Below are 53,322 nucleotides of genomic sequence, written 5' to 3' on the forward strand. Positions count from 1 at the left end.
CCTGATCAGGGCGCTGACGGTGGCCGGCGCGTGCGTTCTCGCCGGCTGCGGTTCCGGCAGCGGGGAAGACACCGCCGCGACGCAGACGTCCGCACCGGCATCGGCGTCGGCGTCGGCGGCGGCCTCGGCAGCGCCGACCGCGACGCTCACGCGGCACGACGAGGGCGCTCTCCCGGACGGCTGGCCGGCCGAGGCCTCGCCCGAACACGGTGACGAGGTCTGGGCGGTCTACCTGGCGGTCGGGCCGGAGGGGGACCCGGAACTGGCGGCGGCCACCGAGTACCTCCGCGCCCAGGGCTACTCCACTTTCGAAGGCCGGGAGCTCGGCTGTGACGGAGGGGCGGCCGAGGCCCTGGGCCGCGACCGGCACGAGCTCGCCGTCGCCGCGTACTTCCGATGGCGACCCGATGCCGTCGACTTCCTCAGCCTGCTGAAGCCGCCGGGCTCGACGGCGGAGACCTCCCGCGGCTTCGTCGAACTGCTCCCGGTCGACTGGGACTGCGTGGCCTGACGACCGCCGCTCAGAAGCTCTTCCTCAGCCGCAGGCGCAGCGGCCGGCCGTCGGGATCGTCCAGCAGCCGGTAGACCGGCGTGGCCCACAGGCGGGTGAACAGCGGCAGCCGCTCTGCGCGGTGGGGACGCAGGCGGCCGGGCGGGCGGGGGCCGATGCGCCCGCCCTCATGCCAGGCGTCGAGGGCGGTCGCCCGCTCGTTCAGGATCGCGACGAAACGTTCGGGGTCGAGGACGGCGTCGTCCTCGCTGCCGTCCTCGGGCAGGTCGAGGTGCTCGCGGGCCAGCTGCAGTCGCAGGTCCCGGGCGAAGGTGCGTGCCCCCTCGCCGGTGCCCGCCGGGTCGGTCGGCTCGCGCGGGTCCCGGGTGGTGTCGAGGACGGCGCTGGAGAGCTCGCTGTCGTGGGTCCAGGAGCGCCGGTTGAAGTTGTCGCTGCCGACGCTGGCCCAGGTGTCATCGGCGACGCAGACCTTCGCGTGCACGTAGACCGGCGTCCCAGCGTGGTTCTCCACGTCGAACACGTGCACGCGGTGCTCGCCCGCGTCACGGACCATCTCGATCGCCTGCCAGCGTCCGATCAGCTGGGGACGCTGGGCGAACGCGCCGTCCTGGTCGGGCACGCGCGGCACCACGACCACCAGGTGCAGTTCCGGGTGCTCGGTCAGCGCCTCGGCGAACAACTGCGCCACCTCCGCCGACCACATGTACTGGTCCTCGAGATAGACCAGCCGCCGCGCGCGCTTGATCGCCTTCGTGTACCCCCGGGCGACCGACCGCTCGCCTTCGGGCGCGAAGTTGTAGGGCGGGCGGATCGCCGGATAGGTCCGCAGGGTCTGCACGACGTGCGGTCCGCACTCGGGCGGGGGCGGGAGCTGCGGCGGCAGCGGATCGGCGTGCAGCCGGGTGTGGTGCAGCTTGTCGTGGATCCAGGCGAGCGGATGGTCCTCATCGGGGCTGTTCGGGTCGTCCCATCGCTCACGGAAGACCGTGTCGAGCACGCCCACCGCCGGTCCGCGGATCTGCAGCTGCACGTCGTGCCACGGTGGATGGGACCCGTAGGCCTCGGCCATGGGCATCGCCTGCTCGTCACCGCCGTGGTCGGCGTCGTCGCGCCGTCCGTGGCACAGGTCGATCCCGCCCACGAAGGCGATGTCGCGGGACGGGTCCTCGTCGTGCCGGAGGACGACGAACTTCTGATGGTGGCTGCCCATCCGGCGGACCCGCTGATCGAGGATCACCTCGCCGCCACCGTGCTCGATCTCGGCGTCGAGCGCCCGGTTGGCCTCCTTGTTCAGCGACAGCCGGGCCATGTGCGAGCGCCAGACCAGGCCGCGCACGCAGACGCCGCGCTTCACCGCCTCGGTGAACAGCTCGGCCACCGTCGGACCGCCGTTACGCAGCAGCTCGTCCGGATCGCCCCGCCAGTCGGTGAAGAACAGGTGGTCCCCGGCGTTCAGTGACCGCACCTCCTCGACCAGCCGGTCGAAGTACGCGACCCCGTGCATCAGGGGCTCGGCGAGGTTCCCCGCCGTCCATCCCGGAATCGTCGTGGCCGGGTTGCCCCGCTCCTCGGGGGTGAGCAGCCACTGCTCCGGGAAGTCCATCCGATGATCACAACCCGCGGTCGCCGGGGATGCAACCACCGGACTGCGCGCAGACGTCGGTAGCCTCATACCCCGTGGCCCTCGTCGTCCAGAAGTACGGCGGATCCTCCGTCGCGTCCGCAGCGCACATGAAGCGTGTCGCCGAACGGATCGTCACCGCCAAGAAGAACGGCGACGACGTCGTCGTCGTGGTCTCCGCCATGGGCGACAGCACCGACGAACTGCTCGACCTGGCCAGTCAGATCACCGACGACCCGCCCGGTCGTGAGCTCGACATGCTGCTGACCGCCGGCGAGCGCATCTCCATGGCGCTGCTCGCGATCGCCATCTCCACGCACGGCTACGAGGCGCGGTCCTTCACCGGCTCGCAGGCCGGCGTCATCACCACGGGGAGCCACGGCAAGGCCCGCATCATCGACGTGACCCCCGGCCGGCTGCGCTCGGCGCTGGACGAGGGGTCGATCGTGATCGTGGCGGGCTTCCAGGGCGTCAGCCAGGACACCAAGGACATCACCACCCTCGGCCGCGGCGGGTCCGACACCACCGCCGTCGCCGTCGCCGCTGCCCTCGACGCCGATGTCTGCGAGATCTACACCGACGTGGACGGCGTCTTCACCGCCGACCCGCGGATCGTCCCGAACGCCCGGCGGCTCGACACCATCACCTACGAGGAGATGCTCGAGATGGCCGCGTCGGGGGCCAAGGTGCTCATGCTGCGGTGCGTCGAGTACGCCCGCCGCGAGGGCATCCCCGTGCACGTCCGCAGCTCCTACTCACAGCTTCCCGGCACGATCGTTGCCGGCTCGATGGAGGACCTCCCGGTGGAACAGGCGATCATCACGGGCGTCGCGCACGACCGCAGCGAAGGCAAGATCACCGTCTACGGCGTTCCGGACCGGCCCGGTGAGGCCGCGCAGCTGTTCCGCGTCCTCGCCGACGCCGAGATCAACATCGACATGATCGTGCAGAACGTGTCGGCCGAGGCCAGCAAGCTCGCCGACATCTCCTTCACGCTCCCCAAGAGCGACGGCCCCACCGCCCTCGCCGCGCTGGAGAAGGTCAAGAACACCGTCGGCTACTCCGACGTCCGCTTCGACCAGCACATCGGCAAGGTCTCTCTGGTCGGCGCGGGGATGCGCTCGCACCCGGGCGTCTCCGCCAAGTTCTTCGGGGCGCTCGCCGACGCCGGCGTCAACCTGGAGCTGATCAGCACCTCGGAGATCCGCATCTCGGTCGTCTGCCGTGACACCGAGCTCGACGTCGCCGTCCGGGCGGTGCACGACGCCTTCGACCTCGGCACCACGGACTCCGAGGCCGTCGTCTACGGAGGGACCGGACGATGACCACCTTCACCAGCAACGGACTCCGGGTCGGCATCGTCGGCGCGACGGGTCAGGTGGGCAGCGTCGTGCGCGAGCTGCTCGCGGAGCGGAACTTCCCCCTGGCCGAGCTGCGGTTCTTCGCCTCCGCCCGGTCCGCCGGCAGCACGCTGCCGTGGGGGGACGGCGAGATCACCGTCGAGGACGCCGCCACCGCCGACCCGACCGGCCTCGACATCGCGATCTTCTCCGCCGGTGCGACCACCTCGAAGGCGCAGGCACCGCGGTTCGCCGCGGCCGGCGTCACCGTGATCGACAACAGCTCCGCCTGGCGGCGCGACCCCGACGTCCCGCTGATCGTCAGCGAGGTCAACCCGCACGCGCTGGGCGAGATCCGCAAGGGCATCGTCGCCAACCCCAACTGCACGACGATGGCCGCGATGCCGATCCTCGCGCCGCTGCACGCGGAGGCCGGGCTCGTCCGGATCGTCGCGAGCACCTACCAGGCGGTGTCCGGCAGCGGGATCGCCGGCGTCGAGGAGCTCGACGGGCAGGCGAAGGCCGTCGTCGACAAGGCCGCCGAGCTCACCCACGACGGGTCCGCGGTGACCTTCCCGGAGCCGGTCAAGTATGTCCGGCCGATCGCGTTCAACGTGCTCCCGATGGCCGGCTCCGTCGTCGACGACGGCTCCTTCGAGACCGACGAGGAGCAGAAGCTCCGCAACGAGAGCCGCAAGATCCTCGGCATCCCGGAGCTGCGGGTGTCCGGCACCTGCGTGCGGGTTCCGGTCTTCACCGGGCACTCGCTGTCGCTCAACGTCGAGTTCGAGCGGCCCCTGTCGGTCGAGCGGGCCACCGAGCTGCTGTCGACGGCGCCCGGTGTCGAGCTCTCCGACGTCCCCACCCCACTGCAGGCCGCCGGCCGCGACCCGAGCTTCGTGGGCCGGATCCGTCAGGACCCGGGCGTGGACGACGGCCGCGGGCTGGCGCTGTTCGTCAGCAACGACAACCTCCGCAAGGGCGCAGCCCTGAACACCATCCAGATCGCGGAGCTATTGCTTTCGTCACGCTCCGCGTGACACCGCGGCCAGGAGCCGTCCCCCCGCTGCTCTGAGCCGATCGGTGATGCCCGGCGCGAACCCTCCGGGCCCCGCGCCGGGCATCACGGCTTCACATGTCGCAGCGCGAAGGCGAGGGCGACCTCGACCTGGCGGATGGTCTCCTCGATGACCAGGGAACCGTGTCCGGCGTCGAAGCGGTATACCTCGTGGTCCTTACCGAGCTTCTCCAGCTCGCCCAGGTAGTTGTCGATCTGCCGGATGGGGCACCGCGGGTCGTTGGCGCCCGCGACCACGAGCACCGGGGCGGCGACGGCGTCGACGTAGGTGATCGGCGAGGACCGCACGTAGACGTCGTGCTTCTCCTCCGGTGAACCGCCGAACAGCGCCCGGTCGTAGGCCCGCAGGCCCTCCATCTCGTCCTCGTACGCGGCGAGGTAGTCCGCGACCGGCACCTCGGCGATGCCCGCCGCCCAGCGCTCGGGCTGGGTGCCGAGGCCGAGCAGCGTGAGGAACCCGCCCCACGAACCGCCGGAGAGCAGCGCGCGCTGCGGATCGACGATGCCCTCGGCCACGAGCGCGTCGTACACCGCGCCGACGTCCTCGAGCTCGGTGAGCCCCGGGCGGCCGGTGAGTGCGTCCCGCCAGGTCGAGCCGTAGCCGGTGGAGCCGCGGTAGTTCACGTGCACGACCGCGTAGCCGGCGTCCACGTAGGCCGCCCGGCGGGCGCGGTAGGAGTCGTCGTCGGCCGCCTCCGGGCCGCCGTGCACGAGGAACGCGGTCGCATACGGGCCCGGACCCTCGGGGCGGACGAGCAGCGCGTGCACGTCGCCGCCCGGTCCGGGCACCCAGCGGTCCTCGACCGGGTAGGCCGCCGGGGGCTCCTCGTCCGACACCGAGAGCACGACCGGCCCGTCCGCACGGCGGACGACCGGAGGGAGCTCGGAGTTCGACCAGGCCAGCTCCACGGTGCCGTCCGGGCGGGCCGTCGCACCGCGGACGACGCCGGTCGGGGTGTCCAGCTTCTCCAGCGCGCCGGTGCCGAGGTCGTAGCGGTAGAGCTCGCTGCGGGCGGCGTGGTCGTGCCCCACGAGCAGCGCCGAGCCGTCGGGGTAGAAGCCCGCGGTCACGTCGCCGGGCAGGTCCAGCACGATCTCGGTCTCGGTGTCGGCGGCGACGTCCCAGAGCAGCAGCTCCTCGCGACCGCGCCGCTCGTGCCCGACCAGCAGCCGGCGGTCGTCGGGCAGCGGGCCGAACTCCAGCGCGTGCAGGCCCCGCCCGTCGCCGTCCCACTTCTCCGCGACGACGGAGTCGTCCTCGGTGCGCAGCACCCGCAGCGCCGGGTAGCGCGGGTCGCCGTGCTCGGAGTGGGAGATGACCAGCAGGGCGTCGTCGCGGGTGAGCGCATCGACCGAGGCCGGGTCGGCGTGCCGGTAGATCACCCGCGCCGTGCCGCCGGACGGCGCCAGCCACAGCTCGCTGCCGTCGTCGGTGGAGCGGCCGATCGCGACCAGCGTGCGGCCGACCTCGAGGCCCGCGGGATAGGCCGGCTCCACCGCGGGGACGGCGACGGTGTCGGGGCCGCCGGCGAAGGGCTGGGTCTGCCACACGCCGAACTCGTCCCCGTCGGTGTCGGCGAACCACCAGATCGTGTCGCCGTCCGGGCTGAGCGTGCTGATCAGGGTCCCGTTGGGGCGGTCGGTCACCTGGCGGCGCTCGCCCGTCTCTCGGTCCCACGCGTACTGCTCGACGACGCCGGTGACGTCGGAGGAGTAGATGTTGCGGTGCGGTGCGTCCTGCGCCCACTCCGGCAGCGACACCCGCGGGGCGCGGAACCGGGCCTGCCAGCGGGCGGTGACCTCGGGGGAGAGGGAGGGGGACTCGGGGGCTGTCGGCTCGGCGGTCACCCGGTCATCTTCCCCCGGCGCCCGCACCGGTCGGCGTCCCGCCCTTGTCCACCGCGTCGCCGGACGCGTCGATCCGCCGGCGTTCGGCGGCCGCGTCCCGGACGTCGCCGATCAACTGCTCGAGCACGTCTTCCAGAGCGACGATCCCGCGGGTCTCGCCCCCCTCGACGACGCGGCCCAGGTGCGTGCCGGCCTGTCGCATTGCGGACAGGACCTCCGGCAGCGCCTCGCCGGACCGGAACTCCACCAACGGCGTGATCTGCCCGTCGGGGATGGGCCGATCGCGATTCGTCGGCCCGGCGTCCAGGACGTCCTTCACGTGCACGAACCCCAGCAGCGCGTCGTCCTCCCCGCGGACGGGGTACCGGCTGAAGCCGTGCTCGGCCACCACATCCTCCAGCTCCCGCGGGGTGGTGCTGCGCGGAACGGTGACGACGTCGTCCATCGGCAGGAGGACGTCGCCGATGTCGTGCTGCTCGAACGTGAGTGCACCGGCAGCGAGCTCGCCGAGTTCGCTCTCGAGCCGGCCCTCGCGCTGCGACTGGACCACCATCGACCGGATCTCGGCCTGGTCGAAGCTGGCGCCGACCTCGTCGGTCGGCTGTACCCCGAACAGCCGGACGAAGCCGTTGGCCAGGGTGTTGAAGAACCAGATGAAGGGCCGCAGCAGGCGGACCAGCGCCGCCAGGGAAGGGGCCAGGGCGAGCGCGGCGCGGTCCGGACCGGCGAGGGTGATGTTCTTCGGCACCATCTCGCCGAGCACCATGTGCAGAACGGTCACCAGGGACAGGGCGATCACCAGGGCGATGGGGTGCAGCAACCCCTCGGGGACGCCGGCGGACTCCAGTGGCACCTTGATGAGATGGGCGATCGCCGGTTCGCCGACCGCGCCCAGTCCGAGTGAGCACAGGGTGATGCCCAGCTGCGCGCCGGCCATCATCCGCGACACGTTGCGCATGGCGGCGAGCGTCTTCACCGCGCGCGCGGAGCCGGCCTCGGCCCGCGATTGGATCTGGTCGGCCCGCGTGGAGACCAGCGCGAACTCCGCGGCCACGAAGTAGGCGTTGCCGAACAGCAGGGCGACCAGGATCAGCAGGCTCACCACGGTCATGCCGGCACCTCCGCACGATTGCCGACGGCGCCGTCGTGCCCACGGTCGTCGCCCGCGAGGTTCGACCGGGTGGCCCGGACGCGGGCGACCCGCCGACCCTCCAGGGTCTCCACGGCGAGGCGGAAGCCGTCGACGTCCACGGTGTCGCCCGCTTCCGGCAGGCGCTGGAGCCGCTCGGCGAGGAACCCGGCCAGGGTCTCGTAGTGCCCCTCGGGCACGGGGACGCCGGCACGCTCGAACACCTCGTCGGGCCGGAGCAGACCCGACAGCAGCCAGGTGTCGTCGTCGACCCGGCGCAACGTGCGCAGCGGGCGGTCGGTCTCGTCGGCGATCTCACCGACCAGTTCCTCGACGATGTCCTCCAGCGTGACGACGCCGTGGGTGGCGCCCCATTCGTCGACGACGAGAGCCATCTGCAGTCCCTGATCCCGGAGCTCCTCCAGCAACCGCTCCAGCTGCATCGACGAGGGGACGGCGAGGACCGGGACGGCGAGCTCGCCGGCGGTCCGGCTCTCCCGGTCCGTCCGGGGGACGGCGACCGCATGCTTGACGTGCACGATCCCGGTGACCTCGTCGAGATCGGAGCCGTAGACCGGGAAGCGCGAGTGACCCGACTGGATCGCCGCGCCGATGACCTCGTCGGCGGTGGCGCTCGCGCGCAGGGTCCACAGCTTGGTGCGGGGCGTCATCACGTCGATGGCGTACTTGCCGCCCAGCCCGAGGGACCGCTCCAGGAGCCGGGCTGCGACCGGGGAGAGGTCGCCCTCCTCGGCGGACCTCCGGGCGACCGCCGCGAGCTCCCCCGCATCCCGAACGGTGTCCAGCTCCTCGCGGGGCTCGAAGCCCAGCCGCCGGACGATCGCGTTGGCCACCCGCTGGAGCGCGCCGACCAGTGGGCCGGAGAGCCGGCTGAAGGCCCGCATGCCGGGGGCGACGAAGCCGGCCACCGCCATGGGGTTGGCGATGGCCAGGTTCTTGGGCCCGAGCTCACCGAGCAGCATCTGCAGCGTCGTCGCCAGCGCGATCGCCAGGCCCACCGAGACGCCGACCGCGGTTCCGCCCGACAGCCCCAGCCCCTCGAGCGGTCCCCGTAGCAGCCCGCCGATCGCCGGCTCGGCCAGATAACCGACCACCAGCGTCGTGAGGGTGATGCCGAGCTGGGCAGCCGAGAGCTCGGTCGAGAGATTCTGCAGCGCCCGGAGGACGCTCCGGCCCCGGCGGTCCCCGGAGGCGGCGGCCTCTTCGGCCCGGCCGCGATCGACGGTGGTGAGGGAGAACTCCGCGGCCACGAAGAACCCGGTCAGAGCCGTCAGCGCGACGGCGGCGAGCAGGAGCAGCCATTCGGTCATCAGGAGGTGCGGTGCCCGTGCGGGATGCGGTCCAACCGGCGGGCCGGGAAACGGCTCAGGGGCCGCCGGTGGCGGCCCCTGAGCAGTGCGTCGGGGTGACAGGATTTGAACCTGCGGCCTCGTCGTCCCGAACGACGCGCGCTACCAAGCTGCGCCACACCCCGAGGTCCTGCAGGAGTCTAACGCTCCCGTCGCCACGGATTCCCGGCGGGTGAAGGGGTCCTTCTTCAGGCGGCGCGGGCGGTCAGCGTGAGCAGGGTGGCCTCCGGCGGGCAGGCGAACCGCACCGGCGCGTAGGGGCTGGTGCCCAGGCCGGCCGAGATGTGCAGCCAGGTGCCTGCGGGGTGCGAGGCCGACGGTTCCGCCCAGCGGTGCAGCCAGCGCACCCGCGCCCGGTCGATGCCGCAGTTGGTCACGAGCGCCCCGTAGAACGGCACCCGCAGCTGACCGCCGTGGGTGTGCCCGCAGAGCAGCAGGTCGTAGTTGTCGGCCGCGAACCGGTCCAGCACGCGCGGCTCCGGGGAGTGGACCAGGCCGACGCGGAGATCGGCGGCGGGATCGGCCGGGCCGGCGACGTCGTCGTACCGGTCGAGCTTCAGGTGCGGGTCGTCCACGCCGGCCAGAAGGATCCGTCGTCCGTCGACGGTGAGCTCGCCGGCGGCGTTCGTGAGGTCGAGCCAGCCCCGGTCGCGCATGCCGTCGCGCAGCTCGCGCCAGGGCAGCGGGTCGCCGTGCACCCGCTTGTGGTTCTTCTTGAAGTACTTCAGCGGGTTCTTGGGCTTGGGGGCGTAGTAGTCGTTGCTGGCCAGGACGAACGCGCCGGGGAGGTCCAGCAGCGGCTCCATCGCCTTCAGCGTGCCGGGGACGGCGTCGAAGCCGGCCAGGTTGTCGCCGGTGTTGATCACCATGTCGGGCTCGAGCGCGGCGAGGCCGGCGACCCACTCCTGCTTGGACCGCTGGTTCGCGGTCATGTGCAGGTCGGAGATCTGCAGCACGGTGAGCGGAGGCGAACCCGGGGCGAGGACCGGAACGTCGAAGCGGCGCAGCGTCCACCGGTTCCGCTCGTAGAGGCTCGCGTAAGCGGTGACCGCGGCGCCGGACGCGACGGCGGCGACGGGAAGAGCGGTGTACCAGCGCACGGTCAGAGCCTACGTGCGCCGGTCGGCGGGCCCCCGTGCCAGGCTGGGGGAGTGCCCGAGCTGAAGGAACAACTGCGCGCCGACCTGACCACCGCCATGAAGGCCCGGGACGAGCTGCGGACCGCGACCCTCCGCATGGTGCTCAGCGCGGTCTCCGCCGAGGAGGTGTCCGGCAAGGAAGCCCGCGTCCTCAGCGACGACGAGGTCCAGGCCGTGCTGCGCCGGGAGGCGAAGAAACGCCGGGAGGCGGCCGAGGCGTTCGGCGCGGCCGGGCGTGCCGAGCAGGCGCAGCGGGAGGAGGCCGAGGGCGAGGTCCTGGCCGGCTACCTGCCCGCCCAGCTCGAGGACGCCGACCTCGCCGCGATCGTCGCCGACGTGATCACCCGCACGGGCGCTGCGGGGATGAAGGACATGGGCAAGGTCATGGGCGCTGCGAACGGCATCGTGGCCGGACGCGCGGACGGCGGTCGGGTCGCCGCGGAGGTGCGTCGGCAGCTCGGCTAAGGCCCCGTCCCGGGTCCCGCCCTGAGCTTGCGAAGGGTGGGGAGGACGGGGCCTTTCAGTCGTTGAAGGGGAAACCCTCGCCGAACGGGTCGTCGTTCCCCGGCTGGTTGGCCGGCGGTTGGGGCTGCGGCTGGGGCTGGCCGTCCGTCGGCGCCGGGGTCTCCGCCGGGGCCGGGGCCGAGGGCGGGACGTAGCCCGTGCCGCGGGTACCGGCCGCGACGGCGGGGTCCGCGGGCGGGAACGGTGTCGCCGGCTCGGCGGTCAGGATCGGGGCCATGGCGTCCTGGAAGATGTCCGCCGGGAGGCCACCGCCGTGGCCGCCGACGTCCTGCTGCGCCTTCGGGTTGAAGTACATGACGCTGACCGCGTACTGCGGCGTGATGCCGACGAAGGTCGCCGAGTTGTTGCCCTGGATGGTGCCGGTCTTGCCGGCGACGTCGACACCCGGGATGGCCGCCCGGCGGCCGGTGCCGTCCTCCACGACGCGCAGCATCATGTTCGCCAGCGTGTTCGCGACACCGGCGGGGATGGCGTTCGGCGTGCAGTGGTCCCCGGTGTCGATGACCTTGCCGGCGTCGTCCTTCAGCGGCTGACCGGTGCGGTCGGTGATCGCGGTCACCGGGGTGGGGTCGCACTTCGTCCCCTGTGCCGCAATCGTGCCGTAGGAGTTCGCGAGATCCAGCGGGCTGGTCGCGATCGGGCCGAGGGTGAACGAGCCGAGCTCGTTGTCGATGACGTACTGCCCGAAGTCGTCGCACTCGTTGCCGCAGTCGGCCAGCTGGTTCGGCCCGTCGAAGTGCATGCCCATGGCCTTGGCCGTGGTCACCGGTCCCTCGACGCTCCCGAGGGCGTCCTCGAGGGCGACGAAGAAGGTGTTCGACGACGCGGTCAGCCCGGTGGTCAAGTTGTAGGTGGCGGCGTAGCCGGCGTTGTCGTTGCTGACGCGGTACGGCGCCCCGCGCGTGCCGCCGTTCTGCTTGAACACCCTGGACGTGTACGGCTGCGGCGCGTTGATCGTGTACGTCGAGCCGAACCCCGCGCTGAGCGCCGCGGCGGCGGTGAACACCTTGTAGGTGGACCCGGAACCGGCGCTCGCCACGACGTTGAGGTTGACCGATTCGCACTCGGGATCCGAGCAGCCGTACCGCCGGTTCTCGCTCATCGCCAGGACGTGCCCGGTGCCCGGCTGGACGGCGGTGAAGATGCCGGCGAACGGGTCGCCCATGGGCGTGTTGTTCAGCACGGCCTGGTCGCCGGACTGCTGGAGGTCCGGGCGCAGCGTGGTCTGGATCGTCAGGCCACCGTTGTCCAGGGTCTCGTCGGTGATGCCGAGAACGCTGACCAGATAGGTCTTGAGGTAGTCGCAGAAGAACCCACCCAGGGCAGCGTCGATGCAGCCGTTCGGCGGGTCGGCGCCCTCGACGACGGCCACCGGCTGCGCCGAGATGTCGGTCAGCTCCTGGTCGGTGATGTGCCCGAGGGTGTTCATCCGCTGCAGCACCTGGTTGCGCCTGTTCACGGCGTTCTCGGGCTGGGTGATCGGGTCGTCGTTCGTCGGGCTCTGCACGAGCCCGGCGAGCATCGCGGCCTGGGGGAGCGTGAGGTCGATCGCGTTCACGCTGAAGTACTTCTGCGCGGCGGCCTGGATGCCGTAGGCGCCCTCGCCGAAGTACACGATGTTCAGGTAGCGGGTGAGGATCTCGTCCTTGGAGTACGTCTCCTCCAGAGCGAGCGCCAGGCGCGCCTCCCGCAGCTTGCGGGCGACGTCCTGCTCCGTGGCCGCCCGCTGCTCCTCGGGAGTGGCGGCCGTCTGCAACAGGGTCTGCTTGACCAGCTGCTGCGTGAGCGTGGACCCACCCTCCTGGACCGAGCCCGCCGCCACGTTGGTGACGAGCGCGCGCAGCGTGCCCTGCACGTCCAGGCCGTTGTGGTCGTAGAAGCGCGAGTCCTCGATGTCGACGAGCGCCTGCTTCATGACGTCGGAGATCTGGTCAGGGGTCACCGGCGTGCGGTTGTTCGTGAAGAAGTTGGTGATCAGCGAGCCGTCGGCGGCCAGCACCCGGCTGTTGCCGGCGGGCGTCTTGTCGGTCAGCTCCACCGGGAGGGCGTCGAGCAGCGAGGCGGAGTTGCGGGCCACCAGGCCCGTTCCTCCGACCCACGGGAACAGCAGCCCCGCCAGCAGCGCCCCGGCGACGACGATCGTCGCGGCGAGCTTGGCGAGTACACGGCCACGGGACTGCACTTTCTCCGACATCGGCGCCGAGGATACGTGGCCGCGGCCACCGACCGCCCGGTTCAGCCTCGGCGCGCGGGCAGCACCCGGGTGCGCGGCGTGCCGGTGGGCGTGTCCGCGTCCGGACCGGTGAGCTCCGCGGCCATCACCCGGAGGCCGTCGAGGTCGTGCACGTCGCCGGCCGCGGCCGGGACAGTGCGGACGGCGACCTCCGGGTGGGCGCTGGTGAAGCGGTCGGCGAGGTGCTGCTCGCGGGCGGCCACCACCATGCGCTCGGCGTGCACCCGCAGCGCGGCCGCGGCGATCTCCGCGCCCTCGGCCCCGGACTCGGCGACCTCCTCGGCCGCGCCCTCGGCCCGGGTGGCCGACAGCGCCGTCGTCGCCGGGGGATGGGTGCGGTTGAGCACGAGACCGGCCAGCGGCATGCCCTCGGCCGAGAGCCGATCCACGAAGTAGGAGGCCTCGCGGAGCGCGTCGGGCTCGGGGGAGGCGACGACGACGAACCAGGTGCCGGGACGGCGGAGCATCTCGAAGGTCGCGGTCGCCCGCTCGCGGAAGCCGCCGAACATGGTGTCCAGCGCCGCGACGAAGGCGGAGATGTCCCGCAGCAGCTGCCCACCCAGGATCTTGCTGATGATCCGGCTGAAGAACAGAAAGCCGGCGCTGGCGAACTTCAGCCCGGCCCGGCCGCCGGCCCGGGCCGGTGCGGTCAGCAGCCGGATCATCGTGCCGTCGAGGAAGCGGCTCATCCGGTTGGGCGCGTCCAGGAAGTCCAGGGCCGACCGGGACGGCGGGGTGTCGACGATGATCAGGTCCCACTGGTCACTGGCCCGCAGCTGGCCGAGCTTCTCCATCGCCATGTACTCCTGCGTCCCGGCGAAGGACGAGGACAGCGATTGGTAGAAGGGGTTCTCGAGGATCGCCTCGGCCCGCTCGGGCGTGGAGTGGGCGGCGACGACGTCGTCGAACGTCCGCTTCATGTCCAGCATCATCGCGTGCAGTTCGCCCTCGGCCCCCGGGACGTCGACCCGCCGCGGCTCGTTGTCGAGCTCCACCAGGCCGAGGGACTGCGCCAGCCGACGGGCCGGGTCGATGGTGAGGACGACGACGGTGCGGCCCGCCTCGGCCGCGGCCAGCGCGAGCGCCGCCGACGTCGTCGTCTTGCCCACCCCGCCGGAGCCGCAGCAGACGATGATCCGCGTCTCGCGGTCGGCGATGAGCTCCGCCAGGTCCATCGGCGGCGCCAGCGGGCCCGGTCGGCTGGGCCGGGCCGGGCGGGCGGGACGCTCGGTGGGCTGCGGTTCGACGTCCTCGGGGCGGATGGCCATCACGCGGCGACCTGGCTGCGCAGGTGGTCCTCGAGGCGGCCGGCGAGGTCGAACAGCGATCCGACGTCCATCGGCCCGGGGAGCAGGGGCAGCTCGACGGTCGGACGACCGAGGTCCTCGACCTCGTCCCGCAGGGCGTCCTGCCCGGCCCAGCGGCGGGCGTGCTCGGTGACCTCGGCGGCCAGGGCGTCGGCGATCGCCTCGGTGTCGTGCAGGTGCGCGGCGGCGAGGGCGGGCACGAGGTCGGCGCCGGTCAGGAGTCCCTTCGCGGCGCGGGACATGCCGTCGTCCGGCAGCACGGGCTCGGTCGCCATGTTCACGATGACCGAGCCGATGGGCAGCTCGGCCTTGGTCAGCTCGGCGATCGCGTCCGCGGTCTCCTGCACCGGCATGTCCTCGAGCAGGGTGACCAGGTGCACCGCGGTCTGCGGCGAGCGCAGCACCGCCATGACGCCGTCGCTCTGGGTCTTGATCGGGCCGGAGCGGGCCAGCTGCGCCATCTCGGCGGTGACGCCGAGGAAGCGGGTGATCCGTCCGGTGGGCGGCGCATCGACGACGACGGCGTCGTAGACCGGCCGGCCGTCGTGGCGGCGGGTCACCGCCTCCTTGATCTTCCCGGTGAGGAGGACGTCGCGGAGACCGGGCGCGATCGCGGTGGCGAAGTCGATCGCGCCCATCTTGCGCAGGGCCCGGCCGGCCCGGCGCAGGTTGTAGAACATGTCCAGGTAGTCGAGGAGGGCCTCCTCGACGTCGATGGCCAGCGCCTTCACCTCGCCGCCGCCGCGAGCGACGGCCACCCGGCGCTCCTCGTACGGGAGCGGCGGGGTGTCGAAGAGCTGGGCGATGCCCTGACGGCCCTCGGTCTCGACGAGCAGGACGGACCCCCCGCCGGCGGCCAGGGCGAGGGCCAGGGCGGCGGCGACGGTCGTCTTGCCGGTACCGCCCTTGCCGGTGACGACGTGCAGTCGCGCGGGGGACGGGTCGGGGCTCACCCGTACCAGCCTAGGAGCAGCGCGCCGAGCCTGCGCTAGCGTCCAGCCATGAGCGAACCGGCACGCCGCGCGTGGGAGTACGCCACGATCCCGCTGCTGATCCACAACACCAAGGCGATCCTCGACTCCTGGGGCGTCGACGGGTGGGAGCTGGTGACCGTGCTGCCGGGTCCTGGCGGCTCCGACCAGCTCGTCGCCTACCTCAAGCGCCCGGCATGACCGACCCCGCGCAGGGCTGGCACGCCCGCCTGGCCGAGCTCGGCATCCGCCTGCCCGCCGTGGCCGCCCCGGTCGCCGCCTACGTGCCGGCGATCCGCAGCGGCTCGCTCGTCTTCACCTCCGGCCAGCTGCCGTTCGTCGACGGCGGCCTGCGGCGGACCGGCAAGGTCGGCGGCTCCGTCGACGTCGAGGCGGCCGCGGGCGACGCGAAGGTCTGCGCCCTCAACGCGCTGGCCGCGATCGACGACCTCGTCGGCCTGGACTCCGTCGCCCGCATCGTCCGGGTGGTCGGCTACGTGGCCAGCGCCGAGGGCTTCACCGGTCAGCCGCGCGTGGTCAACGGCGCCAGCGAGCTGCTCGGGAAGATCTTCGGCGAGGCCGGCAAGCATGCGCGCAGCGCCATCGGTGTCGCCGAACTGCCGCTGGGTGCCCCGGTGGAGGTCGAGCTCACCGTCGAACTGCGGTGACCGACGCCCCGATGACGGCCTCGGAGCCGAAGCAGGCGGCGACGGTGCTGCTGCTGCGGGACGGGGCTCCGGGCCTCGAGGTCTACCTGCTGCGCCGGACCAAGGGGATGCCCTTCGCCGGCGGCATGACCGCCTATCCCGGCGGCGGCGTCGACCCGCGGGACGGCGACACCGAGATCGCGTGGGTGGGTCCCTCGCCCGCTGAGTGGGCGCAGGCCTTCGGCTGCGACGAGCGGACGGCCCGCGAACTCGTCTGCGCCGCGGTCCGGGAGATGTTCGAGGAGGCCGGCGTGCTGCTGGCCGGCGACGCGACGACCGGCGCCGTCGTCCCGGACGTGTCCGGCAACGACTGGGAGGCGCAGCGGCAGGCGTTGCTGGCCCGGGAGCTGTCCCTCGCCGAGCTGCTCGCCGGACGCGGCCTCGCGCTCCGCTCGGACCTGCTCCGCCCGTTCGCGCACTGGATCACCCCGCCGGTGGAGACCCGGCGCTACGACACCAAGTTCTTCGCCGCCGCGCTGCCCGTCGGCCAGGAGGCCCGGCACGTCTCCGGGGAGGCCGACGAGGCGTCCTGGCTGACGCCGTCCGCCGCGCTGGCGGAGCTCTCCGCCGGGGCCCGGCCGATGCTCCCGCCGACGACGCACACGCTCGGTCAGCTGGCGCCGTTCCCGGACGTCGCGGCCGCCCTGGCCGGTTCGCCGCCGGAGCCGCTGCGCCCGATCAGCCCGACGTTCGAGAAGACCGCCGACGGCTTCTGGGCCGTGCTGGAGGACGGCACCCGCATCCGCGTGGTCACGCCGTTGCCTTCGTGATCCTCCGGATCACACCGCGGCCAGGAACCGTCCCCCGGTTGCGCTGAGCGCGTCCGTCGTGCCTGCGCGGGACCCTTCGGGCCCCACTCGGCACGACCACACCGCGGCCAGGAGCCGTCCCCCGGTTGCGCTGAGCGCGTCCGTCGTGCCTGCGCGGGACCCTTCGGGCCCCACTCGGCACGACCACATCGCGGCCAGTCCAGCGCGTTCAGAGGGTGAGTACCGCGGTGTGGCGGCGAGGTCCGCGCTGCAGCGCGGCACTCACCACCACACGGCGGCAGTCGGGGCGGCGAACGGCCCGAACACGACGAGAGGCCCAGAACCCGAGGTGGGGTTCTGGGCCTCTCGCGTGAGGGCTCGTCTCAGCGCGCGCGGCGGCGCAGGCGCTCCTCGTCGAGGACGACGACCGACTTGCCCTGCAGCTGGATCCAGCCGCGGTGCACGAAGTCGGCCAGCGCCTTGTTCACCGTCTCGCGGGAGGCGCCGACCAGCTGGGCCAGCTCCTCCTGGGTGAGGTCGTGCTTCACGCGCAGGCCGTCGCTCTCGCGGCTGCCGAAGCGGTCGGCCATCTGCAGCAGCGCCTTGGCCACGCGGCCGGGGACGTCGGTGAAGATGAGGTCGGCGACGGAGTCGTTGGTGCGGCGCAGCCGACGGGCCAGCACCCGCAGCAGCTGCTCGCCGATCTCGGGGTGCGCCTCGATCCACAGGCGCAGCGTCGACTGCGGCATCCGGGCCAGCTTCACGTCCGTGACCGCGGTGGCGGTGGCGGTGCGGGGGCCGGGGTCGAAGACGGACAGCTCACCGAACTGGTCGGAGGGGCCCATGACGGCCAGCACGTTCTCGCGGCCGTCGGGGGCCCGGCGGGACAGCTTGATCTTGCCCGCGGTGACGATGTAGAGGCTGTCGCCCGGCTCGCCCTCGTTGAAGACGACACGGCCACGGGGCAGCGTGAGCATCTCCAGGCGACTGACGACCGGCTCCACCGCCTCTTCCGAGAGCCCCTGGAAGAGCCCGGACTGGGCCAGCACCTCGTCCACTACACGTCCTCTCGCAACCGTCCCGACGGACGCAACGGCGTCCGTGTCCGCAGGGAGTCTAGGCGGCTGTGCCATCCGTCACCTGATCGGTGGCCTGCCGGGTCCCCCCTCCGGGTCAGACGATCGGCGGGTTCGTCGTCTTCCCGCGGCCGCCCCGACGGCGGCGCCAGCGGAACAGGGCGCGGCGGATGCCGGAGGACGCGAGGGTGTCGACCTCGCCCGCGGTGGCGGTGTTGAGGAACTCCGAGACCTCGCGCTGGGAGGCCGGGCGGCGCAGGGGCTCCTCGACCCGCTCCATCACCAGCAGGAAGGCGATGAGGAGGGGAGGAAAGAGGATGACGCTCAGTGCGACCACGCTCTCGATGATGACAGACGAGCACCGTCAGGGTCGCCGCCTACGCTCGGCTGCGTGTCCGTGCCCGATCCCGAGCCCGCCTACGCGCGTCCCGCACCCATCCGGCGTCCCACGAAGGCCGCTCGCACCGGTGCCTCGCCCTTCGACCCGGACGAGTCGGCGCTCTCCCGCACCCGGCGGGCGCGGCGGATGGCCCGCGAGCTCGCCGTCATCCACCCCGACGCCCACTGCGAGCTCGACTTCACGAACCCCTTCGAGTTGCTGGTGGCCACGGTCCTGTCGGCGCAGACGACGGACAAGATGGTGAACAAGGTGACGCCCACGCTGTTCGCGAAGTACCCGGACGCCGTCGCCCTGGCCGGGGCCGACCGTGACGAGCTCGAGACGATCCTCAAGCCCACCGGGTTCTTCCGGGCCAAGTCGAACTCGGTCCTGGGGCTGAGCCAGGCGCTCGTGGAGCGGTTCGACGGCGAGGTGCCGGGCCGGATGGCGGATCTGGTCACCCTTCCCGGCGTCGGCCGCAAGACCGCCAACGTCGTCCTCGGCAACGCGTTCGGCGTCCCCGGGCTGACGGTCGACACCCACTTCGGCCGGCTGGTCCGCCGTTTCGGCTGGACGGCGGAGGAGGACCCGGTGAAGGTCGAGGCCGAGATCGCCGGGCTGATCCCGAAGAAGGAATGGACCGACTTCAGCCACCGCGTGATCTTCCACGGACGACGGGTCTGCCACGCGAAGAAGGCCGCCTGCGGCGCGTGCGGGCTCGCCCAGTGGTGCCCGTCCTTCGGGATCGGTCCCACGGATCCGGAGGTGGCGTTGAAGCTGGTCAAGACGCCCGCCGCCTCGGACACCGAGTGAGGCTCCCAGCCACCGTGGCGGCGCTCGTGCTCACGGCCGTGCTGAGCGGGTGCGCCGCCGACGCCGACGAGCCCGACGCCACACCGACCACCGCGTCCTCGGTCGAGACCGACCTGACCCCCTGCCCGGAGCAGACCGACGCCGCGGCGGCGGTGGACGCCCCCGACGTGTCCCTCGACTGCCTGGGCGGCGGCACCCTCGACCTCGGCCGGGCGCCCGGGGTCCCGACCGTCGTCAACCTCTGGGCCAGCTGGTGCGACCCCTGCCGCGAGGAGCTGCCGCTCGTCGAGCAGTTCGCCGGCCTGGCCGGTGACCGGGTGCGCGTGCTCGGGATCGCCAGCCAGGACGGCAGGCCGCAGTCCTCCGCGTTCGCCGACGACGCGGGCCTGACCTTCCCGAATGCCTTCGACGGGAACGGCACGGTCGCCGCGGCACTCGGCCTGCGCGGACTCCCGCACACGCTGTTCGTGACCGCCGAGGGGTCCGTCGCACACGTGGAGCTGGGCGAGATCGCCTCGGTCGACGAGCTCCGCGCGCTGGTGGCCGAGCACCTCGGCGTGCAGCTGTGAGCCTTCCCGACTACCTGAAGCGGCTGATCGACGCGGCCGACGACCTCCCGCTGCAGCACCGGATGCCGCAGCGCACGGAGGCAGCCCGGCGGTCGGCCGTCCTGATCCTGTTCGGAGAGGGGCCGCTCGGGCCCGACGTGCTGCTGATCGAGAAGGCGGCGCATCTGCGCAGCCACGCCGGCCAGCCGGCGTTCCCCGGCGGGGGCGCCGATCCGGGCGACGACTTCCCGGTCGGGACGGCGCTGCGCGAGGCGGAGGAGGAGGCCGGGATCGACCCCGCCGGCGTCCGCGTCCTCGCCACCCTGCAGGAGCTCTTCCTCCCGCCGTCGAACCGCCTCGTCGTCCCCGTCGTGGCCTGGTGGGACGACCCGCGCGACGTCACGGTCGGCGACCCGCAGGAGGTGGCCCGGGTCGCCCGGGTGCCGCTGGCCGACCTCGCCGACCCGGCCAACCGGTTCCGGGTCAGCCACCCCTCGGGCTTCATCGGGGCCGCCTTCGGCGTGGCGGACATGGTCGTCTGGGGGTTCACCGCCGCGTTGCTCGACGCGATCCTGACGGCGGCGGGGCTGGCGCAGCCGTGGAACCGGCGCGACGTCCGTCCCCTGCCGGTGCCCGGCGCCCGGTCGGTCGCGCTGCCCGGCGCGGCGGACGACGACGACGAGGACGCCGCCGCGCCGACGGTGGCAGACCCCCCGCCGGACGGGCCGTCGACGCGTACGGTTCCCCCGCGATGAGTAGAAGGACCTCTTTGGTAGCCGCCGCGATGGTCCTGCTGCCCGCGGTACTGGCCGGCTGCGGGAGCGACGACGCCCCCGGCTCGGGTGCCGCGCAGGCGACGGCCGAAGGGATCGGCACGGTGACGGTCGCGCCCGACGGCGTCCAGGAGATCACCCTGCAGACCCAGGACGACTACGTCTTCACGCCCGACCACTTCACCGTCGACCCGGGCACGGTCCGCCTGACCGTGGTGAACGTCGCGAAGCAGATGACCCACAACTTCACCTGGACGCCGGACACCGGGCCCGAGCCGATCGATTCCTCCATCTCGCTGCTGGCGCCCGGGCAGGAGATGACCATCGACTTCGAGGTCGAGACCCCCGGCGACCATCCGTTCGAGTGCAGCTTCCACGTGCAGTTGGGGCAGGTCGGCACGATGACGGTCAGGGGCTGATCGAGCGGTGTCCCTCGTCGACGTGGTGCTGATCGCCCTCGCGCTGCTGTTCGCCCTGTCCGGGTTCCGGCAGGGGCTGCTGGTCTCGTCCGCCTCCATCGTCGGCTTCCTCGGTGGCGCGGTGGTGGGTGCGCAGCTCTCGGGGCCGGTGGCCGACCGGATCGACGGCTCGAGCGTCACCCGGGTCTTCGCCGCGCTCGTCGTCGTCCTCGCCGGGGCGCTGCTCGGACAGATCGTGGTGGGCGCGATCGGCCGGGCGCTGCGGTCCCGGGTGACCTGGGAACCGGCGAAGGTCGTCGACTCGGTGGCGGGGGCCGTCGTCTCCTCGGCCGCGGTGCTGCTGGTGGCCTGGATGGTCGCGTCTCCGCTGGCCAGCTCGCCCTTCCCTCCGGTGGCCAGCCAGATGCGGCAGTCCGCCCTCGTGGCGGCGGTCGACCGGGCGGTGCCCGACGGCCTGCGCTCGGTCTACAACTCCCTGCGCGACGCGATCGACCGCAACGGGCTGCCCGACGTGCTCGACCCGCTCACCCCCACCCAGGTGCGGGACGTCCCCGCCCCCGACCCGGCGCTCGAGGGGAGCCCCGTCGTCGCGGCGGTCCAGGAGTCGGTGGTCAAGGTCAGCGGGATCGCGCCGTCCTGCTCTCGCCAGATCGACGGCTCCGGCTTCGTCTACGCCCCGGAGCGCGTGATGACCAACGCGCACGTGCTCGCGGGCGTCGAGGACCCCGTGGTGCACGCCGACGGCGAGGAGTACGACGCGACGCCGGTCTACGTCGACGCGGAGGTCGACATCGCGGTGCTCGCCGTCCCGGGTCTGACCGAGACGCCGCTGCCGTTCACCCCCGAGCCGGCCGAGTCGGGCGCCGACGCGATCATCATGGGCTTTCCCGGCGGGGGGCCGTTCTACGTCGGCCCGGCCCGCGTGCGGGACAGCGGCCCGATCAGCGGGCCGGACTTCCGCAACACGCAGACCGTGGTGCGCGACGTCTACGCGCTGTACGGGATCGTCCGCGCGGGCAACTCCGGCGGTCCGCTGTTCGCCACCGACGGCAGCGTCCTGGGTGTCGTCTTCGCCTCGGCGGTCGACGACCCCGACACCGGCTACGCTCTGACCGCGCTGCAGGTGGGCGACGCCGCTCGCGCGGGCAGCACCGCGGTGGCCGAGGTCGGCACCGGCCCCTGCGAATAAGGCCCCCTTCAGGGCACCGCCCCGAGCTAGCGAGGGGTGGGGGGAACGGGGTCCTTCATCCAGTCCGTGATCGCCGAGGTGACGGTGTCGGGCACCTCTTCCTGCGGGAAGTGGCCGATCCCGGGCAGCTCGCGCCACTCGTAGGCGCCGGCGACGTAGCGGCCCGACCCGTACGCGGTGCTGGGCAGCACGCACGTGTCGAGCTCGCCGTGCAGCTGCAGCGTGGGGGCGGTGATGGGCGCCGCCATCCGCCGGGAGTAGCGCAACCCGTCCGGCCGCAGCTGGGACCGGGCCGCCCAGCGGTGGTACTCCATCGCGCCGTACGCCGCCTGCGGGATCCGGGAGGCCGAGCGGTAGCGGTCCACCGCCTCGGCGAAGTCCGTCGTCCGCGCCCATTCCGGCCCGGCCCACCGCTGCATGAGGTCGGCCACCGGGTCGTCGTCGGCCCGGGTGAGCATGCGCTCGGGCAGCCGTGGGACCTGGAATCGCAACACGTACGCCGAGGCCCGCCGCTGCCGGGGGTCGGTCATGCCGGCGCGCAGCCGGCGGGGGTGCGCCATCGACAGCACGACCAGCCGCCGGACGCTGCGGGGGTGCAGCGCGGCCATCGTCCAGCCGAGCAGGCCGCCCCAGTCGTGCCCGACGACCACGGCGTCCTGCTCGCCCAGCGCCCGCACGAGGGCCGCGACGTCGGCGGACAGGGTCGGGAGGTCGTACCCGCGCGGCGGCTTGTCGCTCGCCCCGTACCCCCGCAGATCGGGTGCCACGACGTGGAAACCGCTGTCGGCGAGAGCGGCCAGCTGCGACCGCCAGGTCCACCAGAACTGCGGGAAGCCGTGGAGCAGCAGGACCAGCGGGCCGGTTCCCGCCTCGGCCACGTGCAGGCCGACGCCGTTCGCGGAGATGGTGCGGTGCGTCCACGGGCCGGGCAGCAGGACGCTGGTCGCGTCCGGGCGTCCGTCGGCGGGGCCCGTCATCGGGTGGAGCTCACCGGCGTCAGACCGTGTAGTGCTCGGCGCCCCGCCGCTGGACGCGGCCGTTGACGACCTCGGGCACAGCGCGGTGCCGCTCGCCCGGGGCCTCCCGGTGCAGCACCTCGGGCAGGTCGTGCAGGGTCTCGAGCGTCCGCTCCGGCTTCTCGATCTTCTTGATCTGCCGGCGGCCGAACAGCGCTGCCAGGACGGCGACGAGTACCAGCAGGAACCAGACGATGAGGTAGGAGATCCAGCGCTCCAGGCCGAGCCACGTGATGAACTCGGCCAGCGCGATGAAGAAGAAGAACGCCGAGAAGGCGAGCACGACACCTGCGGCACCGAACGCGCCGGCGCCGATCCCGGCCTTCTTGGCCGACTTCCCGATCTCGGCCTTGGCCAGCTCGACCTCGCCGCGGATCAGCGTGGACACGTCGGCCATCGCGCTCTGCACGAGCGTGCCGATGGAGGGCTCGGCGGTTGCCGTGGACCCCTCGTTCGGGGCCGAGGTGACGTTGTAGGCCACGGGGGTCCTCCTGGGGACGGCAGTGCTGGTCAGGTGCTGGTCAGGTGAATCGTGCCGCACGATGCGGGAGTGCGCGCCCCCGCACCCCTCGCCGGGGTGGTCCTCAGTCCTCCGACGGCGCCGCGGGCAGCTTCTCCTTGATCATGTTCATGACCGAGTCGTCGGTGAGGGTCGTGACGTCACCGAGCTCCCGGTTCTCCGCGATGTCGCGGAGCAGCCGCCGCATGATCTTGCCCGACCGGGTCTTGGGCAGCTCCTGCACGACCATGATCTGCCGCGGCTTGGCGATCGGTCCGATGTCGCGGGCCACGTGGTTGCGCAGCGTCTGCACGAGCTCGTCGCCGGAGTCCGTGCCGCTCTCGCGGAGGATCACGAACGCGACGATGCCCTGGCCGGTGGTCGGGTCGCTGGCGCCCACGACCGCGGCCTCGGCGACCGACGGGTGGCCGACCAGGGAGGACTCGACCTCCGTCGTGGAGATGCGGTGGCCGGACACGTTCATGACGTCGTCCACCCGGCCGAGGAGCCAGATGTTGCCGTCGGCGTCCTTCTTGGCGCCGTCCCCGGCGAAGTAGACGTTCTTCCCGAACCGCGACCAGTAGGTGTCGACGTAGCGGTCGTCGTCACCCCAGATCGTGCGGAGCATCGCCGGCCAGGGGTCGGTGAGCACGAGCAGCCCGGTGGAGTCGTCGGACAGCTCGTTGCCCTCGTCGTCCACGACCTTGGCCGAGATGCCGGGGAAGGGGAACTGGGCCGACCCCGGCACCAGCGACGTGACGCCGGGCAGCGGCGTGATCATGTGCGCGCCCGTCTCGGTCTGCCACCAGGTGTCGGTGATCGGGCAGCGGCCGCCGCCGATGTGCTCGTGGTACCAGAGCCAGGCCTCCGGGTTGATCGGCTCACCCACCGAGCCGAGCACCCGCAGGCTGGACAGGTCGAAGTCCTTCGGGACGTCCTCGCCCCACTTCATGAACGTCCGGATCACCGTCGGGGCGGTGTAGAGGATGGTGACGCCGTACTTCTGGACGATCTCCCACCAGCGTCCCCGGTGCGGGGTCTCCGGGGTGCCTTCGTACATGACCGACGTGGCCCGGTTGGCCAGCGGTCCGTAGACGATGTAGCTGTGGCCGGTGACCCAGCCGACGTCGGCCGCCGTCCAGTAGACGTCGTCGTCGGGCTTGAGGTCGAAGGTCGCCCAGTGCGTGTAGGCGACCTGGGTCAGGTAGCCGCCGGTGGTGTGCAGGATGCCCTTGGGCTTCGCCGTCGTCCCGGACGTGTACATGATGTAGAGCGGGTGCTCGGCGTCGAAGGACTCGGGCTCGTGCTCGGTCGACTGCCGGTCGACGACGTCGTCCCACCAGAGGTCGCGGCCCTCGCTCCAGTCGACGTCCTGCCCGGTGCGCTTGACCACGATCACGTTGCGGACACCGGGGCTGCGGCCGACCGCGTCGTCCACGGCCGGCTTGAGCGCGCTCGGCGCGCCCCGGCGGTAGCCGCCGTCGGAGGTGATGACCAGGACGGCGCCGGAGTCGTCGAGGCGGCTGGCCAGTGCGTCGGCGGAGAAGCCGCCGAAGACCACCATGTGGACGGCGCCGATGCGGGCGCAGGCCAGCATCGCGATGATCGTCTCGGGGATCATCGGCATGTAGATGGCGACCCGGTCGCCGGCCTGGACGCCGAGATCGAGCAGCGCGTTGGCGGCCTTGGAGATCTCGTCCTTGAGCCCGGCGTAGGTGATCGTCCGGGTGTCGTCGGCCGGCTCGCCCTCCCAGAAGTAGGCCACCTGGTCGCCGTGGCCGTCCTCGACGTGCCGGTCGACGCAGTTGTAGGCGACGTTGAGCTTCCCGCCGACGAACCACTTGGCGAAGGGCGGGTTGCTCCAGTCGAGGACCTCGTCCCACTCCTGGGTCCAGGTCAGCCGGCGGGCCGCCTTCTCCCAGAACGCGAGCCGGTCGGCCGCAGCCTCGTCGTAGACCTCGGGCCCGGCGTTCGCGTGGGCGGCGAGCTGCTCCGGCGGCGGGAAGGTCCGGCCCTCTGCGTGGCTCGTCTCGCTCATGCGTTTCCTCCGGTGTTCCGGCGTCGTGGGACGCAGCGTGGCTCGGACCACACCGTATGGGTTCCGGCCGGTCTGCGTCTTCCCCAGCGGAGCGGCCCGGAACGGGCACCGGGAAGACTGCTGCGGTGACCGGAGAGCTGCAGGCGACGGTCGCCGGGCGCATCCCGGGTGCGGCCGCGCTGGGGCTGCTCGCCCCGCCGTCCGTCCCGCTCGTCCCCGCGGTCGACCTGGCCGATCCGGCGTGGGTGACCCGGGCGGTCCGGGGCGGCCGCACGGTCGAGCGCAGGGTGACCGCGACCGTGTGGTGGTACTCGGTCTCCACGGTGCTGCTGACCCCGGCGCTGGCCGGCCTGGTGACCGGCGTCCCGCTGTCGGCCCGCCTGTCGGACCTGGCGGTGGCGTTCCGTCCCGACGGGCTGCCGGTCGCCGCGGTGTCCTCGGGTGCTGGGGGCGATCTCGGGGCCGAGCTCCGGGAGACGCTCACCGCCGTCGTTCCGGCGGTCGCTGCCGTCGGCCGGATGCGGGAGCGGCCGCTCTGGGCGATCGCCACGGACTCGATCGCCAACCAGCTGCTCGCGCTCGGCCGCGCCCTGGGGAACGTGCCCGCCGCGACCGCCCACGCCGCCCCGCTGGCCGCCGCGATCGGGGCGCCGCTGCCCGTGCCGCGCTACGTGGACGTCGCCGGTGCCCGGTTCACCCAGCGGGCCTCGTGCTGCCTGATGGTCGAGCTGCCGGGGGGATCGCTGTGCACCTCGTGCCCGCACCGGCTCCCCGCCGAGCGCGAGGCGTTGCTGGAGCAGGCCGCCCGCTGGTTCTGATCAGGGCAGGAAGACCATCGAGTCGCCGAACTCGTGCCAGAGGTAGTGCTCGGCGACGGCCCGGTCGTAGGCAGCGGTGACGAGTTCGGTGCCGGCCACCGCCTCAAGCAGCTGCAGGTGGCTGGCCTCCGGCTCGTGCAGTCCGGTGATCAGTCCCGTCACGGCGCGGGCCGGACGGTCGGGGCCGAGGACCAGGTCGGTCCAGCCGTGTGCCGCCCGCGTGACGCCGTCGTCGTCCGTGGCGGACTCCAGCGCACGGGTCACGGTCGTGCCCACGGCGACCACCCGGCCACCGGCCCGCCGGGTGCTGTTCACCAGCCGGGCGGTGACCTCCGGAACGGCGAAACGCTCGGGAGACGGCGGCTCGTGCAGCTCCGGACTGGAGACGCCGGTGTGCAGCGTGAGCGGGACGACGGGGACGCCGCGGGTCATCAGGGCGACCAGGACCTCCTCGGTGAACGGCCGTCCGGCGCTCGCCATCTCGGCGCTGCCGGGCTCCCCGGCGTACACGGTCTGGAAGGCGGCGAGTGGGAAGTCGCCGCGCAGGTAGCCGTAGCCGATCGGCGTCCCGTGCTCCAGCAGGTAGGCCGTCGCCGGCACCGCGGGGGTCGTGGTGGCCCGCCACAGCCGCGACGGGCGGGACGGGTCGGGATGGCCGGCCAGCAAGGTCATCGTGACGCCGCCGGGCAGCTCGAGGACGGTGCCGGGCTCCACGCCGAGGTCGGGGCCGCTGTTGTCCGGGCGCCGCAGCTCGACCACCCACTCGCCGTCGTCGAGCGCCGTCGACCAGTGCAGCGGCACGAGGACGCCGTCCGCCCGCCGTGCCGGGAGCCGTCCGGGCAGGGTGCCCGAGGTGTTGACGACGACGAGGTCGCCGGGCTCGAGCAGCTCGGGAAGATCGCGGAAGAGCACCGACGTCGTCCTCCCGGGGCGGACGGCCATCAGCCGGACCTCGTCGCGTCCGAGCCCGTGCCACTCCGGCGGCGCGGTGGCCTCGGCGTCCGCCGGGAGGGCGAACGTCGCCGTCATCGGGTCGCCCCCGCGGGAACGACGTCGGCCGCGCGGTACCGGCCGCTGGGCAGGTCGCCGTCGAGGAGGGCGAGCAGCGCGGGGACGACGGTCTCCGGTGCCGGCCGGTCGGTGATGTCCTCGCCCGGGAACGCGGCCTGGTGCATGTCGGTGGCCATGTCGCCGGGGTCGACGGCGAGGACCCGCAGCTCGGGGTGCTCGACGGCGAGGACCGCGGTGAGCTGGTCGAGGGCGGCCTTGCTCGCGCCGTACCCGCCCCATCCCTCGTAGGCCTCGACGGCGGCGTCGGAGCTGATGTCGACGACGGTGCCCTGCGCGGCGCGCAGCGCCGGGAGGACGGCCTGGACGAGGGCGAGCGGGGCGACGGTGTTGACGGCGAGCACGCGCAGGAGTTCCGCGGGGTCGAGGTCGGCGAGGCGCGGCAGCGGGCTCGGGCCCAGGTCGCTGGCGTTGTTGACCAGGAGGTCGAGCCGCGGACCCACGGCCTCGGCCAGTGCGGCCCGGTGCCGCGGGTCGGTGACGTTCCCCGGGACGGCGGTCACGAGGTCGGGGGAGGGGAGGGCGGCGACGGCGGTGGCCAGCCGTCCGGCGTCCCGTCCGTCGAGGACGAGCCGCCAGCCGCGGTCGGCGAGGGCGGTGGCGAGGGCGCGGCCGAGGCCTCGGGAGGCGCCGGTGACGAGTGCGGTGCGGGTGGTCATGGGACTACCGTCGGATCTCAAGTCGACTTGAGGTCAAGAGGGAGCGGGCATGGATCTGCTGGCGATCGGCGAGGTGGCCGGGCGCTCGGGGATGGCGCCGTCGGCCCTGCGCTACTACGAGGACCAGGGGCTGATCAGCGCCACCCGCACGCCGGGCGGCGCCCGCCGCTATCCGCGGAGCGTGCTGCGCCGGCTAGCGCTGATCCGGGCGGGCCGCAACGTCGGCCTGTCGCTGCCGGAGATCCGTTCGGCGCTGGACACGCTGCCGGCGGATCGTCCGGCGACGGCAGCGGACTGGGCGCGGCTGTCCCGCGGCTGGCGGGACCGGCTCGACGAGCAGATCGCCGCCCTCACGAAGCTGCGGGACGGCCTGAGCTCCTGCATCGGCTGCGGATGTCTGTCCCTGGGACGGTGCGCACTGTCCAATCCCGGGGACATGGCCGCCGCCGAGGGCTCCGGCGCCCGGTGGCTGCCGCCCGCACTGCGCCGGACGCCGCCGGTGGGCTGACCGTCGGTGCCCTCGCATCGTGCGGTTGCGAGGGCGATGATCACCGGTGTCGATGGGGGGAGAGGCAGATGACCGTCATGCCCGCGGCGTTCTTCGGTCACGGCAACCCGATGAACGCTCTGGAGACGAACCGGTACACCGCCGCCTGGCGTGCGTTCGGGGAGGCGGTACCGCGGCCGCGGGCGATCCTGGTCGTCTCCGCGCACTGGTACGTGCAGGCCACAGCCATCACCGCCATGCCGCGACCGCGCACCATCCATGACTTCTACGGCTTCCCGCCCGAACTGTTCGACGTCGAGTACCAGGCGCCGGGGCTTCCGGACCTCTACGACGAGGTCGCCGACATCGTGCATCCCACGTGGGTGGGCGCCGATCTCGACAGCTGGGGCATCGACCACGGCGCCTGGTCGGTGCTGCTGCACGCCTTCCCGCAGGCGGACATCCCCGTCGTCCAGTTGTCGATCAACGCGCTCAAGCCCTTCGACTACCACCTGCAGCTCGGGGCGGCCCTCGCGCCGCTGCGGGAGGACGGCGTGCTGGTGATCGGCAGCGGCAACGTGGTGCACAACCTCGGCGGCGTGAGCCGCGCCCTGCCCGACGCCGGCTTCGACTGGGCGCAGCGGTTCGACGAGCGGGCCAAGGAGCTGATGCTCACCGATCCGACCGAGGTGGGCCGGCTCGACGGGCACCGCGACTACGACCTCGCCGTCCCGACGCCGGACCACTTCCTGCCGCTGCTCTACGTCGCCGGGGTCGCCGGTGCCACGGGCACGCCGGCCGAGGTGCTCGTCGACGGCTACTCCTACGGCTCCCTGTCGATGACGGCCTACACGGTGGGCATGGACACCCCCGCGACCGCCGGATCCGGCGTCGCCGCCCCGCTGCCCGACGGACCCCCGGCGGACGGTGCCAACATCTAGTCGACGGACCGCCGTCAGGGCCCCGGTGCGTTCGCCCGGGCACCAAGCAGCGTGATGGCCGACCGCGGATCGCTGACCTGGAACGACACCCGGCGCGTGACGTGGTCCGAGCCGTCGATCCGTACCTCGACGTCGGGCGAGAAGGTCGGCTCGAGATTGGTCCCGCCCATGAACGAGACCAGGAGGCGGTCCGTGTCGACCCGCACGTTCTTCTTGTGCGCGTTCTCCACGTGCTTGCGCACCCCGGAGAGCTGACCAGCGGGACGCGGGCCGACCTGAAGTGCCCGAACCTCAGGACGAGCTCGTCGCCGCGGAGAAGATGCGGATGCTGGCGCATCGTGGCGTCGAAGCCGATGAATGCCATCAGGCCGTAGATCCCCAGCACGAGCAACGGCCAGCGCAGCGGGGGCCAGGAGACGAGGACGTGGACGACGCCGATCTCGAGCACACCGAGACAGGCGATCGTCCAGATCACGGCGCGGTTGAGCTCGTCGTAGGGCAGGGCGACGTCGTCCGGGCCGACATCCCGGCGCTTGCGCGCCGCCCACCAGCGCGCGGGCCAGGCCGACCTGGCCGGCCACCAGCGAGCCGGCAGCGGCCATCAGGCGGTCCGGCCCGGGGGCGCGGGGTGCGCGCCGCCCGAGTCCGAGCCGCGGAGATCGCTGATCCGCGGGAACGGGACGGTCGAGAAGATGGTCTCCACCGGCAGCCCGAAGAACTCCGCGATCCGCAGCGCGAGATGCAGGCTCGGGTTGTACTCGCCGCGCTCCAGGTAGCCGACGGTCTGGTAGTGCACCCCCAGGGCGTCGGACAGCTGCCGCCGGGTCACGCCCTGCTCGGCGCGCAGCAGCGCGATCCGGTTGTAGACGGAATCGCCGGGCCGATCGGTGCCGCTCACTTGACCCACTGCAGTGCGGCCTCCTTGGCCTCCAGCACTTGCGAACCGGACTGCCGGCGCGCCATGCGGCGCAGGACCCGGGGGGTGACCAGCAGGCCGGCGACGGCCCAGGCGAGGAGCACCAGCACCGTCATCCCCGTTCGCCAGGAGCCGCCCAGCTCAGCGGCGGCCGCGGCGTCGGGCAGGAACGCCGAGCGCATGCCCAGCCCGATCCAGTAGGTCGGGAACACCTGCGCCACGACCTGCACCCAGCCCCACAGCGACTGGAGCGGCGCGAAGATCCCCGAGATCGCCGTGACCGCCAGGACGGGGAGCATCCCCCACGTGCCGACCTTCTGGACGCTCGGGACGACGGATCCCAGGACCATCCCGATCGGGAGGGTGGCAAGGAGCCCGAGGACGAGGACCCAGGCGAACGTGAGCCAGCCCGACGGCTCGCTCATCAGGCCGTCGAACAGGAGGAACCCGGGTACGAGGATGACCAGCAGCAGCGGTACCAGTCCGATGGAGTGGTACAGCAGCTGACCGGTGACGTACCCCTGCATGCCGTGCGGTAGGGCCTTGTGCCGCAGGAGAGTTCCGTCCTCCCGCTCCATGGCCAGGGAGTAGGCGGGCCCGATGATCACTCCGAAGGCGAGCAGGGCACCGAGGAGGCTCGGCAGCGCCACGGTGGGCAGCAGGAGGTCGGTGCCCGCGACCTCGCTGTCGCGGTTCAGCCACAGGTAGGTCAGGGTGGCGAGGCCCATGAACAGGTAGAAGCCCTGGTCCTGCGGGCTGCGCAGGCTGAGGACGAACTCGGTCCAACCGCGGCGCAGGCCGAGTCCGATCGCGTGCCGGGTGGGGTTCATCGTGCGACCTCCGCGAGGGTCGGGGCGGTCGGGTTCCCGGACTCGAACCGCTGCACCATGGCGATGTAGGTGTCCTCGAGGCTGGCCCGCCGGACCTCGAGGTCGGTGATCTCGTCGCCGTGCTGCTCGAAGAGCCGCCGGACGAACGGTGTCGGGTCGTCCGTGGCATGCACGAAGTGCTCGCCCTCGCGGGCCCAGCGCACCTCGGCGTTGCCTGCGACCTGGCGGGTCAGGGCCTCGGCACTCCCCTCGGCGACGATGCGACCGGACGCCAGGATCAGGATCCGGTCGGCCAGGCGCTCGGCCTCCGCGAGGTCGTGCGTGGTCAGCAGGATGCTGGTGCCCTCCAGGTCCGACAGCCGGTGCACCAGGTCGTGGAAGTCGCGCCGCGCCTGCGGATCGAAACCGGCGGTCGGCTCGTCCAGGAACAGCAGTTCGGGGCGGCCGATGATCCCGACGGCCACGTCCAGGCGTCGCCGCTGCCCACCGGACAGGGTGCCGATCTTGCGGTCGGCGTTCTCGGTCAGTCCGACGGTGTCGAGGAGCCAGTCGAGGTCGTAGGGCCGGGACCGCTCCGGCGTGGCATACGGGGCGAAGTAGCCCCCCAGCTGCTCGAGCAGCCGGCGCGGGGTCCAGCGGGCATGGTCACGCCACGACTGGAGGACGACCCCGACCCGCGCTCGCCAGGCGTCCCCGCCCTGGGCCGGATCCTCGCCGAGTACCTGGACGTCGCCGCCGGAGCGGAGCCGGAAACCCTCGAGGATCTCGATCGTCGTCGTCTTGCCCGCCCCGTTGGGCCCCAGCAGGCAGACCACCTCGCCTGCGTGGACGTCGAGGTCGACCCCGGTCAGCACGTCGTGGGAGCCGTAGCTCATCTGCAGTCCGCGCACCCGGACGACCGGCTCGTCCGCTCGGCCGGGAGGGAACACCGCGCTCATCGCCACACCGCCTGGAGGTCTCCGACTGAATGCGGTGATAGTAGGAGTGCTACATCTGCCGTACAAGTGCTTTCGGGCTCAGTCGAGGTCGGCGTCGTCGTCCGTGGGTTCGGCATGCGGGCGGTTGAGGTCCACGACCTCGCCGACCACCCAGACGGCCGGGGGCCGGATCTCCCCGCCGGCCAGTGTCTGCGGCAGTCCGGCCAGGGTGGTCCGGACGGTGCGCTGGGTAGCGGTCGAACCGTCGGAGATGACCGCGACGGGCGTCTCCGGCGACCGGCCGTGCTCGATCAGCGCCGCTGCGATCGCCGGCGCCGTGTCCACTCCCATCAGGACGACGACCGTGCCGCGGAGCCGGCCGAGCGCCGACCAGTCGACCAGCGACTGCGGGTGACCGGGTGGCAGGTGCCCGGAGACGACGACGAACTCGTGGGTCAGCCCGCGGTGGGTGACCGGGATGCCGGCCAGTGCGGGCACCGCGATCGCGCTGGTGATGCCCGGGACGACCTCCACGGCGATGCCGGCCGCCACGCAGGCCTCGAGTTCCTCCATCCCGCGGCCGAAGACGAACGGGTCACCGCCCTTGAGCCGCACCACCCGCCGGCCGGCCCGGGCGTGCTCGATGAGCAGGGCGTTGATCTGCTCCTGCGCCATCGAGCGCCCCCGTGGCAGCTTCGAGGCGTCGATGACCTCGACGTCCGTCGGGAGCGACGCCAGCAGGGACAGCGGCGCCAGATGGTCGGCCAGCACGACGTCGGCCTGCGCGAGCGCGTGCCGCCCGCGGACGGTGATGAGCCCCGGATCCCCGGGGCCGCCGCCGACCAGCACGACGCTGCCCGGTCGCGCGCCGTGCGGGGTGCGTGAGGTGCGGTCGGCGACGCTGCCGTCGGTGAGCCCGGCGACGACGGCGTCGCGCACACCGACCGCCCGCTGCGGATCACCGCCGCCGTGCACCCCGACGACCAGGTCGCCGTGCCGGCCCACCGCCGGCGTCCAGGCGCTGGACGCCGAACGGTCGTCGGCGCGGGCGCAGAAGATCCGTGCGCGCTCGGCCGCCTCGGCCACCGCGGCGTTCACGGCGGGATCGTCGGTGGCCGCGACGGCGTACCAGGCGCCGTCCAGGTCGCCCGCCTCGTACCGCCGCGCCACCCAGGTCAGCGAGCCCGGCGCGACCAGCGCCTCCAGCGCCGGCGTCACCTCGGGGCTGACGACGGTCACGCGGGCGGAGGCCTCGAGCAGCCCGGCCACCCGCCGGTGCGCGACCTGCCCCCCGCCGACCACGACCACGTGCCGGCCGTGCAGCCGCAGTCCGACGGGGTAGACGACCCCGGTCTCGGACCCGACGGGGGTGGCGTTCACTTCTCGGTGACCCCGGCGGAGTCGAACGTGGCGACGTCGCGCAGCGCCCGGGCCGCGCTGGCCACCAGGGGCAGGGCCAGGAGGGCGCCGGTGCCCTCGCCGAGCCGCAGGTCCAGGCCGAGCAGGGGACGTAGCCCCAGCGAGCGCAGCGCGATGGCGTGCCCGGGCTCGACCGAAGTGTGGCCGGCCAGTGCGTACTCGATCGCGGTCGGGCAGAGCCCCGCGGCGACCAGTGCGGCGGATCCGGCGATGGCGCCGTCCAGCAGGACCGGCACCCGGGCGGCGGCTGCCCCGAGCACGAACCCGGCCAGCGCCGCGTGCTCCAGCCCTCCGACCTCGGCGAGGACCGCGAGGGCTGCGGCAGGGGTGGCGGGCCGCACGGGCACGCGGGCGACGGCGCGGGCGACCACCTCCACCTTGCGGGCGAGCGTCGGGTCGTCGACGCCGGTGCCGCGGCCGGTCGCGGACACCGGGGTGGCCCCGGTGAAGGCGCAGACCAGGGCGGCGGACGCCGTGGTGTTCGCGATCCCCATGTCGCCGGTGATCAGGCACCCCGACGCGGTGGCCAGCCGGGTGGCCATCTCGATCCCGGCCTCCACCGCCTCGCGGGCCTCCTCGAGGGTCATCGCCGGCCCCTCCGCGAGGTCGGCGGTCCCGCGCCGGACCTTGCGGTCGTAGAGCCCGGGCGCCTGGTCCAGGAGTGCGGCGACGCCGACGTCGACCACGACCACCTCGGCGCCCAGTTCGGCGGCGAAGGCGTTCACCACGGCCCCGCCGGCCAGGAAGTTGGCGACCATCTGGCCGGTCACCTCTTGCGGCCACGGCGTGACCCCCTGGGCGTGCACCCCGTGGTCCCCGGCGAAGATCGCGACGGTGGCCGGCGAGGGCAGCGGCGGGGGACAGGTGCGCGCGATGCCGGCGAGCTGCGTGGCGACGTCCTCCAGAACGCCGAGGGAGCCCGGTGGCTTGGTCATCCGGTCCAGCCGCTCGCGGGCGGCCCGCTCCGCCGCGTCGTCCCGGGGGACGACGGCGGCGATCGTGTCGCCCAGCAGCGTGCCGGCGAAATCGGTGCTCAGCGGAACTCCTCAGGAGACGGGTGCTGGAGCAAGGATCGCAGCGAGGTCGGCGGCGAACGCACGTGAGGTCCGCGGATCGCGCACCGCCACCCTCAGGTGGTCGGGAGACAGGCCCGGGAAGGTGTCGCCGCGGCGCACGGCCCAGCCCCGGTCGCGGAGCGCCTGCCGCACCCGCAGCGCGCCGTCGAGGTGCAGCAGGACGAACGACGAGCGCGGTTCGCCGACCACGGCGACCCCCGGCGGGAGCGCGCTGATCAGCGCCGCGCGGTTCCAGGCGAGCTCGACGGCTGCCGCGGCGGCCTCGACCCGTGCCGCCGGGGTCGTGCAGGCCCGCAGTGCGGCGAGCGCCGGGGTCGACACCGGCCAGCGTGGCTGGTGCGCCGCCAGTGCCGCGACGAGTGGCGCCGGGCCGAGCGCGTACCCGACGCGGAGCCCGGCCAGCCCCCACGTCTTGGTGAGGCTGCGGACGACGAGCAGGCCGGGCAGATCGGTGCGGCCGGCGAGCGACTCGCGCTCACCGGGCACCGTGTCGGCGAAGGCCTCGTCCACCACCAGCACCCGACCTGGCCGGGCGAGCGCCGCGACGGCCGGCGCCGGGTGCAGCACCGAGGTCGGGTTGGTCGGATTGCCCAGGACGACGAGGTCGGCGTCGTCCGGCACGGCGTGGGGGTCCAGCCGGTATCCGTCCTCCGGCCGCAGCAGCAGGTGGGAGACCGGGTGCCCGGCGGCCCGCAGCGCGGCCTCGGGCTCGGTGAAGGAGGGGTGGACGAGGACCGCCCGCCGCGGGGAGAGTGCCCGCGCCAGCAACGTGAACGCCTCCGCTGCGCCGGCGGTGAGCAGCACGTCGGCGGGATCACGGCCGTGTGCTGCGGCGACCGCGGCGCGAGCAGCCCTCGGGTCGGGATAGCCGGCGCTGTCGTCGAGCGCCTCGTGGAGCACGCGGCGCAGCCAGGGCGGCGGGGTGCCGGCGCGCACGTTGACGGCGAGATCCGTCAGGCCCGGAGCGAGTTCGGCGTCCCCGTGGTGGTCGAGCTCGGTCATGCGGAGCGGTCACGCACGGCATGCGTCCTCTCCCCGGGTGTCCACGCCCGGAGATCGCAGGGACGACGGCGAGAGTCTCCTGGCTCCCGGATCGACGCCCGCCCCCGGCCTTCCCGCTCCCTCGATCGGAACCTCGAGGATGCCGTGGCCGTGCATGGGGGCGGACTCCCCGGTCACAGTGGCGGGACCGCGCCCGGACTCTCACCGGGCTTCCTCCACTGCCGTCGCGTGTGGCCCGGTCATCAGACCATGCGCTGCCGACGCGCGGACAGCGTCCGGCCACTTGACGAGTCGGAAAGCGACACTCGATACTTTCCAACATGGAAAGTGACGGGCAGGCCATGGACGCGACGACGGCGGCAGCGGAGCTGGCTGCGCTGCAGGCGGACCGGACGGCGCTGGCCGAACGGGTCGTGCAGCCGTGGTGGTACGACGCGCTGCTGGGCCTGCTCGTCGCCGGCTTCGTGAGCGCCTACTCGACGCACAACACCTGGGTGATCTTCGGCGCGCTCCTGCTCCTGCTGGTCGGACTCCGGGGGCTGATGGCCATCTACCGTCGGATCACCGGGATGTGGGTCAACGGCCTTCGTGCTGGGCCCACGCAGCGCGCCATCCGTGCCTGGTACGTGGTCTACGGAGTGGTCCTGGCCTCGGCGGCCGTCGCCGAGTTCCTGCTCGACATCCGCGGCGCGATGGTCGTGGGCGGGGTGGTCCTCGGCATCGCGATCGCCGTGATCAGCCAGTGGTGGACCCGCATCTACGTCGCCGAACTGCGCAGCGAGCTGTGACCGCCGTCCAGCGGCGCTTCGACCCCGTGGTGCACGCCCCGCCGAGGCTGCAGGTGTGCGGGCTGCTCGCCGTCGTCGACAACATGGACTTCGCCACCGTGCGCGAGCAGGTGGGGGTCAGCGATTCGGTGCTGTCGAAGCACGTGAAGCAGCTGGAGGAGGCGGGCTACGTGAACGTCCGCAAGGCGACGATCGCCTCGCGGGTGCGGACCAGCCTGTCGCTCACCGCCGCCGGACGCGCCGCGTTCGAGGCCCACGTCGCCGAGCTCCGGCGGATCACCGGCGGCTGATGGACGGCTGACAGAGTGAGGTGATGGGCGGACCACGGGGGGCGCGGCTGCTCGACGCCGCCACCACCGTTGCGGGCGCGGTGGCTGCGAGCCTGCTGTTCGGAGCCCTGGGGCTGCCGTCGCCGGCGTTGTTCGGCGGGTTGCTCGCGGGCCTCGTCCGGGCGCTGTGGTTCCGGCGGCGGATAGCGGTGCCGCCCCCGGCACTGATGTCGGCCCAGGCGGTGGTCGGCGTCGCACTGGGCGCGCTCGTCGACCTGGACACGCTGCGGGCAGTGGCCGAGAACTGGCTGCCGGTTCTGCTGGTCACCGTCGGCACGCTGGCGCTCAGCCTCGTGGGCGGCCAGGCACTCCGTCTGCACGACGGGATCAGCCCGGTGACCGGGGCGTTCGCGATGATCGCCGGGGGAGCCTCCGGGATCATCGTCATGGCTCGGGAGCTGGGCGCCGACGAGCGGATGGTCGCCGTCCTGCAGTACCTGCGCGTCCTGCTCATCGTCGTCCTGATGCCCGTGGTGGCGACGACGGTCTACGGGGCCTCGCCCGGTTCCGGGTCGGCCGCGGACGGGGCAGGGTCGAGCTGGCCCGTCGGTCTGTTGTTCGCCGTGGCCTGCGGGGCGATCGGGCTGGTCCTCGGCAGGCTGGTCCGGCTGCCGGTGGCCGCCCTGCTCGGTCCGATGCTGGTGGCGGCGGGACTGGACCTCGGCGGGCTCGCCGACGGCATCGCCGTGCCCGCCCTGGTGCAGAGCGCGGCATTCCTGGTGATCGGTCTGCAGGTGGGTGTCAGCTTCACCCGCCAGAGCGTGCGCACCATCGGCCGCGCCCTGCCGCTCGCGCTGACGGTGATCGTCGTGCTGATCGTGGCCTCCGCCGGGCTCGGGGCGGTGCTCGCGGCGACGACCGGCGCCAGCGCCCTCGACGGCTACCTGGCCACCACCCCCGGCGGGCTCTACGCCGTCCTGGCGACGGCGACCGACAGCGGCGCCGACGCCACGTTCGTGCTCGCCGTCCAGGTCCTGCGGCTGTTCGTGATGCTCCTGTCCGCGCCGCTGGTGGCCCGGGTGCTCCGCCGGTCGGGCTCCGGCTGAACCGAGGTCGGCTCCACGCCGAGCTCGCAAAAGATCCCCGCGGCGCACTGACCACTTCGCCGTCGCGCGCCTACCCTGGCTGACCGGGACCCGAGCGAGGAGGAAGCACGCTGTCCGAGAACGCAGCAGCCGGAATGCACACCAGCACCGAGGACGCGGTGCTGCTGTTCATGGGTGGCCCCCTCGACGGCCGGGTGGAGATCCGCGCGGCACGGCACGGCGAGCCGCTGCCGACCGTCACCCACGTCCATCTGCACGACGGCCCCAAGGTCGTCCACCGCTACGACCTCGAGCCCCTCATCGAGGGTGTCGGCATCTACAACCTGCGGCCGCCCGCGCGCCGGCACGCCCGCGACGAGTCCGTCGCGGACTGATTCCGGAACCTATGGTCCTGTTGACTTCCTAACGGTGTTAGGAGAACACTTCCCGGCATGACCGGGATCGTGCTCCCTGACCGTCGGCAGCGACGCCGGCAGGAGACCATCAAGCAGGTGCTCGACGTCGCCGTCGAGGTCATGGCCGACCAGGGTGTCGCCGGGCTCACCCTCGGAGAGGTTGCCCGGCGGATGGGAATCCGCCCGCCCTCGCTCTACGTCTACTTCGACAGCAAGAACGCTCTGTACGACGCCCTCTTCGAGCGTGGCTGGGCGGAGTTGCTGACGACGATGCGTGCGGTGTGGGAGCGGGCGGCGTCGCAGTCGCCGAGCGAGGCCTTCCTGAGCTTCAGCATCGCCTTCGTGCGCTGGGCCGTCGAGCACCCGGCGTACGCACCCCTGATGTTCTGGCGCCCGGTGCCTGGATTTGCCCCGTCGGAGCAGGCGTACGCCGCCGCGATCGAGATCCAGCGCCTGGCCCGCCAGTTCCTCGGGGACATGCAGCGGCGGGGCGGGTTGCGCCCGGACGCCGACCTGGAGTCGGCGTACCGCACGTGGACCTCGGTGACCAGCGGCGTCATGACACAACAGCTGTCGAACGCTCCGGCGGAGCCCTTCGACACCGGCACTTTCACCTCGACCCTGCCCGACGTGGTGGCCATGTGGCTGGCCCACTACGGCGGACATCGGAACCGCACGTCCGACTGAATCCCGGAAAGGCACCCCGATGAGCGCCAGCACCACCGTCCGCCCTTCCTCCCGCGCCGCCGTCCTGGACCGTGGGACCGCGATGCAGTTGGCCGCCACCGAGTACGGCCGCTTCGAGGAGCTGCTGCGAACGCTCGGGCCGGACGACTGGGCCCGTTCCACCGACTGTCCTGGCTGGGACGTCCGTGCGCTCGCGGGGCATGTGCTCGGAATGGAGCAGATGGTGGCGACGGTCCCCACATTCCTCGCGCAGAACGCGGGCGCGGCCAAGGCCGGTGGGGGCATCGATGCCTTGACGGCGCTCCAGGTACGCAAGGCGGCACGGTTCTCCGCGGCGGAACTCGTCGAGCGCTTCGCAGCGCTCGCTCCCCGGGCTGTGCGGGGCCGACGCCGGCTGGCCCGGTTCCTCGGGCGTGTCACGATCCCGGAGGACCAGGTTGTCGGGGACCAGCCGGAGCGCTGGGTCTTCGGCTTCCTGTTCGACGTGATCCTCACCCGCGACACCTGGATGCACCGGATCGACATCAGTCGCGCCGTCGGCCGCGAGGTGTACCTGACCCCGGAACACGACGGCGTCCTCGTGGCCGACGTGGTCGCCGAGTGGGCGGCACGGCACGGGCGGCCCTATCGGCTGCGGCTCACCGGCTCCGCCGGTGGTGAGTGGGCTGCGGGCACGGGCGGGGACGAACTCGAACTCGACGCCCTGGACTTCTGTCGTCAGCTGTCGGGCCGGGGTGCGGGCACCGGACTGCTCAGCCAGCAGGTCCCCTTCTGAGTTCCGGGGATCGGGCTCACCAGTCCTGCACCCGCCCGGCCTCGGCGACCACGCGGTCGAAGCGGACTCGGTCCAGCGCGGCCCCCTCCCGGCGGACCGTGGCCGGATCGAGCACCAGCAACCGGTCCAGCCGGACCTCGCTCGGCCGGCCCCGATCATCCCAGGACCCGGTGCCCAGGTCGGTCCAGATCCGGCCGTGGCGTGCCTCGTCCGCGGCGTCCCGGTCGTGGTCCTGGCTGGACAGCATCAGGGCCAGGAGGTTCCCCGCCCGGCGGCCGATGACGAGCACCGGCCGGTCCTTGCCCCGTCCGTCGTTCTCGTCGTAGGGCACCCAGGCCCAGACGATCTCGCCGGGATCGGGTCGGCCGTCGTCGCGCGGGCGGTACTCGACGTCGAGCGCGCCGGTCGCCGGGCGGGGTGCGCGCCGTGCTGCCCGACGGAACAGCCCCGCCACCTGGCCGGCCATCCGGATGATGCGCTCCTCGCGTCCCATCCCGGCACCGTACGGGCGACCCGCAGTCGGGGCGGGGACCCCTCGTCGAGCGAGCCCGACAGGCCGCGGATGTCACTTGTGACACATCGGCACCATTTGGTCACGGAGGGGGTTCATTCTGCCGATATGGGGGCACCATGGTCCCCACGGGGCGGTCGGGGTGGGCCCCCCCGGGAGAAGGGGGACTCCCATGACGACGTCGGAACCTGCGCGGCCGGCTGTGCCGAGGGTTCGTGAGGTGCAGGCCAGCGTGCTCGCCGCCTTCCAACTCGTGGAGGACGCGCACTACTTCGGCAGCGATCGCAGGCCCCGGCGGCACCGCGCCCGGGTGATGGCGGAGCGCGCCGTCGCGGACCGCAAACTGGCCCGGGACCTGCGCGCGAGCTGACGTCAGGTCACGCAGAACTCGTTGCCCTCCGGGTCGGCGAGGGTGACCCACGCGTACGGCCCCTGGGACGCGCGCCAGAGCTCCGTCGCGCCCAGCTTCGTGAGTCGGGCGACCTCGGCCTCCTGCCGCTCGGCACCCACGCGGACGTCGAGGTGGACCCGGTTCTTTACCGTCTTCGCCTCCGGCACGTGCTGGAAGAGCACGCGAGGCCGCCCGGGGTCGGGCGACGTCAGGCCGGCCCCCGCCTTCCACACCAGCGCGCCGCGGTGACGCGTCGTGTCGTCCTCGGACGCGGCGCCGGTGTCGACCATGCGGCGGATGAACGCCTCGTCCTGCGGCTCCACCTGCCAGCCGAGCGCCTCGGCCCACCAGTCCGCGAGCTCGTGCGGGGCAGAACTGTCGATGGTCACCTGGAAGTCGAATGCCATGGCCGGACGCTAGGGCACACCACCGACATCAGGCCCCGTCCGGAGGGGGACCGGTCCTTTCTCACGGGACGAGTCCTGTTCGGCTGCGACTACGTCGGCCGGGATGACCCCGGCGCGCGATCGGCGCTATCGGACGGTTTGGTCGGACTGCTTGCGGACGCGGAAGCGGAGGATGGTGGCGTCGCCCGACCGCGTGCTGCTGGTTGGTTCCAGGGCTGTCCTCGCAAGGCCGGGGGAGGAGAAGCGGATGCCGTCGCCGAGCAGGACCGGCAGGACATACACCAGGATCTCGTCGACGAGCCCCCGCTGCAGGCACTGGCCGGCCACGTCGGCGCCGAGGATCTCGAGGTTCTTGCCGCCGGCTGCGTCCAGTGCGGTCGCGACCGCTTCGCCGATGTCGCCGGTGAGGATCGTGACGTTCGGGTTCGGCGGCACCAGCGGCCTATGGGTGAGGAGGAACATGGGTCCGGAGACGGGGTAGTCGACGTTGTCCGGCTTCTCGGCCGCCATCCGCTCGCCTACCTCCCACGTCCGCCGGCCGACGAGCATGGCGCCGGTGGCCGCTGCGATCTCCGCTAGATCGTCCGGTGCCACGAAGTCGGCGAGAGCGCGATCATCCCCCCAGTCCATGGAATCACCGGGACCGGCGATGAAGCCGTCGAGCGACATGCACCGGTTCACGACAACCTTGCCGCTCATGTCACGACCGCCATCCCTGGGTCATCACCGCACGTCTGACCTTTCCCGAGCGGACGCCTGCGAGACCCTAGCGCTCGGTGTACCGGTTCAGACCGCCGATCGGGGCAGTCGGGAAGTGCCGCTCTCCCGGAACAGCGCACCCGGCTCCCAGGGCCGGAGGCGCCAGGAAAGGGGACACACCCGGTCAGAGCTCGCGGGCCAGCCCCGCCCGCAGCGTTGCCTCGTCCGGGATCGTCGTGTCCTGGCAGTGGTCCCGGAGCACCTGCGAGAACGGCGCGAACGCCGACCGCTCCACCCTGCGCTCGGGATCCCACAGGCCCGACCGCATCACCGACTTCGAGCACTGGAAGTACGCCCGCTCCGTCTGCAGGACGAGCACCGACAGCGGCGGCCGCCCGAACTCGGTGAAGTCGATGCCGAGATCGTCGGGACCGTGCAGCGTCGTCGTCCCGAACACCCGGAGGGTCTCGTCGATCCCGGGCACGAAGAACATCAGCGCCGCCCGCGGGTTGTCCGCGAGGTTGCGCAGGCTGTCCACCCGGTTGTTGCCCTGGCGGTCGGGCAGAGCCAGGCGGTGCTCGTCCAGGACGTGGACGAACCCGGGGTCACCGCCGCGGGGCGAGACGTCGGGCCACCCGTCGGCGGACGCGGTGGCCAGTGTCGCGAACGGCGCCAGCCGGATGAACGCCGCGCAGTGCTCGTCGATCCGGTGGATGACCTTGTTCAGGACACGCTGCCCGGGGGCGCGGTAGAGGTCGAGCGGGGATGCGGCCACGGAGCGACCGTAGCTGCCGCTCGGCGCCGGACTCAGCGGACGCGGGGCTCCGGAGTCCGGCTCACGCGGTCTTCCCGCCGGGCTGACCCCAACCGACCTTCTCCTGGCCGGAGAGCTCCGCGATCGCCTCCATGATCGTGTCGGTCACCTCGCGCCGGGCCTTGCCGTTGCCGGCCTTCCCCCGCAGTTCCGGGAACGTCAGGGGCGTCCCGAAGGTGACCGAGACGTGGTGCGGCCGAGGCCAGCTGGCGCCGATCGGCTGGACCCGGTCGGTGCCGACGACGGCGACCGGGACGACGGGACAGTCGGCGGTCAGAGCCAGCCAGGCGACGCCGGTCTTGCCGCGGGCGAGCCGGCCGTCCCGCGAACGGGTCCCCTCCGGGTAGATGCCGAACCCACCACCGGCGTCGAGGACGGTCATCGCCGTGTCGAGCGCCGCCTGGGCGGCGCGGTGGGTGTCCCGTTCGACAGGCAGCGCGCCGAGGGCGGTGAACAGCGTCCGGGTCAGCCATCCGCTGATCCCGGCCCCGGTGAAGTACTCGGCCTTGGCCAGGTAGCCGACCCGGCGCGGTGCCATGAGCGGGATGACCATGCTGTCGATGAACGACAGGTGGTTGCTCGCGATGATGAACGGGCCGGTGGCCGGCACGTTCTCCCGACCGGTGACGGTCGGCCGGAGGGCGAGCCGGAACAGCGGTCGCAGGACCAGCCGGGCGATGACGTAGAGCACGCCGCGCTTCCCCTCCCCGGGGCCTGGGTGCCCGCGCAGACGGATGCGTCGGCGGGTGGCACGGGCATTCTCCCGAACGACCCGGAGCGGTGTGGAGTCAGGCCTGGGGCGGGGGTCAGCGGAGGGGCTGGGCCGGCGGGCAGGCGTCCCGGATGATCGCCCGGACGTCGTCGGGCAAGCGGCTGCGGCCCGTCGCCGACTGGGTGATGACCAGCGCGACGTCACGGACCTTGCGGTGCGTGTAGCTGGAGATGTGCGCCAGCAGGTCGAAGGCCACCTGGTCGTTGCAGCTGGTCAGCAGCATGAGGATGCCCTTGGCCTGCTCGATCGACGCGCGGCTGGCCATCGCCGCCCGCAGCTGCTCGACCTCGGTCTGCAGGGCCTGGGCCCGCTCGGTCGGCGAGCCGGGTGGGTGGCACTCGCTGATGTCGATGGCCATTCCCTCGACGGCGCTCACCGTCCCCCCGGCGTCCAGCACCGGCTCACCCACGAGGACGACGTCGCGTTCCTGCCCGTCCGCCCGGATGATCCGGGTCTCCAGCGCGAAGTCCCGCCCGGTGACGCAGGCGCCGGAGATGGCCGCGAGCACCCGGGCGCGGTCCGCCGCGTGCTGGTAGGCGAGGTACGCCTCGGTGTCCGGCACGGGCGATGCGGGCGGCAGACCGTGGAGGGTGAACATCTCCGGGGACCACCACCAGTCGCCGGTGAGCCGGTCGTAGCGGTACCGGCCGGCGCTGCGGGTGGCTGCCGCTGGATACGCGTCCGAGGGTCTCGGGACGGGCGCCGATGGCACGGTCAAGGTCGCTGCGTCCGGCGCGCGCTCGATGAGCCGGTGCCGGGACACGGCCGGTGAGGTCATGCCATCCCCCTCGTCAGCGGCGAGCCGGTTGCCCCGGCCGGATCGCGGGCCCGGATGCTCGAGCCCGTGGATCCGTGGCCCCGGGGGGCCGTCCGCTCCGATGCGTGGACGGTACGGCCCGCGCCGGGGGCACGCAGGAGGAAGACGGCTGGTGGGAGCAGAACGACCGAGGCCGGAATTCCATGAACGCGCCGAGTCGTGACCCTGGGTGGCAAGGGGGCGACACGGTGATGGGACGACGACGGTCAGACGATGCTGAGCGCGCGCGTGGGTGGAGCCCGGAACGGCTCCGCGCGCAGCGTCCGGCAGACCGTCTCCAGGATGCCCACCGCGGTCCGCAGCTCCGCGGGCGGCAGGGTGAACGGCAGGCGCAGGTGGTCGTCGAACGCGTGCCCCGTACCGAACGCCCGTCCTTCGGCCAGGAGGAGCCCGAGCGGTGCTGCCGCGGCGACGACGGCGGCGGAGCTGAGGTCGGCGGGCAGGCGGCACCAGAGCGAGAGGCCGCCGGAGGCGCACGGGGCCGACCAGTCGGGCAGCCGGGCCGCCATCTCCGCGCGCAGGACGTCGCGTCGCTCGCGCAGCTGGGCGCGGCGGAGGTCCAGCACCTCGTCGAGCTGCCGGACCAGCACGGACGCGGCGAGCTGGTCGACCAGGCCGACGGACAGCTGACGGCGGGCCAGGGCGGTCCCGAGCTGGTCGGCGAGGGCGGCGTCGGTCCGCAGCCACCCGATGCGCAGCCCTCCCCACACGGCCTTCGACAGCCCGCCGATCGTCACCGTCGCGGCGTCCGGGAGACCGGCGGCGTACGGCGCTTCGGCGCCCCCGTCCAGGGAGAGTTCGGCGGCGACCTCGTCGGCGACGGTCAGCACGCCCTGCTGCCACAGCGTCGCGGCCAGACGCCGCCGGCCGCTCGCGGACAGGCGCGCCCCGCTCGGGTTGGAGAAGTCCGGCATCAGGAAGGCGAGGCGCGGGCTGCTCTGGCGGGCGGCCAGGCCGGCCGCGTGGACGAGGGCGTCGGGTTCGGCAGGGTCCACGGGCACCGGGACGCACCGCCCTCCGGCTGCGGACACCATGCCGAGGACGCCGGGATAGGTGGGGTGCTCGACCAGGACGCGGTCGCCCGGCTGGAGCAGGGCCTCGAGCACCACCGCCGTCGCGTCGCCGACGCCGGCGGTGACGACGATCTGCTCGGGCCCGGTCGGGAGGCCGCGCGCGCTGAACCGTTCGGCGACGGCCGCGCGGAGCTCGAGCAGGCCGGTCGGGGCGTATCCGTGCCCGGTCATCCGGGCGGGGAGCTCGGCGAGAGCCTGCTGGTAGGCCGGGAGCAGCTGGGGCGCGGCCTCGGGTGCGGCGTGTGCCAGGTCGAGCAGGCCCGGGTCGTTTCTCGGCGGTCCCCAGGGCGAGGTCGCGCCGGGCAGTTCGGTGACCGTGCCGGACCCGTGCCGCGTGGTCGCGAAGCCCTCCTCGCGCAGGACGCGGTAGGCCGACGCGACGGTCACCCTGCTGACGTCGAGTTCGCCCGCCAGTTCCCGTTCCGCGGGGAGCCGACTGCCCGCGGGCAGGGAGCCGGCGGTGACCAGGTCGCGGATGCGGCGGGCCAGCCCGGCGTACCTGGGGGCGGGCAATGTCGCGACGGAGCCGATGAGGGCGGCGAGCTCGCGCGGGCCAGTGGACTGGTCTGCGGCGAGTGGCATGCGGCCACCATGCCGGATTGGCCTGCTTTCGACAAGGCCAACCGGTGCCATTCTCGTCGCATGACCTCAGGTGGCGTTCTTCTGGTGCTCGTCCTGCTCGCACTCGGCGGCGTCTCGGCCGCCACGCTCGTGATCGCGGGCCGCGGCGGCCGCGGCCCGGGCGACCCGCCCGCCAGTCACGCCCGGATCGATCCGGCGGGCTTCTTCGTGCTCGCCGAGCCGCGCGGGGTCATCCTGGCTTCCCGCCGCAGCCGGGCGGTTGCGGCGAGGACCGCTGCCGCGATCCAGACCGCTCGGGAGAGCCGGACGGCGCGGGGGATGTCGTCGGCCACCGGCGGGCGGCCGCGGCCCAGTGTCGGGCGGTCCTCGACCCGGCTGCCGTAGACGTTGCGGCCGCCCAGCCGCAGGCCGAGTGCGCCCGCCATCGCCGCCTCGCAGTGCCCGGCGTTCGGGCTGGGGTGGGCAGCCCCGTCGCGGCGCCAGGTGACCAGCGCCCCGGCCGCCGAGCCTCCGGCGACCGGAGCGCAGAGCACGGTCAGCGCCGCCGTGAGCCGGGCCGGGATCCAGTTCGCGACGTCGTCGATGCGGGCAGCTGCCCAGCCGAAGCGCTCGTAGCGCGGCGAGTGGTGACCCACCATCGCGTCCAGGGTGTTGACCGCCCGGTACCCGAGGAGCCCCGGGATCCCGGCCACGGCACCCCAGAACAGTGGGGCGATCGCGGCGTCGGAGGTGTTCTCCGCGACCGACTCCACCGTCGCCCGCGCCAGGCCGCCCTCGTCCAGTGCGCTCGGGTCCCGTCCGGCGAGGGCGGGCAGGGCGGCACGGGCGGCGACGACGTCCCCCTCGGCCAGCGCGGCGTGCATCGTCGCCGCGGCCCGGCCCAGCGACGTCCCGCCGAGCACAGTCCAGGTAGTGGCGGCAGTGAGCAGCGCCCGCACGAGGGGCCGCCGGCGTCCGGCGCGCTGCAGTGCCGCTCCCGCGCCGACGGCCGCCCCGGTCAGCGCGAGCGCGTGGGCGACCCCCGCCGGCCGGGAGTCCTGCCAGAGCCGCCGCTCGAGGGCGCCCGCCGCAGAGCCGAAGCCGGCCACCGGATGCCACCGCCGGGGATCGGCCAGCAGCAGGTCCGCGACGGCTCCCAGAACCAGGCCCGCGGCCGCCGGGGGGTCCACGCGCGGCCGGGTCACGCATGCATGGTGCCAACCGCCGGAGCAGGCGCCGTCCCTAGGATCGGCGGTCATGCGCCTGCCCGGCCGTTACGACGGCGTCGCCCGGCCGATCGTCACCTACGGCACCAACCCGGTCCTGCACCGGCCGTGCGCTCCTGTGACCGAGTTCGACGAGAACCTCCGGCGGCTCCTGCTGGACATGTTCGCCAGCATGGCCGCGGCCGACGGCGTGGGTCTGGCGGCCAACCAGATCGGGGTCGACGCCCGGATCTTCGTCATCGACTGCCCGGACGCCGACGACGAGGACGTCGTGGGCTACGCCATCAACCCGATCCTGACGCTGCCCGCGCCGGTGGGCGACGAGCCCGCCGAGGAGATCACCGACGAGGGCTGCCTCTCGGTCCCCGGCCCCTACGCCGAGCTCCCGCGGGCCTTCCGTGCCCGGGTCGACGGCGTGGACCTCACGGGCCGGCCGGTCACCATCGAGACCACCGGCATGGCCGCCCGCTGCCTGCAGCACGAGATGGACCACCTCGACGGCACGGTGTACGTCGACCTCCTGCCCGAGGCCCAGCGCGAGGAGTTGCTGGCCGATGCGGCCGGTCCGTCGGGAGAGCTCCCTGCATGACCCGCCTGGTGCTGTTCGACCTCGACGGCACGCTGGTCGACTCGGCGCCCGGGATCCACGCCTCGGTCCGGTTCGCGGCCCGGGAGCTCGGGGTTCCCGATCCCACGCCCGCACAGCTGACCGCGATGGTCGGCCCGCCGCTGCAGGACGGCTTCGCCGTGACGTTCGGGCTGACCGGGGCCGACATCGGCCGGGCGGTCGCCGCCTACCGCGCCCGCTACACGGCCGGGGCCATGTTCGACGCCTGGCCGTATCCCGGGATCCCGGACCTGCTGTCCGCGCTGGGGGCCGACGGCGCGACCCTCGTCGTCGCCACCAGCAAGCCGGAGTCCTTCGCCGTCCGGATCCTGGAACACGTCGGACTGCTGGGGCACTTCGCCTCCGTGCACGGCGCGACGCTGGACGGCGCCGTCCGCCACAAGGACCAGGTGGTGGCTGCCGCGCTGGCCGCCCATCCCGGCGGCGTCGACCCGGTGCTGGTGGGGGACCGCGCGCAGGACGTCCTCGGGGCCGCGGCACACGGCGTGCCCTGCATCGGCGCGGGCTGGGGTCCGGCGCCGGAGGGGGAGCTCGAGGCAGCCGGTGCGGTGGCCGTCGCCGCCACCCCCGCAGACGTGCTGACCCTGCTGGCCAGGAGGATCGGCGGATGAGAGCACTGACCGAGCAGCAGATCCGGCGCTCGTTCATCAACTGTTCCCGGGGGAGGCGCAGGGGCTGTCCCTGCCGAAGGCTTCGCCGACCTCGACCGGGCGGGGCTGGACCTGCTGGGCTGGCGCGACCCGAAGGCTCCGCTGCGCGATCCGGCCGAGGTGATCGTCGAGCGGGCCGCGGAGCTGCGGGAACGCGTCCACACGTTCGTGGACACCGTCGCGCGCTGATGTGTGGAGTCGGCGGGTTGTGGGGCATCTGACCGTGCATGACCGAGTCGACCCCGCTCCGTGCCCTTGCCCTCGTCTGCAGCCTCAAGGCCTCGCCCGCGCCGTCCAGCAGTGATCTGATCGCCCGCCAGGTCCTCGAGGAACTCGGCAAGCACGGTGTCACCGGCGACGTCGTCCGTGTCGTGGACCACGACGTCAAGCCCGGGGTCGAGATCGACATGGGCGAGGGTGACGAGTGGCCGGCGATCCGCGAGCAGATGATCGCGGCGGACATCCTCATCGTCTCGACCCCCACCTGGGTCGGGCACATGAGCAGCGTCGCGCAGCGGGTGCTGGAGCGCCTCGACGGCGAGCTGTCAGAGACCGACGACACCGGCCGGCCGCTGATCACCGGCAAGGTGGCGGTCACCGCGGTGGTCGGCAACGAGGACGGCGCGCACAAGATCACCGCGGACCTGATGCAGGGCCTCAACGACATGGGCTTCACGATCCCGGCCCAGGGCGGCACGTACTGGAACGACGAGGCGATGGGCAGCCGCGACTACAACGACCTGGACGAGACGCCCGAGGCCGTCGCCTCCACCACGAAGACGCTGGCCGAGAACGCCGCCGCGCTGGCCCGCGCGCTGAAGGCCTCGCCCTACCCGGGGAGCTGAGCGGGGGTCAGGACCTCGGATCGCTCGGCGGGGGCGAGCGAGCCGACGGTCCGCCGGGCCCGCAGCAGGCCCGCGACCGCCAGGAGCCCGAGCACCGCGACCGCGGCGCCGTAGACCTCGGTCGTCCGGGTCAGGCCGAACTCCCCGGCGCCGATCCCGGCCGCGATCGCGGGCACGCTGAACGCCAGGTAGCCGACGACGAAGACGCTGGCCAGGAGCCCCGCCCGGTGACCGGGCGCGACGCCGTGGGTGATCGTGGCGACCGCGCCGAGGAACGCCGCCCCGAAGCCGAAGCCGGTGACGACCGCCGCGGTGAACAGGAGCAGGACCGAGCTGGCGAACACCGCCACGAGGGTGCCGGCGACCCCCACGGTGAAGACGAGCGCACCGACCAGCAGCGCCTGCTCGGGCGGCGAGGTGCGCAGGGCCAGCGACCCGGCGATGCCGGTGCCGTTGAGAGCCAGGATCAGCAGACCGCCGACCAGGTGGTTGTCGATGCCGAAGACGTCGGCGACCAGGGACGGGCCGAGCGAGGCGTAGAGCCCACCCAGCGCCCAGCAGGCGACGAGGAGCGGCAGGGCGACGAGGAAGGCCCGGCGGTGCGCGGGCGGCACGTGCACCTGCGGGCGCAGGGACCGCAGCGTGCCCGGCAGGCGCGGGGAGCTCTCCGGCAGCAGGACGGTGCCGACGGCGGCCAGCAGGAAGACCACTGTGAGGACCCCGAACACCCAGTCCGTGGGGGACGGGACGAGCTGGACGAGCAGCCCGGCCCCGACGGCGCCGACCGACAGCCCGAGCCCGGGGGCGGCGCTGTTGATGAACGGGCCCAGCGGCCTGTCACCACGCTGAAGGTCCAGCAACGACGCCCCGAGCGTGCTGGTCAGGGCACCGGTCGCGAGTCCCTGGACGACGCGGGCGGTCAGCAGCCAGCCGACGCCGTCCGCGTACAGGAACAGCGCCATGGAGACGGCCTCCAACACGAAGGCGGCGGTCAGGACGGGTCGACGCCCGACGTGGTCGGACAGCCCGCCCACGACGAGCAGCGAGGCCAGCAGCGCGAACGAGTAGATGCCGAAGATCGTGGTCAGGACGCCCGAGCTGAAGCCGAACTCCTCCTGGTAGACGCGGTAGAGCGGCGACGGCACCCCCGAGGCGGCGAGCATCAGCACGAGGAGCACCGCCACGGACCAGAAGGCGGGGGTCCGCGACAGACGACGGGAGACGGGCACGACAGAGAAGAAGCCGTTGGCCATCAGGCTGATTCCCGAGCCCGCGTGTCGCGTCGGGGCGTGCTCGCCGCGACCCCGGGTAGGGGCCGACCATGGCACTTCCCCGGATTCTCGTACTCGTGCTCGCCGGCGGCGCCGGCGGCCGGCTGGAGTTGCTCACCGAGCAGCGCGCCAAGCCCGCCGTCCCCTTCGCCGGGGTCTACCGGCTGATCGACTTCCCGCTGAGCAACTGCCAGCACGCGGGGATCGCCGACGTCTGGGTGTCGGTGCAGTTCCACCCCACGTCGCTGTCCGACCACCTCGCCAACGGCCGGCCCTGGGACCTCGACCGCACCTCCGGCGGGCTGCTGATGCTGCCGCCGTTCCAGGGCACCGAACGCGGCGGCTGGGTCAGCGGGACGGCGAACCTGCTGTGGCGGCAGGCCGACCTGATCCGCGAGTACGACGCCGACGCCCTCGTCGTCGTCAGTTCCGATGCCGTCTACAAGCTGGACTACCGCGAGGTCGTCGACTCCCATCTCGACTCGGGAGCGGAGGTGACGATGGTGACCACCGAGGTCGCGGCCGACGACGCGTCCCGGTACGGGATCGTCCAGGTCGACGGCGAGAAGGTCACCGACTACGCCTACAAGCCCGACGAGCCGGCGAGCACCACGGCCACCAACGAGGTCTTCGTGTTCACCCCCGGTGCCACGCTCGACCGGCTCGACGGTCTGAACGAGGAGCTGGGCGAGGACGAGCTCGAGGATCTCGGCAGCCACCTGCTGCCCGCCCAGACCGGGGACGGCCTGGCCCGCGCCTATCCGCTGCCGGGCTACTGGCGCGACGTCGGCACGGTGCCGGCCTACTGGCAGGCCCACCGCGACTTCCTGTCCGAGGAGCCGCCGATCGACCTGGACGACCCCGCCTGGCCGTTGCACACCCGCGGCGGCCGGCACAGCGCCGCGCGCATCCTGGCCGGGGCGGTCGTCGACGGGAGCCTGGTCTCCGGCGGGACCCGGGTGGCCGGTGAGGTGAGCGGGTCGGTGCTCTCCCCGGGAGTGGTCGTCGAGGAGGGTGCGACCGTCGTCGACTCGGTTCTGCTGCCCGGCGTGCGGGTGCGCTCGGGAGCCACCGTGACCCGAGCCGTGCTCGACGACCGGGTCGACGTGGGCGAGGGGGCCTCGGTCGGCGGGGACGGCGACATCACGCTCGTGGGCCGCCAGGCCCGGGTCGAGCGCGGCGGCCAGGTGCCGGCGGGAGCCCGGCTGCCCGATCCGGAACGCGACGACTGATCAGGAAGGCGCTGCTTCGACGTCCATCCACACGCGTCGTCGGTCACCGCGGCTGCGGACCTGGGCCATGACCGCGACCCGGCGACGCTGCTCGTCCGTGGCGACGTGGTTGACCACCGCCAGTTCAGCGTCGCGCATGGCCCGTTCGGCTGCGAACTCCGCCGCCGTGGACGGGAAGGACTCCGGGTCGTCCCCCGGCCCGGCAAGGGCGGCGTGCGCGTAGGGACTGTCCGGTGGCAAGTTCCCGGTCAGCCGTCCGTACGCGCCGAGGAGGAGCAGGACGAGGCCGGTGAGCACCGAGAAGACGACGTTGCTGAACTCGAACGCCAGCACGTTGAAGCTGGTCTGCAGGACCGCGAGGTTGGCCAGCGCGGAGAGCAGGAACAGTGACCCGACGACGATCATCACGGTGGAGGCCACCCTCGGACCGTGCAGGGCGGCCGCGACGAGGCCAGCGGCGGTGAGCACCGAGATGCTGGACAGCAGACCGTTGGAGGACAGACCGAGAATTCTCTCGCCGCTCGTGGAGAAGAAGGCGAGACCGTCGACGAAACCGAGCAGGCCGAAGACGAGGATCACCGCAGCGACCAGGATGGCTCCCACTCGATGGACAGCGGGGACGCGGCCGCCTGGGCGGTTCCGGGCGAGGTCGTCGGCCGCTGCCGGCCCGTCCGACGCGGTGGTCGTTCCTTGGATGGCGCGATGACGCAGCTGCATCAGAACTCCTCGGCATCGGTCGGTGATGCCCCCTCTTCGCCCTGGCTGCGCCGGATGGATGCGCGTGCGTGAGCCGGGAAGGCCGGAAGACCGGTCGCCGTTGCACCGAGCATGACCCAGCCGTTCGAGATCGACCTCCACTCGGAGTACCTCCGGGCGGATCTGTTCTTCGCCATGGGCCAGCCCACCGAGGCGGCCCGCATCCTCGAGCGCCTCGTGTCGGCCGAGCCCGGGAACGAGGCCGCGGTCGAGCTGCTGGCGCGCTCCTACTTCGGCTCGGCGCAGCTGACCAAGGCCGAGGAGGCGCTCACCCGGCTGGTCGAGCTGGCCCCGGCGAACGGCTGGGCCCGCCGCGCGCTCGCCCGCACCCTGGAGCGGCAGAGCCGGCACGGCGAGGCGACTCCCCATCACCGGATGGCCGACGCGCTGGGCGCGGAGTGACTCAGAGGGTCGCGGCGATGTCGCCGATCAGCTCCAGCGACTGCTCGGGATCCAGCGCCATGCTGCTCAGCAGCTCGAACGCCTGGGTGTAGCGGTGCACCTCGGCCTCGGCGTCGATGAAGAAGACCCGCGTCTTGTTCTCGAGGTAGACGACGTCGGGTGCTCCGGTCGCGCGTGACTCCAGGACCGAGAAGGACCCGGCGGTCACCGGCGGCAGCCCGGCGTCGAACGGCAGGACCTGGATCGTGACGTTGGGCCGCACGGCCACGGTGGCGAACCAGTCGAGCTGCGCGCGCAGGATCGTCGCGCCGTCGCCCTGACCGGGGGCGGCGGCGCCACGGCGGAGCACCGACTCGTCGAGCACCGCGGAGAACTGCATCGGGCCGTCCCCGGTGGTCGCCTCGAGCACGTCCTGACGGCGGCGGCAGACCTGCATCCGGCGGTCGATCTCGGCCTGCGACGGCCGCTCCCAGGTGGACAGGATCACCTGACGGACGTACTCGGGTGTCTGCAGCAGGGCGTGCGGCACCAGGGCGCCGTAGCACCGCAGGGCGCCTGAGCCGGCCTCGAGCCGGATCAGGTTGGCGTACCCGGAGGAGAGCGTGTCCGCGTAGGCGTCCCACCAGCCTCTCGGTCGCGCCGAGGGGGCCAGTCGCCGCAGGTAGGTCGCCTGGTCGTCCGGGACGTCGTAGAGCGCGAGGAGCAGGTCGAGGTCCTCGGGGGAGATCCCGATGCGGCCCGTCTCGATGCGGGAGACCTTGGACGCCGACCAGCCGAGGTGCGCCGCGACGTCCTTGCCATGGAGCGGCTGGGCCGAGCGCAGCTGCCGCAGTTCC

At 73.0% G+C, this 53,322-nt stretch carries 60 protein-coding genes, 1 tRNA gene and 1 riboswitch (2 of these 62 running past the window's edge); of the genes, 27 read left to right on the top strand and 34 right to left on the bottom strand.

Annotated elements, in window-relative coordinates; all coding sequences use genetic code 11:
- Positions 1-511: the 3' portion of a hypothetical protein gene (locus tag E4P38_RS03415; RefSeq protein WP_135130311.1), read on the top strand. Its footprint begins 14 nt before the window's first position; only the last 511 of its 525 coding nucleotides appear in the window; the start codon falls outside the window, past its left edge; it ends in the stop codon at positions 509-511.
- Between the two features lie 10 nt (positions 512-521).
- On the opposite strand, the gene E4P38_RS03420 is transcribed toward E4P38_RS03415, so the two are convergent.
- The gene (locus E4P38_RS03420; protein ID WP_135130312.1) at positions 522-2,114 is read right to left on the bottom strand and encodes a phospholipase D-like domain-containing protein; all 1,593 of its coding nucleotides are present in this window, start codon (positions 2,112-2,114) and stop codon (positions 522-524) included.
- Positions 2,115-2,188: 74 nt separating this feature from the next.
- Between E4P38_RS03420 and E4P38_RS03425 the strand changes: the two genes are divergently transcribed.
- Entirely contained in the window at positions 2,189-3,457 is a 1,269-nt protein-coding gene (locus E4P38_RS03425; RefSeq protein ID WP_135130313.1) for an aspartate kinase, read from the top strand.
- On the top strand, positions 3,454-4,512 hold the full coding sequence (locus tag E4P38_RS03430; RefSeq protein ID WP_135130314.1) for an aspartate-semialdehyde dehydrogenase: 1,059 nt from the start codon (positions 3,454-3,456) through the stop codon (positions 4,510-4,512). The genes E4P38_RS03425 and E4P38_RS03430 overlap by 4 nt, the downstream gene beginning before the upstream one ends.
- Positions 4,513-4,595: 83 nt before the next feature.
- Here the strand turns inward: E4P38_RS03430 and E4P38_RS03435 are convergent, their stop codons facing one another.
- The 5 genes from E4P38_RS03435 to E4P38_RS03455 form a co-directional block, all read right to left on the bottom strand.
- Positions 4,596-6,398, bottom strand: coding sequence for a prolyl oligopeptidase family serine peptidase (locus E4P38_RS03435; RefSeq protein ID WP_135130315.1), 1,803 nt, complete (start codon positions 6,396-6,398; stop codon positions 4,596-4,598).
- Between the two features lie 4 nt (positions 6,399-6,402).
- Complete coding sequence (locus E4P38_RS03440; protein ID WP_135130316.1) at positions 6,403-7,509, bottom strand: hemolysin family protein; 1,107 nt, start codon at positions 7,507-7,509, stop codon at positions 6,403-6,405.
- Positions 7,506-8,858 carry a hemolysin family protein gene (locus E4P38_RS03445; RefSeq protein WP_135130317.1) on the bottom strand — a complete coding sequence of 451 codons (1,353 nt, stop codon included), beginning with the start codon at positions 8,856-8,858 and terminating at the stop codon, positions 7,506-7,508. Before E4P38_RS03445 ends, E4P38_RS03440 begins: the two co-directional genes overlap by 4 nt.
- Positions 8,859-8,948: 90 nt before the next feature.
- Positions 8,949-9,022: transfer RNA gene (locus tag E4P38_RS03450), tRNA-Pro, on the bottom strand.
- 63 nt (positions 9,023-9,085) lie between these two features.
- The gene (locus E4P38_RS03455; RefSeq protein WP_135130318.1) at positions 9,086-9,997 is read right to left on the bottom strand and encodes a metallophosphoesterase; all 912 of its coding nucleotides are present in this window, start codon (positions 9,995-9,997) and stop codon (positions 9,086-9,088) included.
- A gap of 51 nt (positions 9,998-10,048) precedes the next feature.
- Here E4P38_RS03455 and E4P38_RS03460 point away from each other — a divergent pair, with 51 nt between their 5' ends.
- Entirely contained in the window at positions 10,049-10,501 is a 453-nt protein-coding gene (locus tag E4P38_RS03460) for a GatB/YqeY domain-containing protein (protein ID WP_135130319.1), read from the top strand.
- Between the two features lie 55 nt (positions 10,502-10,556).
- Here the strand turns inward: E4P38_RS03460 and E4P38_RS03465 are convergent, their stop codons facing one another.
- From E4P38_RS03465 to E4P38_RS03475, 3 genes are read right to left on the bottom strand one after another with little or no spacing between them, the layout of a single operon-like run.
- The gene (locus tag E4P38_RS03465; protein WP_135130320.1) at positions 10,557-12,755 is read right to left on the bottom strand and encodes a transglycosylase domain-containing protein; all 2,199 of its coding nucleotides are present in this window, start codon (positions 12,753-12,755) and stop codon (positions 10,557-10,559) included.
- 41 nt (positions 12,756-12,796) lie between these two features.
- Positions 12,797-14,062 carry an ArsA family ATPase gene (locus E4P38_RS03470; protein WP_245160753.1) on the bottom strand — a complete coding sequence of 422 codons (1,266 nt, stop codon included), beginning with the start codon at positions 14,060-14,062 and terminating at the stop codon, positions 12,797-12,799.
- Complete coding sequence (locus tag E4P38_RS03475; RefSeq protein WP_135130321.1) at positions 14,062-15,054, bottom strand: ArsA-related P-loop ATPase; 993 nt, start codon at positions 15,052-15,054, stop codon at positions 14,062-14,064. Before E4P38_RS03475 ends, E4P38_RS03470 begins: the two co-directional genes overlap by 1 nt.
- Positions 15,055-15,102: 48 nt before the next feature.
- On the opposite strand from E4P38_RS03475, the gene E4P38_RS22785 reads away from it, so the two are divergent.
- The 3 genes from E4P38_RS22785 to E4P38_RS03485 are packed head-to-tail and all read left to right on the top strand — an operon-like array spanning position 15,103 to position 16,549.
- Positions 15,103-15,273, top strand: coding sequence for a hypothetical protein (locus E4P38_RS22785; RefSeq protein WP_167760435.1), 171 nt, complete (start codon positions 15,103-15,105; stop codon positions 15,271-15,273).
- Positions 15,270-15,740, top strand: a complete 471-nt coding sequence (locus E4P38_RS03480) for a RidA family protein (RefSeq protein ID WP_135130322.1) — start codon at positions 15,270-15,272, stop codon at positions 15,738-15,740. Before E4P38_RS22785 ends, E4P38_RS03480 begins: the two co-directional genes overlap by 4 nt.
- Positions 15,737-16,549, top strand: a complete 813-nt coding sequence (locus E4P38_RS03485; RefSeq protein WP_245160754.1) for an NUDIX domain-containing protein — start codon at positions 15,737-15,739, stop codon at positions 16,547-16,549. Before E4P38_RS03480 ends, E4P38_RS03485 begins: the two co-directional genes overlap by 4 nt.
- A gap of 362 nt (positions 16,550-16,911) precedes the next feature.
- Here the strand turns inward: E4P38_RS03485 and E4P38_RS03490 are convergent, their stop codons facing one another.
- Entirely contained in the window at positions 16,912-17,586 is a 675-nt protein-coding gene (locus tag E4P38_RS03490) for a Crp/Fnr family transcriptional regulator (RefSeq protein ID WP_135130323.1), read from the bottom strand.
- A 115-nt stretch (positions 17,587-17,701) separates the two neighbouring features.
- A complete protein-coding gene (locus tag E4P38_RS03495; protein ID WP_135130324.1) occupies positions 17,702-17,941 on the bottom strand; it encodes a hypothetical protein in 240 nt (79 codons plus the stop codon).
- A 54-nt stretch (positions 17,942-17,995) separates the two neighbouring features.
- Between E4P38_RS03495 and nth the strand changes: the two genes are divergently transcribed.
- The 5 genes from nth to E4P38_RS03520 are packed head-to-tail and all read left to right on the top strand — an operon-like array spanning position 17,996 to position 21,725.
- Positions 17,996-18,796 (top strand): endonuclease III, encoded by an 801-nt coding sequence (nth, locus tag E4P38_RS03500; RefSeq protein ID WP_135130325.1) that lies wholly within the window; start codon positions 17,996-17,998, stop codon positions 18,794-18,796.
- A complete protein-coding gene (locus tag E4P38_RS03505) occupies positions 18,793-19,365 on the top strand; it encodes a TlpA disulfide reductase family protein (RefSeq protein WP_135130326.1) in 573 nt (190 codons plus the stop codon). Before nth ends, E4P38_RS03505 begins: the two co-directional genes overlap by 4 nt.
- Positions 19,362-20,099 (top strand): CoA pyrophosphatase, encoded by a 738-nt coding sequence (locus E4P38_RS03510; RefSeq protein ID WP_245160755.1) that lies wholly within the window; start codon positions 19,362-19,364, stop codon positions 20,097-20,099. The genes E4P38_RS03505 and E4P38_RS03510 overlap by 4 nt, the downstream gene beginning before the upstream one ends.
- Complete coding sequence (locus E4P38_RS03515) at positions 20,096-20,536, top strand: plastocyanin/azurin family copper-binding protein (protein ID WP_135130327.1); 441 nt, start codon at positions 20,096-20,098, stop codon at positions 20,534-20,536. Before E4P38_RS03510 ends, E4P38_RS03515 begins: the two co-directional genes overlap by 4 nt.
- Positions 20,537-20,543: 7 nt before the next feature.
- Positions 20,544-21,725, top strand: coding sequence for a MarP family serine protease (locus E4P38_RS03520; RefSeq protein ID WP_135130328.1), 1,182 nt, complete (start codon positions 20,544-20,546; stop codon positions 21,723-21,725).
- 26 nt (positions 21,726-21,751) lie between these two features.
- Here E4P38_RS03520 and E4P38_RS03525 read toward each other — a convergent pair whose 3' ends face one another.
- From E4P38_RS03525 to acs, 3 genes are all read right to left on the bottom strand, one after another.
- Positions 21,752-22,702: an alpha/beta hydrolase gene (locus E4P38_RS03525; protein WP_135130329.1), complete on the bottom strand. Its 951-nt coding sequence runs from the start codon at positions 22,700-22,702 to the stop codon at positions 21,752-21,754.
- Between the two features lie 19 nt (positions 22,703-22,721).
- The gene (locus E4P38_RS03530; RefSeq protein WP_135130330.1) at positions 22,722-23,222 is read right to left on the bottom strand and encodes a phage holin family protein; all 501 of its coding nucleotides are present in this window, start codon (positions 23,220-23,222) and stop codon (positions 22,722-22,724) included.
- Positions 23,223-23,325: 103 nt separating this feature from the next.
- Positions 23,326-25,278: an acetate--CoA ligase gene (acs, locus tag E4P38_RS03535; protein ID WP_135130331.1), complete on the bottom strand. Its 1,953-nt coding sequence runs from the start codon at positions 25,276-25,278 to the stop codon at positions 23,326-23,328.
- A 125-nt stretch (positions 25,279-25,403) separates the two neighbouring features.
- On the opposite strand from acs, the gene E4P38_RS03540 reads away from it, so the two are divergent.
- Complete coding sequence (locus E4P38_RS03540) at positions 25,404-26,096, top strand: (2Fe-2S)-binding protein (protein WP_245160756.1); 693 nt, start codon at positions 25,404-25,406, stop codon at positions 26,094-26,096.
- Here E4P38_RS03540 and E4P38_RS03545 read toward each other — a convergent pair whose 3' ends face one another.
- The gene (locus E4P38_RS03545) at positions 26,097-27,125 is read right to left on the bottom strand and encodes an S-adenosylmethionine:tRNA ribosyltransferase-isomerase (protein ID WP_135130333.1); all 1,029 of its coding nucleotides are present in this window, start codon (positions 27,123-27,125) and stop codon (positions 26,097-26,099) included.
- Positions 27,122-27,823 carry an SDR family oxidoreductase gene (locus tag E4P38_RS03550; RefSeq protein WP_135130334.1) on the bottom strand — a complete coding sequence of 234 codons (702 nt, stop codon included), beginning with the start codon at positions 27,821-27,823 and terminating at the stop codon, positions 27,122-27,124. Before E4P38_RS03550 ends, E4P38_RS03545 begins: the two co-directional genes overlap by 4 nt.
- A gap of 49 nt (positions 27,824-27,872) precedes the next feature.
- Between E4P38_RS03550 and soxR the strand changes: the two genes are divergently transcribed.
- Entirely contained in the window at positions 27,873-28,331 is a 459-nt protein-coding gene (soxR, locus tag E4P38_RS03555) for a redox-sensitive transcriptional activator SoxR (protein ID WP_135130335.1), read from the top strand.
- Positions 28,332-28,399: 68 nt separating this feature from the next.
- Positions 28,400-29,251 (top strand): 4,5-DOPA dioxygenase extradiol, encoded by an 852-nt coding sequence (gene ygiD / locus E4P38_RS03560; protein ID WP_135130336.1) that lies wholly within the window; start codon positions 28,400-28,402, stop codon positions 29,249-29,251.
- A gap of 14 nt (positions 29,252-29,265) precedes the next feature.
- Here ygiD and E4P38_RS03565 read toward each other — a convergent pair whose 3' ends face one another.
- From E4P38_RS03565 to cobC, 7 genes are all read right to left on the bottom strand, one after another.
- Entirely contained in the window at positions 29,266-29,493 is a 228-nt protein-coding gene (locus E4P38_RS03565) for a hypothetical protein (RefSeq protein ID WP_135130337.1), read from the bottom strand.
- A 359-nt stretch (positions 29,494-29,852) separates the two neighbouring features.
- Complete coding sequence (locus tag E4P38_RS03570; RefSeq protein ID WP_135130338.1) at positions 29,853-30,149, bottom strand: helix-turn-helix transcriptional regulator; 297 nt, start codon at positions 30,147-30,149, stop codon at positions 29,853-29,855.
- On the bottom strand, positions 30,146-30,997 hold the full coding sequence (locus tag E4P38_RS03575; protein WP_135130339.1) for an ABC transporter permease: 852 nt from the start codon (positions 30,995-30,997) through the stop codon (positions 30,146-30,148). Before E4P38_RS03575 ends, E4P38_RS03570 begins: the two co-directional genes overlap by 4 nt.
- A complete protein-coding gene (locus tag E4P38_RS03580) occupies positions 30,994-31,935 on the bottom strand; it encodes an ABC transporter ATP-binding protein (RefSeq protein ID WP_167760436.1) in 942 nt (313 codons plus the stop codon). Before E4P38_RS03580 ends, E4P38_RS03575 begins: the two co-directional genes overlap by 4 nt.
- 78 nt (positions 31,936-32,013) lie before the next feature.
- Entirely contained in the window at positions 32,014-33,294 is a 1,281-nt protein-coding gene (gene cobA / locus E4P38_RS03585) for a uroporphyrinogen-III C-methyltransferase (RefSeq protein ID WP_135130340.1), read from the bottom strand.
- Positions 33,291-34,370, bottom strand: coding sequence for a nicotinate-nucleotide--dimethylbenzimidazole phosphoribosyltransferase (cobT, locus tag E4P38_RS03590; protein WP_245160788.1), 1,080 nt, complete (start codon positions 34,368-34,370; stop codon positions 33,291-33,293). Before cobT ends, cobA begins: the two co-directional genes overlap by 4 nt.
- Positions 34,371-34,379: 9 nt before the next feature.
- On the bottom strand, positions 34,380-35,411 hold the full coding sequence (cobC, locus tag E4P38_RS03595) for an Rv2231c family pyridoxal phosphate-dependent protein CobC (RefSeq protein ID WP_135130342.1): 1,032 nt from the start codon (positions 35,409-35,411) through the stop codon (positions 34,380-34,382).
- A gap of 51 nt (positions 35,412-35,462) precedes the next feature.
- Positions 35,463-35,671: riboswitch (cobalamin riboswitch) on the bottom strand.
- A gap of 60 nt (positions 35,672-35,731) precedes the next feature.
- On the opposite strand from cobC, the gene E4P38_RS03600 reads away from it, so the two are divergent.
- The 6 genes from E4P38_RS03600 to E4P38_RS03625 all read left to right on the top strand — a co-directional run bounded on the left by E4P38_RS03600 (position 35,732) and on the right by E4P38_RS03625 (position 39,431).
- Positions 35,732-36,199 carry a hypothetical protein gene (locus E4P38_RS03600; RefSeq protein WP_135130343.1) on the top strand — a complete coding sequence of 156 codons (468 nt, stop codon included), beginning with the start codon at positions 35,732-35,734 and terminating at the stop codon, positions 36,197-36,199.
- Positions 36,196-36,489 carry a transcriptional regulator gene (locus E4P38_RS03605; protein ID WP_135130344.1) on the top strand — a complete coding sequence of 98 codons (294 nt, stop codon included), beginning with the start codon at positions 36,196-36,198 and terminating at the stop codon, positions 36,487-36,489. The genes E4P38_RS03600 and E4P38_RS03605 overlap by 4 nt, the downstream gene beginning before the upstream one ends.
- 23 nt (positions 36,490-36,512) lie before the next feature.
- Positions 36,513-37,574 (top strand): AbrB family transcriptional regulator, encoded by a 1,062-nt coding sequence (locus tag E4P38_RS03610; RefSeq protein ID WP_135130345.1) that lies wholly within the window; start codon positions 36,513-36,515, stop codon positions 37,572-37,574.
- Positions 37,575-37,708: 134 nt separating this feature from the next.
- Positions 37,709-37,948 carry a hypothetical protein gene (locus E4P38_RS03615; protein ID WP_135130346.1) on the top strand — a complete coding sequence of 80 codons (240 nt, stop codon included), beginning with the start codon at positions 37,709-37,711 and terminating at the stop codon, positions 37,946-37,948.
- Positions 37,949-38,005: 57 nt separating this feature from the next.
- Positions 38,006-38,656 (top strand): TetR/AcrR family transcriptional regulator, encoded by a 651-nt coding sequence (locus E4P38_RS03620; RefSeq protein WP_135130347.1) that lies wholly within the window; start codon positions 38,006-38,008, stop codon positions 38,654-38,656.
- A 19-nt stretch (positions 38,657-38,675) separates the two neighbouring features.
- Positions 38,676-39,431, top strand: a complete 756-nt coding sequence (locus tag E4P38_RS03625; protein ID WP_209308916.1) for a maleylpyruvate isomerase family mycothiol-dependent enzyme — start codon at positions 38,676-38,678, stop codon at positions 39,429-39,431.
- A gap of 16 nt (positions 39,432-39,447) precedes the next feature.
- Here E4P38_RS03625 and E4P38_RS03630 read toward each other — a convergent pair whose 3' ends face one another.
- Entirely contained in the window at positions 39,448-39,924 is a 477-nt protein-coding gene (locus E4P38_RS03630; protein ID WP_135130348.1) for a type II toxin-antitoxin system PemK/MazF family toxin, read from the bottom strand.
- 238 nt (positions 39,925-40,162) lie between these two features.
- Here E4P38_RS03630 and E4P38_RS22790 point away from each other — a divergent pair, with 238 nt between their 5' ends.
- Positions 40,163-40,312 carry a hypothetical protein gene (locus tag E4P38_RS22790; RefSeq protein ID WP_209308917.1) on the top strand — a complete coding sequence of 50 codons (150 nt, stop codon included), beginning with the start codon at positions 40,163-40,165 and terminating at the stop codon, positions 40,310-40,312.
- Between the two features lie 2 nt (positions 40,313-40,314).
- On the opposite strand, the gene E4P38_RS03635 is transcribed toward E4P38_RS22790, so the two are convergent.
- The 7 genes from E4P38_RS03635 to E4P38_RS03665 form a co-directional block, all read right to left on the bottom strand.
- On the bottom strand, positions 40,315-40,740 hold the full coding sequence (locus E4P38_RS03635; RefSeq protein ID WP_135130349.1) for a VOC family protein: 426 nt from the start codon (positions 40,738-40,740) through the stop codon (positions 40,315-40,317).
- Between the two features lie 126 nt (positions 40,741-40,866).
- Positions 40,867-41,439: a dihydrofolate reductase family protein gene (locus E4P38_RS03640; protein ID WP_135130350.1), complete on the bottom strand. Its 573-nt coding sequence runs from the start codon at positions 41,437-41,439 to the stop codon at positions 40,867-40,869.
- Between the two features lie 184 nt (positions 41,440-41,623).
- A complete protein-coding gene (locus E4P38_RS03645) occupies positions 41,624-42,214 on the bottom strand; it encodes an MSMEG_1061 family FMN-dependent PPOX-type flavoprotein (protein WP_135130351.1) in 591 nt (196 codons plus the stop codon).
- A gap of 61 nt (positions 42,215-42,275) precedes the next feature.
- Positions 42,276-42,944: a lysophospholipid acyltransferase family protein gene (locus E4P38_RS03650; RefSeq protein WP_135130352.1), complete on the bottom strand. Its 669-nt coding sequence runs from the start codon at positions 42,942-42,944 to the stop codon at positions 42,276-42,278.
- Positions 42,945-43,059: 115 nt separating this feature from the next.
- Positions 43,060-43,803: a PAS and ANTAR domain-containing protein gene (locus E4P38_RS03655; RefSeq protein ID WP_135130353.1), complete on the bottom strand. Its 744-nt coding sequence runs from the start codon at positions 43,801-43,803 to the stop codon at positions 43,060-43,062.
- 245 nt (positions 43,804-44,048) lie between these two features.
- A complete protein-coding gene (locus E4P38_RS03660; protein WP_135130354.1) occupies positions 44,049-45,497 on the bottom strand; it encodes a PLP-dependent aminotransferase family protein in 1,449 nt (482 codons plus the stop codon).
- Between the two features lie 176 nt (positions 45,498-45,673).
- On the bottom strand, positions 45,674-46,681 hold the full coding sequence (locus E4P38_RS03665; protein WP_245160757.1) for a cobalamin biosynthesis protein: 1,008 nt from the start codon (positions 46,679-46,681) through the stop codon (positions 45,674-45,676).
- Positions 46,682-46,733: 52 nt separating this feature from the next.
- Here E4P38_RS03665 and def point away from each other — a divergent pair, with 52 nt between their 5' ends.
- The 3 genes from def (at position 46,734) to E4P38_RS03680 (ending at position 48,825) form a co-directional block, all read left to right on the top strand.
- Positions 46,734-47,291 carry a peptide deformylase gene (gene def / locus E4P38_RS03670; RefSeq protein WP_135130356.1) on the top strand — a complete coding sequence of 186 codons (558 nt, stop codon included), beginning with the start codon at positions 46,734-46,736 and terminating at the stop codon, positions 47,289-47,291.
- Positions 47,288-47,941 (top strand): HAD hydrolase-like protein, encoded by a 654-nt coding sequence (locus E4P38_RS03675; RefSeq protein ID WP_135130357.1) that lies wholly within the window; start codon positions 47,288-47,290, stop codon positions 47,939-47,941. Before def ends, E4P38_RS03675 begins: the two co-directional genes overlap by 4 nt.
- A 266-nt stretch (positions 47,942-48,207) precedes the next feature.
- Positions 48,208-48,825 carry an NAD(P)H-dependent oxidoreductase gene (locus E4P38_RS03680; RefSeq protein ID WP_135130358.1) on the top strand — a complete coding sequence of 206 codons (618 nt, stop codon included), beginning with the start codon at positions 48,208-48,210 and terminating at the stop codon, positions 48,823-48,825.
- On the opposite strand, the gene E4P38_RS03685 is transcribed toward E4P38_RS03680, so the two are convergent.
- Positions 48,810-50,009, bottom strand: a complete 1,200-nt coding sequence (locus tag E4P38_RS03685) for an MFS transporter (RefSeq protein ID WP_245160758.1) — start codon at positions 50,007-50,009, stop codon at positions 48,810-48,812. The genes E4P38_RS03680 and E4P38_RS03685 overlap by 16 nt on opposite strands.
- A gap of 137 nt (positions 50,010-50,146) precedes the next feature.
- On the opposite strand from E4P38_RS03685, the gene E4P38_RS03690 reads away from it, so the two are divergent.
- Positions 50,147-51,328 (top strand): sugar phosphate nucleotidyltransferase, encoded by a 1,182-nt coding sequence (locus tag E4P38_RS03690; protein ID WP_135130360.1) that lies wholly within the window; start codon positions 50,147-50,149, stop codon positions 51,326-51,328.
- Here the strand turns inward: E4P38_RS03690 and E4P38_RS03695 are convergent, their stop codons facing one another.
- Complete coding sequence (locus E4P38_RS03695) at positions 51,329-52,045, bottom strand: DUF4383 domain-containing protein (RefSeq protein WP_135130361.1); 717 nt, start codon at positions 52,043-52,045, stop codon at positions 51,329-51,331. It lies immediately after the preceding gene.
- 111 nt (positions 52,046-52,156) lie between these two features.
- Here E4P38_RS03695 and E4P38_RS03700 point away from each other — a divergent pair, with 111 nt between their 5' ends.
- Complete coding sequence (locus E4P38_RS03700; RefSeq protein ID WP_135130362.1) at positions 52,157-52,486, top strand: tetratricopeptide repeat protein; 330 nt, start codon at positions 52,157-52,159, stop codon at positions 52,484-52,486.
- Between the two features lies 1 nt (position 52,487).
- Here E4P38_RS03700 and E4P38_RS03705 read toward each other — a convergent pair whose 3' ends face one another.
- On the bottom strand, positions 52,488-53,322 hold the 3' portion of the coding sequence (locus tag E4P38_RS03705; protein ID WP_135130363.1) for a helix-turn-helix transcriptional regulator. Its footprint extends 44 nt past the window's final position; only the last 835 of its 879 coding nucleotides appear in the window; its start codon lies beyond the right edge, outside the window; the stop codon is at positions 52,488-52,490.

It is taken from the genome of Blastococcus sp. CT_GayMR16 (assembly GCF_004570875.1).
In the GTDB taxonomy this organism is placed as follows: Bacteria; Actinomycetota; Actinomycetes; order Mycobacteriales; family Geodermatophilaceae; genus Blastococcus_B.

Bases quoted from the DNA above. Each gene is read 5' to 3' on its own strand.
- E4P38_RS03420 (WP_135130312.1), bottom strand. From the start codon at position 2,114: ATGGACTTCCCGGAGCAGTGGCTGCTCACCCCCGAGGAGCGGGGCAAC.
- E4P38_RS03430 (WP_135130314.1), top strand. From the start codon at position 3,454: ATGACCACCTTCACCAGCAACGGACTCCGGGTCGGCATCGTCGGCGCG.
- E4P38_RS03440 (WP_135130316.1), bottom strand. From the start codon at position 7,509: ATGACCGTGGTGAGCCTGCTGATCCTGGTCGCCCTGCTGTTCGGCAAC.
- E4P38_RS03445 (WP_135130317.1), bottom strand. From the start codon at position 8,858: ATGACCGAATGGCTGCTCCTGCTCGCCGCCGTCGCGCTGACGGCTCTG.
- E4P38_RS03465 (WP_135130320.1), bottom strand. From the start codon at position 12,755: ATGTCGGAGAAAGTGCAGTCCCGTGGCCGTGTACTCGCCAAGCTCGCC.
- E4P38_RS03470 (WP_245160753.1), bottom strand. From the start codon at position 14,062: ATGGCCATCCGCCCCGAGGACGTCGAACCGCAGCCCACCGAGCGTCCC.
- E4P38_RS22785 (WP_167760435.1), top strand. From the start codon at position 15,103: ATGAGCGAACCGGCACGCCGCGCGTGGGAGTACGCCACGATCCCGCTG.
- E4P38_RS03480 (WP_135130322.1), top strand. From the start codon at position 15,270: ATGACCGACCCCGCGCAGGGCTGGCACGCCCGCCTGGCCGAGCTCGGC.
- E4P38_RS03515 (WP_135130327.1), top strand. From the start codon at position 20,096: ATGAGTAGAAGGACCTCTTTGGTAGCCGCCGCGATGGTCCTGCTGCCC.
- E4P38_RS03525 (WP_135130329.1), bottom strand. From the start codon at position 22,702: ATGACGGGCCCCGCCGACGGACGCCCGGACGCGACCAGCGTCCTGCTG.
- acs (WP_135130331.1), bottom strand. From the start codon at position 25,278: ATGAGCGAGACGAGCCACGCAGAGGGCCGGACCTTCCCGCCGCCGGAG.
- E4P38_RS03545 (WP_135130333.1), bottom strand. From the start codon at position 27,125: ATGACGGCGACGTTCGCCCTCCCGGCGGACGCCGAGGCCACCGCGCCG.
- E4P38_RS03550 (WP_135130334.1), bottom strand. From the start codon at position 27,823: ATGACCACCCGCACCGCACTCGTCACCGGCGCCTCCCGAGGCCTCGGC.
- soxR (WP_135130335.1), top strand. From the start codon at position 27,873: ATGGATCTGCTGGCGATCGGCGAGGTGGCCGGGCGCTCGGGGATGGCG.
- ygiD (WP_135130336.1), top strand. From the start codon at position 28,400: ATGACCGTCATGCCCGCGGCGTTCTTCGGTCACGGCAACCCGATGAAC.
- E4P38_RS03575 (WP_135130339.1), bottom strand. From the start codon at position 30,997: ATGAACCCCACCCGGCACGCGATCGGACTCGGCCTGCGCCGCGGTTGG.
- E4P38_RS03580 (WP_167760436.1), bottom strand. From the start codon at position 31,935: ATGAGCGCGGTGTTCCCTCCCGGCCGAGCGGACGAGCCGGTCGTCCGG.
- cobC (WP_135130342.1), bottom strand. From the start codon at position 35,411: ATGACCGAGCTCGACCACCACGGGGACGCCGAACTCGCTCCGGGCCTG.
- E4P38_RS03600 (WP_135130343.1), top strand. From the start codon at position 35,732: ATGGAAAGTGACGGGCAGGCCATGGACGCGACGACGGCGGCAGCGGAG.
- E4P38_RS03610 (WP_135130345.1), top strand. From the start codon at position 36,513: ATGGGCGGACCACGGGGGGCGCGGCTGCTCGACGCCGCCACCACCGTT.
- E4P38_RS03615 (WP_135130346.1), top strand. From the start codon at position 37,709: ATGCACACCAGCACCGAGGACGCGGTGCTGCTGTTCATGGGTGGCCCC.
- E4P38_RS03620 (WP_135130347.1), top strand. From the start codon at position 38,006: ATGACCGGGATCGTGCTCCCTGACCGTCGGCAGCGACGCCGGCAGGAG.
- E4P38_RS03625 (WP_209308916.1), top strand. From the start codon at position 38,676: ATGAGCGCCAGCACCACCGTCCGCCCTTCCTCCCGCGCCGCCGTCCTG.
- E4P38_RS03630 (WP_135130348.1), bottom strand. From the start codon at position 39,924: ATGGGACGCGAGGAGCGCATCATCCGGATGGCCGGCCAGGTGGCGGGG.
- E4P38_RS03635 (WP_135130349.1), bottom strand. From the start codon at position 40,740: ATGGCATTCGACTTCCAGGTGACCATCGACAGTTCTGCCCCGCACGAG.
- E4P38_RS03640 (WP_135130350.1), bottom strand. From the start codon at position 41,439: ATGAGCGGCAAGGTTGTCGTGAACCGGTGCATGTCGCTCGACGGCTTC.
- E4P38_RS03655 (WP_135130353.1), bottom strand. From the start codon at position 43,803: ATGACCTCACCGGCCGTGTCCCGGCACCGGCTCATCGAGCGCGCGCCG.
- E4P38_RS03660 (WP_135130354.1), bottom strand. From the start codon at position 45,497: ATGCCACTCGCCGCAGACCAGTCCACTGGCCCGCGCGAGCTCGCCGCC.
- def (WP_135130356.1), top strand. From the start codon at position 46,734: ATGCGCCTGCCCGGCCGTTACGACGGCGTCGCCCGGCCGATCGTCACC.
- E4P38_RS03675 (WP_135130357.1), top strand. From the start codon at position 47,288: ATGACCCGCCTGGTGCTGTTCGACCTCGACGGCACGCTGGTCGACTCG.
- E4P38_RS03680 (WP_135130358.1), top strand. From the start codon at position 48,208: ATGACCGAGTCGACCCCGCTCCGTGCCCTTGCCCTCGTCTGCAGCCTC.
- E4P38_RS03690 (WP_135130360.1), top strand. From the start codon at position 50,147: ATGGCACTTCCCCGGATTCTCGTACTCGTGCTCGCCGGCGGCGCCGGC.
- E4P38_RS03695 (WP_135130361.1), bottom strand. From the start codon at position 52,045: ATGCAGCTGCGTCATCGCGCCATCCAAGGAACGACCACCGCGTCGGAC.
- E4P38_RS03700 (WP_135130362.1), top strand. From the start codon at position 52,157: ATGACCCAGCCGTTCGAGATCGACCTCCACTCGGAGTACCTCCGGGCG.